Below are 47,038 nucleotides of genomic sequence, written 5' to 3'. Positions count from 1 at the left end.
ATGCTATACGAACTCATCCCCACCATGCCGGAGCCTCGCCTGCTGCCACTGGTCCAGAAATTCGCCGATATGCTCGCCGACCTGCCCGTCTTCGCCGAGACTTTCGGGGCAGTGTGAAAATGAGGGGAGTCTTGAGGAGCGGACGCCGACTTCCGTTACTCTTTGGAATCCAAACACGCAGCAAGGGCTGCGGACGATATTCGCCGTCGCGCAGCTCTTGACGCAACTTTTCCAGCCATTGTTTCGTTCCGTAGGAATCGATCTGGGCGAAACTCACCCCATCGACACCTGCCGAGCCGCCGTTACGACGACATGCCCGGTAGGCTTCTTCGATGACGTCATCCCGACAGACTTTGTCCCAAAGGGAATAGAAACGATACGCTGGTTCAGCCTTAGCTTTCGCCTGTAGTGAGGTCTGTAATTTCCGAACCCTTTCGAGCGAAGTTGTTAGGCTTTTGGCCAATCTCCGAGGTCTCATCACTTGATTCACCTTTCGCAGGTCAGGGCCCCTTTCCTCGACCGGCATTACCCGGCGTCATCGGTACTACGGGCCCATCCGCCATCTGCCCCGGCCGACGCTGACCCTCACGGGGTCGCCGTTGACCAGTCGGTTTGCCAACCGTGGTCACCAGGACAGACTTCCCTTGTTGCACACTGATGTTCTGCCATACGTGCTGCCATCTTTACCCCGGTGAGCCCATCAAGGGCGTATCTCGCTCGCTTGCCTGATGGCGGCGGCCTCCCCATTCCACTGGTGGGTCGGCGCTCACATTGATCATTTCGAGGCCTCAATAATGTTCGCTTTTGCTGCGGCCCGTATGGCCCGTTGATCCCCAAAAGGGACCTTTTCCCGAAGTGCTTCAGACCATTCGTCGCCTCCTGATCCGCTCCGGGGGCTTCCGGCTGGAGCGAGAGTTGCCGGGTGGGGTTTGCACCCACGACATCGATGCGCCTTGGCAAGGCACACAGTGGAACAAGATCGAGCATCGGCTATTTTCGTTCATCACCGGAAATTGGCGCGGCAAGCCGCTCGTCAGTCATCAGGTGATCGTCCAACTCATCGCCGCCACGACGACCAAAGCCGGCCTAACGGTCCGCTGCGAACTTGATCCCAACATCTATCCCGCAGGCGTGAAGGTGCCCGACGAAGAACTCAAAACCGTCAAAATCCTCCGCCACGAATTCCACGGAGAGTGGAATTACACAATCACGCCAAGCGGACCCGTTCTGGAGCGGTAATTGTCCAACAGCGCCTAAGCTCGCCCTCCAATCTGGTACGGACGCTGTACGATCTCAAAATACCTCTGCTTGCGATTAATCGGAGCGCATTATTCGCTTTTTGCACCGCAACGTGAAACACTGCGGGGGGATTCACTGCCGTACCTCAATCGGTAACCAGCGTGATCCGAGACAAGCAGATCAGCCAGATCGGCATCCAATGCCATTTTTTGACGCATTCGATAGATATGGTTCTCAACCGTATGCGTATGGCTTCCGGTGTGGGCTCTATAGCGTGAGCGGCTGAAGCGGGCGAAGTTGGACTTCTGGAGTGCCTCGGGCCAAATCGACGGCTACGCTCTACGTAACGGAGCATCTCATTCGGATGGGTTGGTATCCCGCCGCGATCATATAATGATCCGGCTGAATACTGACGATTCGAATCATCGAAGGCGAAGTGCCGATAGCCCCGAGGAAAGACGAACATGCCGGACGCGCGCCCAATCTTGATTGTAACTGCCGATAATGATTTGCGGATTGCTCTCACTGAGAAGTTGAGTGTGGAGAACAATTTTTCCCCACAGATAGTAAGCAACATTGCTGATGCTGAAGCGGCCCTGGCCGATAGAGATCGATGTCTCGACACCGTGATCCTCGATTTTGATAATCCAAAATTGAACGGCTTGACATTCTCGTCCGAGATCCGCCGACAAGGTAAGAAAATGCCTATGATCATCGTCTCTACCTCACCGGATGAGAAGGATGTGGTGCGTGGCCTGAAGTCAGGCGCGGATGACTATATCGTCAAGCCACTCAGAATGGATGAGCTATTAGCTCGGCTGCGGGCGCATTTGCGAAATTTCGAGAGGAGCGAAGCCGTGACGTTACGGATCGGCCCCTATACATTTCATCCAGCAAAGAAGAGTTTGATCAATCCCAGGCGGAACAAACGGATCCTCCTGACGGACAAGGAGACGGCGCTACTGAAATGTCTTTGCCGTGCAGGTGGTCAGCCAGTCAGCCGAGCAGCGCTCAAGAACGAAATCTGGGGTCTGACCGAGGGAGACACGCACTGCTTTGATCTTAGTCAATGATCTTACGTGCGGAATGCGGGTAACAGCGAAAATACAGGAGGTGCGCGATGAGTGTGAGGCTGTTCCCGGCCACGGCGATGCCCGATCCTGACTGGTGGCAGGCGCTTTGGCCGCGCCCTGGCGAGGTGATTGCCAAACTCGACGTCCAGCCTGGGACGGACGCCGTCGATCTCTGCTGCGGCAACGGGCTGTTCACCATTCCCCTGGCCGGCATGGTGCGCTGTGTCGTCGCCATAGACCTCGACCGGGAGATGGTGGATTTGGCACGGTCGAGGGCCGCTGCGGCGGGGGTGAAGAACTGCGTCTTCATCACAGGCGACGCTTGCGACCTGGCCCGGTTGGTTCCAGCACCTTTGGATCTCGTTATGATCGCCAATACCTTCCATGGCGTTCCCGACAAGGCGGAGCTTTCGTGCATCGTTGCCGCAGCGCTGCGACCGGGCGGTCGGTTCGTCGTGGTCAACTGGCACCGGCGCCCGCGCGAGGAAACTACGGTCCTCGGCCAACCGCGGGGACCGAAGACCGCAATGCGGATGACGCCGGAGGATGTCGCGGCGGCGGCCGAGCCTGCCGGGTTGCTACCAAAGCGGGTCGTGGAATTGCCACCCTACCACTACGCCTCGATCCTTGAGAAGCCTACCACGTAGCCCAACAACCGATGGAGAAAGCCTTGCGGCAAGCAGGATGAACAGCAGAAGTGGGCCATGATGGGCGCTTCCCAAGAAGGTGGCCCGATGATGATGGTTATGGGTACCGCATGGCATTGGCGAAAAAGATTATGGGCTATTCCGGGGTTTTGATCGTGAAAACTTCGGTTCAGAGGGGAAATCTCGGTGCGGCGAGGCCATCGGCGATCATCACACTGGCGTAGCCGCCGGTGCGCGCAGGGTCGGTGTGGTGGTGGCGGCGCTGTTCGAGCCGGGCGAGCTGGTCGCGATGCACTTCGTCCGGCCCGTCGGCGAGGCGCAGCGTGCGCTGATGGGCGTAGGAGGTGAACAGCCAGGTATCGGCCACGCCGCCACCGCCAAAGGCTTGAATCGTCCAATCGACGATCTTGCACGCGACGTTGGGGGCGACGACCTTGATCATGGCGATTTCGGCGCGGGCTTCCTTGTTGCCCACTGTATCCATCATGTGCGCGGCTTTGAGCGTTAGTAGCCGGGCTTGATCGATCATGATGCGCGATTCGGCGATTCGCTCGCGCCACACACTCTGTTCGGCGACGGACTTGCCGAAGGCGGTGCGCGATTCGAGGCGGTGGATCATACGTTCGAGAGCGCGCTCGGCGACGCCGATCGAGCGCATGCAGTGATGGATGCGTCCTGGTCCAAGGCGCCCTTGGGCGATCTCGAAGCCACGGCCTTCGCCGAGCAGGATATTAGCGGCGGGGACGCGAACGTTTTCAAAAATCATCTCGGCATGGCCGCGCGGCACGTCATCACTGCCGAACACCGGCAGCGCACACTTCAAGATGACACCCGGGTGCGGGAACAACACCAAGATCATGGATTGCTGCTTGTGTGGATTCGGGTTCCCGGGGTCAGACTTGCCCATCACGATCAGGATATGACAGCGCTGATCAGGCGCCCCGGAGGCCCACCATTTATGACCATTGACCACGTAATGATCGCCGTTGCGTTTGATCTCGGTTTCGATATTGGTCGCATCCGATGAGGCCACGCGTGGCTCGGTCATCGCGAAGGCAGAGCGGATTTCGCCGGCGAGCAACGGATTCAACCAACGCTCCTTGTGCTCGGCCGTACCGTAGCGGGTCAGCACCTCCATGTTACCGGTATCGGGTGCGGAACAGTTAAACGCTTCCGGCCCGAACGGGCTGCGCCCCATGATCTCGGCGAGCGGCGCGTATTCGACATTCGTCAGTCCGGCGCCGTGTTCGGATTCCGGGAGAAACAGGTTCCATAACTTAGCCACCTTGGCCTTCTGCTTGATCTCGCCGAGCAGTTCGAGTGGCGTCCAGCGCTCAGCCTGGGTGTGCGCTGTGTGGAACAGGGCCTGCTCGTTGGGATAGACGTACTCGGCCATGAAATCCGCGGCGCGTGCGCGCAGGGCCTCGGTTTTCGCGGAATATCGGAACTCCATTCTAAACTCCAGTTATCCAACCTCCATACAAGGCTCTTGATTCTCGTCCAGAAAACACCACTGCTTAGTAAATGTCATTGATCCAGATCACATGAAAACCATGAGATCAAGCCTCGTAAACCTCACGCAGATCAAGGCGGTGCTCGATACGCTCAACCCGCTCACTGAGTTGATCTACGATGATCTGCATTCGATGGACGATCTCGGCATCGTTGGCTTGATCGCGCCGAAGGCTCACCACAGCGGAATAGACCTCATTGAGCCGAGTCTTCATCTCCCGATTGTCCTCATGAAGTGCCAGAACGGACAAATGCAAGGCTCGGAGATGATCGAGAACAAGATTGATAGATTCATCACTCATGCTATGGTCCCCGAAAGAAGCTTTATGAATTCAAATTTGTAGCTATATTCTACCCAAGCGTTAATATTGATCTTGGGTCGGAATGCAGAGATCGGTAGCTTTCCCAGCGTCCGATACGGAGCGCCTGTCCGGCGCGGGGCATCTTGGGTTGTTTGAACGAGGTTGCTATCGTCCGCCGAATAACCTCGGCGGTATAGCTCAGCAGTCGAAACTGCCATGAACGCGGGTCCCGATAGTCAACTGGCGCTTGACCGTCTCGATTCGCATCTTGCCCATCCCCTCTCTTGTTGCCGCGACGCGCCGTAATTCCGCCTGCGTCGCCGCATTAAATTTCCGAAAATTCGAAAATTTCGCCATATTGACCTATTCAGACAGTAACAAGATGACCGTTATCGCTCGTGCGTCTCGTTATGCCTTCTGCCCAAGTTCCCCATTTGCACACCTGGACTTAGACAAGGCTGTCCACCGCGGATCATGGCGCAAAAAAAGCGGTGGATCCGGCGATCCGCGGATAATTCAGGGTGGAAGGTGGCTGCGAGTATGTTGCCCTGACGAACCAAGGTGGGGAAACCTCCATACCGTGCCAGAATTTCCACGCGGGAGCCTGCCCTCACGATACGCGGCGCGCGGATGAAGACCATTTCGAGCCCCCCACCGGAGAAAGCGCAATCTCCCATGGCAACACGGGATTCGATCTGTCGCCCGTAAGCGTTGCGCTGTATTATTATATCCAAAACTGCAAGGCTTTGCTGCGGCGGCGGCAGAACCTCTTTGGCGAGGATAATGCAGCCGGCACAGGTACCGAACACCGGTTTGGCCGCAGCAAACTCCCGCACGGCCTCAAACATATTTTCGCGCGTGAGCAGCTTGAGGAGCGCGGTCGATTCCCCACCCGGAATCACCAAGCCGTCCAGATCAACCAATTCTGCTGTCTCGCGGACCGACACGATCTCGGTGTCACTACTGCGCAAAGCCTCCGCATGTGCCGCGTAATCGCCCTGCAATGCCACAACGCCGATTTTCAGAGGTATTTCGGCCAATCCCGTTATCGGCATGATCTACCAGCCTCGTGTCTGGAGCAACGCTCCCTCTTCCAAAGTAGACGCAGCAAGGCCACGTATGGCTCCGAGGCAGGATTCGCTGATCTCGGCAAGAATCTGCGGGTTGTCATAATGCGTTGTTGCCTGGACGATTGCCTCTGCGCGTGACTGTGCCTCGCCAGGGTCAGCAAAATTCTGTGAGTCCATCATGAAGATGCCGGATCCCACAAATACCGCTTCTGCACCGAGATGGCGGACGAGCGCCGCGTCAGCAGGGGTCGCGATACCGCCGGCCGCGAAGTTTGGCACGGGCAGCCGTCCGGTATCGGCGACCAATCTTACCAACTCGTACGGCGCCCCCAATTCCTTTGCAGCGGTATACAGTTCATCCTCGTGCAGAACAGTCAAAGCGCGAATATCCTTGGCGATTTGCCGGACGTGCCGGACCGCATGCACCACGTCGCCGGTGCCGGCCTCGCCTTTCGTCCTTATCATTGCGGCTCCTTCGGCAATCCGCCGCAGAGCCTCGCCGAGGTTGCGTGCTCCACAGACGAAAGGAGACGCGAAGGCGTGCTTGTTGATATGATGCATTTCATCAGCCGGGGTCAAAACCTCCGACTCATCGATGAAATCTACGCCGAGAGCCTGAAGTACCTGCGCTTCGGCGAAATGGCCGATCCGGCATTTTGCCATCACCGGGATCGAAACGGCAACCATGATCTCCTTGATTTTTTTCGGAGACGCCATTCTTGCGACGCCGCCCTCGGCTCGTATCTGTGCGGGCACCCGCTCGAGTGCCATCACGGCCACTGCACCGGCCTTCTCTGCGATCTTGGCCTGCTCTGCAGTGGTGACATCCATGATGACGCCGCCCTTGAGCATTTCGGCCAGCCCCGTCTTGAGTCGCAACGGTGATGTCTCGGCAGGATTAGTCGGCATATCGCTCACGTATAGACCTCCTGGTAAGTGTCTGTTGGCAAACCGACACGTGCTTCGTGTCTGGTCGCATGTGACGACAATCCACCGGCCAAGCAATGCGAAGACTCGGAAGATCAAAAACCTGGAAGCGCCGGATCTTCGTTATCGGCGATGGCCATGCCCTCGACCTCTACCAACCATTCCGGCCGGCAAACCGAACCCTGTACAATGATCGTCGGGACGCCGGGCAAGCGCTCGGACAATGCCGCTTTGATCCGTGGATGGTCGGTTGGGTCACGCAGATAGACGATGAGGTGCATCAGCGTACTGAGCTCCGCCGAGCCGGCGCGCAAAAGTGCCTCCACATTATCGAGTGCGCGGTCGAACTGGCGCGACACATTTCCGGGATGAACAACCTGCCCGGCGCTATCAATGCTGGCAGTTCCCGAGATAAAGAGATGGGCGCGATCGGCATAAGCGATGCGGGTGCCACGCTCGAAGGTCACGTTGTAGTCCTTCGTCGGGCAAAGATGATCGAAATCATTGAGATAGGAGACCTGTTGTGGTGCGAGGCCAAGGATCGAGTAGGCGTCCATCGTTACTATATCGAAGCGGTGCGCGCAGGCACCCTCGATGCCGGTGCTGGCAATGAAATGCGTCTCTGCTGACAGGCCCTGTTCAAGGAACAGCTCACGCCTGCTCGTCACCATGTCGTTATAGAATACGTCGACGTCCTTGACGTAAATCCAGGTGCGGACGCAATTATTGCGTAGCGTGCCACCGAGGCCATCGAGCGTATTGATAAGAGTATCGAACATCTGTCGTGTCTGTTGTGTCGCAGGCACCAGCTTATCGTCCGATGCCGGGCAGAGACCTGTTGTCCAGAGATGAGCAAGGCCATTTTTCTCGACCACGACATGCCGAGACGTAAGCCGGCACTTGGAGAGATCAGGTGCCCCACTGACGTGATAGGCAAGAAGAGAAAGCTTGGTTCGTGAGAGGGGTGGCTGCTGGATGAGAGACAGCGCAACAGGAGAGCCATCTTCATCCGCTGTCAGGCTGCTGTGTCGCAGCAAGGGTATCTGGTTCATCGCATCGCTGACGAATAATCGCCGAAACACGGCGCTGCCGGCCGGCAGACCGAGTTCCTGCCGTGTCTCATCATAGCGTCGCTCAAGGCAGGCGACCTGCTCGGTGAGGCCGAGATCGGCAGGCGGTTCGACGATGATGTAATGCTCGCTTCCGCCGGTGCTCCGCTTGAAGCTTTTGGTGATGACTCTGCCGCTACAATCCATACTCAGGATGCTCCCGTGATTAATGGCCGCCAAGTGTGGTGCCCAGAACGTCGCTGCCATTCCGCTATCCAGCCCGGCCTGGCTGCCAGTCCACCCCGGCGCGCCCGTGCAGATAGCCATTGACAAACGGGACCGGCGCGGTGTGTTCACGCAGGCGCGTGAGGCCCTCCTCTGCATCGCAGGTGCCGTCGAGCACGGCGCGGTAGAGTGTGGCGATCTCGACCATGTCGAGTGCGTGAGGCGAAAGACGGAAATGGGTGACGCCTGCTGCCTGGAGATCGGCGAGTTCGTCGAGCAGAGCGACATGGCCGTGCGAGAGGGTCTGCGTGCCGTTGATCGCCAGCAGCGGACGCCCGTCAAGCTGTGCGATCGCCAGACCATCCGCATCCTGGCCACAGACGAACTGGCAGTTATCCTTGTGCAGATCATGTGCGCGCGCGTGATAGCAGCGCTGTGAGATGGCCAGCGGTTGGCGGCCGAACGCGAACACTTCAATCTCGCCCGCTTGGTTCTGTGCCGCCAACGTGGCGATCGCGTCGATGGATAGTTCCATTGGCGTGTTCACCCGTATGGCACCCAGACGGAGAAGGACATCGAGCGTACCTTCATTGAATACGTTTACCAGAGGGCCGGAGACAAATGCCTGCCCATTTAGCAGTTGCAGGCAGGCGAGATCGTTGATCTCGATCAGATCGCCTGTCTCGCAGAGCGCGCGGATCATCGCGACCTCACGATCGGTGATGATCAACGCCGGTGTCGAGAATACGACCTGCTTTCCTGCTCGGCGCAGACGCTCGGCGATCTTCGGCAGGTCTTTCTCGAACCAAGGGAGACGCTTGCTGCAAACCACCTCACCGAGATAGACGCACTCGACTGGCGCCTCGTCAGCGATACGAGCGTAGAAGTCTCGCCGCCGTGGTGCAGGCCAGTGGAACTGCAGCGGCCCCAAGGTTAAACAGCTCATCGCCACCCCTTCGCGTAGGCGCCGAATGTCTCGCGTCCCCCTTCGGCAACGGCGCGCAGCACGTCGGGCATCGGCGCCGGCGACGCGCCCTCAGCGAGCGCGTCGAGGACGCGGCGGAAAGCGGTGACGACGGTGGCCACATAGGTGCGGCTGCGCTGGCGGCCCTCGATCTTCAGGGCGGTTACCCCGGCCGCCTTGAGTTCCGCGAGGAGCGGAATAACGTTGAGGCCGGTCGGTTCCTCAAACAGATAACTCGGACGGCCATGTACCAGGAAGCGACCCTTGCAGGGGGTCGGGTAGGCCGCCGGCTCATCGCTCGCGAACCGGTTGATCATGACGTCGCCGAGACAGGAGACCAGGCGATCGCCGTCCTCACGGTAGGAGACACACTCAGCCGGAGCGCAGACACCGTCGCTGCTCGGTGAGCGGCCGGTCATGTACGAGGAGAGAAAGCAGCGCCCCTCCACCATCGTACCGAGGCTGCCAAAGGCGAACACCTCGGCCTCGACGCCTGTTTGTCCGATCAACGCCGCGACTTCTTCGACCGACAGCACGCGCGGTAGCACGACGCGGCTGATCCCAAAGGCGTCCCGGTAGAATCGGATCCCGAGCGGGCTGGCTGCGGCCGCCTGCACCGAGAGGTGCCGTCGCAAGTTCGGATGGCGGCACGTCGCATAATCGAGCACGCCAAGATCGGCAAGAATAACCGCATCTGCGCCGCAGGCAGCAGCGTCATCGATCGCGCGCTGCCATGGCCCGAAGTCGCCGGCACGGGGAAACGTGTTTACTGCGACGAAGACGCGGCAACTGCGGGCATGGGCGTAGGCGATACCGCCACGTAAATCTTCGCGGGTGAAATTCAGGCCAGGATAGTTGCGGGCGTTGGTGCAGTCCTGGAAGCCACAATAGACAGTGTCGGCTCCAGCGTCGACCGCAACGCGCAAGGCGGCAGGAGTGCCCGCCGGACAGACCAGTTCGAGATAGCGCGTCATGTCACCGCACCGATTGGATTCCGTCGCCTGGTTTGCGCTTCAATCTTGGCTATGCGCGTTCTCAATGCCTGCAACTCTGCTTCCTGCCGCGCGCAATACGTGGCGATGGAATGTTCTTCTCGTCGTGCCGCGTGCAGCGCCTCGTGCCTCATGGTCAGGCGCTGATGCGCTGCGGCGAGTCGCCGCTCCAGCATGAGCGCCACCCGCCTGACGGGATGCCCCACCGGTCCGAACAGTGCGGTTGCCGCTTGGAACACATTGACGGTTTCGCGATCGAGGGCATTACGCAGACTGACGATCGCTTCCATTTCCCCGGTTATGACGATCTCTCGGGAAAAAAAGAGCGCATCGCTATCGAGTCTGCCTTCGAGCAGCCCCACCAATGTTGCCAACCGGCCTCTTACGCAGGCATTCAAGGGCTGCTCCAAGGTCAATGTCGGCACCAGCGACACTGGCGTTCCCCCGAAGCGGAGCACGAAACGATGCGCCAGATCGGTCGGTTCGATACCGATCGTGCAGGGCTCGTGGCCCGCGAGGGCGCGGAACAGCCGAGGATACGTTCGGCCAAACCGACGCATCAGCAAAGCCGTGGCACGCGTCAGAGCCGGCGCGGGGAGCAGCCCCAGCACATTGGTCGCGAGCAGAACCGGGAATTCCGTCTCCGCCATGAGCCTGCTTCTCCTAGTATTTCCATGCCGTGCCGCAACGACAACCGCATCATGTGAACACGCGGAAGGCGGACGCGCCTTGATTTAGATCAAGGCGTGTCGACGCAATCACGCACATTCTTCCAAGGGCCGGAGGAAGCTGGAGTATGACGACTGATTACGAACTGCCGTTTCAGATGCTCGACGAGTCCGCGATCGTAACCGCAAAGCTGGAGCATGATCCTTATGACTATAGCTTTGTCGAGCACGCGCTGCCGGCCACGGTAAAGGAAGCGGTTCTGGCAGACGCGCCGCGCATTTCCGGCCGCGGCAGTTACGGACTTCCAAACCTACGATACGGACAGCTCTTTGGCACGGTCGTTCAGGATCTTTTGAGCCACCGCTTCCGTAGACTTGTCGAGCAGAAATTCAACATGGATCTCAGCCGTAGTCCGCCGGTCATTGTGATGATGGGCAACACGACCGGTCACTACAACGAAGGTCATGCACATCCCGACTCAAAACACAAAATTGTGACAGTGCTGCTCGGCTTCACCCGAACCTGGCCGTATGAGCGCGGTCGGCTCCGCGTGCTGCGCAGTTCAGACCGCGATGACTATACCTTCGAGTTTGCGCCGGAATTCGGGCGAATGTTGATGTTCCGTGTCTGTGACCATTCATGGCACGGCTTCCTCCCACAGAAAGGGCCGCGCATGAGTCTTCAGCTCTGCTTCGTTGATTCCGAATGGTATGTCCGACGCGAATATTGGCGTCATGGCATCAGCAGCATGGTCAAACCCATCCCGATACTCAACAAGATCATTGAATGGGCGCCGCGCTGAGAGGAGCAGAACGTGATTTATCCCCCGGCACCTGAAACCAGCGAGGTTGTTGACCATTTCTGCAAGTCAATCCGCCAGGCGCGACAGCAGGAGTGGCCGTATCGTCATTGGCTGTTTACCGATATTTTCCCTGAATCGCTTTGGGCTCGCCTCCTGGCGTTACCGATCGTACCGCCGATGCTTGGTCATACCGACGGCACCCGTAACAGCTACAATGATCGCCGCTGTTTCATTACAACGCTTCTACGCAGCAAATTTCCCAGTTGTGCCGTTCTCGCCGAGGCACTGCAGAAGCCGAACGTCGCAAAATTAATGGCTGAGACCTGCGGTATCGACGTCGCTGGAGCCTTCCTGCGTATTGAATATATCCAGGATACGGAGGGCACTTGGCTCGAACCTCACCGCGATATTCCAGAAAAATTATTTTCGATGGTCATTTATCTCTTTAGCGGGCCAGGGACAGAGGAATGGGGTACCGATATCTACGATTCCGAGAAGCGCTGGGTTGGCCAGTCCCCTGGTGACTTCAACTCGGGTGTGATCTTCGTTCCCGGCGAGAATACATGGCACGGCTTCGAGCCGCGTCCGATCCTCGGCATTCGCCGGCTCATGGAAGTCAACTATGTGGCGCCGAATTGGCGGGATCGCGAGCAACTCGCTTTTCCCGATCGGCCGATCCGCATCGCCTGAGTGGGCGGTGGTTTCTGGCAGAATTACTACATCTTGTGCAATATTCCGACTCGTGCTACTAAATGTTGACCGATTCGGAGGATTTGTGATGAATGCCACGGCGGTTGCAGGGCGCGGATTAGCCCAGCGGATAACAGAGGGTTTTGCCACCCGAAACCTCGTCGATCCCATTGCCACGCTTGAGGAGTACCTCGATCGTGAAGACTGGCGGGTTAAGGCCAATGCCAACCAGAGCTATTCGCTTGGCGGATTGATTCTTCACGGCGCGGCAAAGCTCGTTGCCAATTACTGGCTCGATCATATTTATCCGCCGGAGATCGGTCGCGCCCATCGCGAGGCTGACCTTCATCTCCACGATCTGGATATGCTTGCAGGCTATTGCGCTGGCTGGTCTTTACGCACGCTGCTCGTGGAAGGCTTCAACGGCGTCGCGGATCGTGTCGAGGCGTCGCCACCGCGACATCTTTCAAGCGCGGTCGGCCAAATGGTAAATTTCCTTGGCACAATGCAGAACGAATGGGCCGGAGCACAAGCATTCAGTTCTTTCGACACCTATCTCGCGCCGTTCGTGCGCAAGGATGGCCTTTCCTATGCCGAGGTTCGGCAGAATATCCAGGAATTCATATACAACCTCAACGTTCCGTCCCGCTGGGGAAGCCAGACACCCTTTACCAATATTACGTTTGACTGGGTATGTCCCGAGGATCTCCGTGAACAGATACCCCTGATCGGGGGCGATGAAATGCCATTCCGCTATGGCGATCTGCAGGTGGAAATGGATATGATAAACCGCGCCTATATCGAGGTGATGGGTGCCGGTGATGCCAACGGCCGCGTCTTCACCTTTCCGATCCCGACCTATAACATCACGGCCGATTTTGATTGGGACTCGGAGAACGCCGAACGGCTCTTCGCAATGACGGCGAAATATGGATTGCCCTATTTCCAGAATTTTCTGAATTCGGATCTCAAGCCCCATATGGTGCGCTCGATGTGCTGCCGACTGCAGCTCGACCTTCGTGAATTGCTCAAGCGTGGCAACGGTCTGTTCGGATCATCTGAACAGACCGGATCGATCGGGGTCGTGACGATCAATTGTGCACGGCTCGGCTTCCGACACAGGGGGGATTGCTCCGGTCTCTATCAAAGGCTCGACGAGTTGCTTGTGCTTGCATGCGACAGCCTGGAGATCAAGCGACAAGTGATCGGGCGGTATCTCGATGCCGGCCTATTTCCCTATTCAAAACGCTATCTCGGAAGCCTGCGCAATCATTTTTCAACGATCGGCGTAAATGGAATCAACGAGATGATCCGCAATTTCACGGTGGATACGGATGACATAACGACCCCCGCCGGGCATCGGATGGCCTGTGACCTGCTCGATCATATTCGGACCAGGATCATCGGCTTCCAGGAACAAACCGGCCATCTCTACAATCTTGAAGCCACGCCAGCTGAAGGAACCACCTATCGCTTTGCGAAAGAAGACCAGCGCCGACATCCGGGAATTCTTCAGGCTGGTACAGCGGACAAGCCCTATTACACAAATTCGTCACAGTTGCCCGTCGGGTTTACCGAAGATCCTTTCGAGGCGCTTACCCGTCAGGATGAACTGCAGGGTAAATATACCGGCGGCACAGTGTTGCATCTCTATCTCGTCGAACAGATCTCTTCCTCCGCGGCCTGCCGAGACCTGGTGCGGCGGGCACTGACGCGCTTCCAGCTACCCTACCTCACGGTAACCCCGACCTTTTCTGTTTGTCCGGTGCACGGCTATCTCCCAGGCGCGCATCAACACTGTCCGCGCTGCGCCGCGGAAGATCCGGCCGCATCGCCACCCACTTGTGAGGTCTGGACGCGTGTGATGGGTTATCATCGTCCGGTTTCCTCGTTTAATATTGGCAAACAGAGCGAATTCGCCGAACGGCGGTTTTTCGTCGAACCCAGAGCCATGTGCCATGCCACAGCCTGATGAACCTCTGGTCGGTGGCTGGGCGCCGTTCACCACCCTTGATTTTCCCGGACGCCTTGCCGCGACGTTCTTTCTCCGTGGCTGCCCGCTCCGCTGCCGCTATTGTCACAATGCGGATTTACAGACGCGCCAAGGGGCTTCTCCCCTGCGCTGGTCGGAAGCGCTGGCTTGGCTCGATCAGCGACGTGGTCTGCTTGATGGCGTTGTCTTGAGTGGTGGCGAGCCAACGATGGATCGGTGCCTGGAACAGGCGATACGTGACGTTCGCTCATTGGGGTTTGAGGTCGCTCTGCATACGGCCGGCGTCTCGCCGAAACGTCTTGGTCGGGTCTTGCCATTGCTCCAGTGGGTTGGGTTGGACATCAAGGCACCGTTTATCGACTATGCTCGGATCACTGGCTCCGAGGCGAGCGGTGCGCAAGCGCGAGTCGCCCTGGCGATGCTCCGCGAAAGTGGCGTGTCATACGAGGTGCGGACCACCGTGCATCCAGCGTTGCTGGATGCACAAGCGCTTCAGACGCTGGCGCACGATCTCCGGGCGAGTGGCGTCGGGCGGTGGGTCCTTCAGCCGTTTTGTGGCCGTGGCTGCGTGGACCCGGCGCTAAGCGCAGAAAACATCAGCATTGAGATGTCTCTTGTTACACACTTGCGACGGATTATTCCAGAAATCTCCGTTCATGCGAATGATTGTTGATCGAAGGGGGTTTTCGGGGTGGGGTAATCGCTCACAATTCCTGCTTTCGCTGGGCAAGAGGGGCACGAGCAATGGTCCTCATCTCACCTCACCCGCCCCGGCCGCCTCCTCGTGGCGTAACTTTCGCGGGCGAGAGTTTCGAACCGCTCGGATCTACCGTGCAATCGGCTGGCAATCGCATCGTTTGGAAGCCAAGCACATATTGCGCATCGATCGATCAAAAACTGTCGTGCCGGACTCGATCGCCGTGCTGACCATGCCGGACATCCGCACGGCGGCAAACGATACGCCGGGCAAAGCTCTGGCCGAGCGGATCAAGGCAGTCGGATATCGGATCGCGGCACGCGCGATCCTGCCGGACGACGCGGAAGCTTAACAGATGATGCTAAATCACCTACAATATCACCGACAATATGCTGGGGTTCCTTTCGAGGATCAAGCCATGACCCCTCAACCCGTACAGACATACGAATACGGCGTCGATGTCGTTGCGGACGACATCGACGAACTGGGCCACGTCAACAATGCGGTCTATCTGAAGTGGGTGCAGGCAGCAGTGCTTCGCCATTGGTATTGCGTTGCCCCGAAAGAGGTGATCGCGGCCCACCTCTGGGTCGCCGTGAAGCACGAGATCCGATATCGGCGCCCTGGATTTCTCAACGACCATGTCGTGATCAGGGTCGTATTAAAGAAGTTGCTGGGCGCTCGAGCCTTCTACAAGACGATGATCAATCGCGGCGATGAGGTTCTGGCCGAGGTTGAAAGCTGCTGGTGCTGCCTGGATTCTGTTACCAATAAGCCGGCTCGGCTGGCCCGTGATATCGTTGCACGTTTTCTGCCAGTAGAGGCCCCTCGACGCTGCTGACCAGCTACTCGGCCGGGGCACGAGGCCAACCCAGGCAGTAAAGTCACGTCCGCTCTTAAAACATCGAGGGATTGGTGAGCTTCGCGACGATTGCATTGGTGGAGATCAGTCAGACGCCGGGGAGCTTGGTCAGCCGTCGGCTCGCCTCACGTGCTTGGTGCCAGGTATTGGTTCTCCTGGTCGATATCGCCAAGGTGCCGCTGCAGGCCCGCGATCTGCGTGATGATCGTCTCCGCACACTGCGGACGAGGTCCGACAGACCTTATTGCTCTGATTCTGAGCCAGCGCAGCAACGCCGCTGGCCAGCCGCGACCAGCAGCCGGAGATGTAGCCGACGACGGCTGTGAGGACGTTGACGGCATCGCTGGCTCGGGTCCAAGAGTGCCGTCGCAGTTCACGTTGACCTGGCCGGTCACGCCCGCTTCTGCCATGAGGTGTAGAGGCTCGGGCCAGAACTGTGAAGCGCGTTGTGGCCGCCGTCTCCGGCATCGGCGATCCTCGCGGATCAGGCCGAGCCCGCCGAACGCATAAAAATAAAACGCCATCAGTCCCGGCAGCGCAAATCGCCGCTCGGCGGGGCGTAACTGAGCGAGGCCGACAGCCAGAACGTACCGAAATCGAAGATCGCGCAGCCCACCAGGAACTCGATCGTGTTCTCGGACACCTGGGCGCGCCGCGCGTCCAGAGCGAGCCCTGCCGTCCAGGCACGGCAGCAAGCCGCCGCGCAATATCAGCGTGTCGGCACGTCTCGGCTATCGGCGGACAACGGCGTGGCCATCCGCAGTGGCACCGCTGATCGATGCTGTGCAAATCGAAATTTCCACCGTCACCGCCTGATCAATGGCTTACTCAGCTACACTACAATTTCCATCATCTTGTCGGACGCTACGGCGAGACAACAACGTTTCAGTTCGAACACAACCAAGAGTCAAAAATTTGAACGATGGATGATAGTGCCTCCCCCAGCATGAACCCAGGGCCTATTCTCTGGGTGTTGAGGACACATCCCAGCGTTGACGTTTTTGCATGAATCATGGCTGCTGAATTATAGTTTATAATGTTCGGAATAGTAGCACTGATGTATAAAATATGATTTCCGCCGGACAGCTCAGGGCGGCCCGGGCCCTGCTCGGAATCGACCAGAAGGAACTTGCTGAACTTTCCGGCCTGTCGCTGCCGACGATCCAGCGCATGGAGGGGAGCGACGGGGTGATCCGCGGGAATGTCGATTCCCTGATGAAACTGCTCGATGCGCTGGACCGCGCGGGCATCATCGTGATCCGGCCGGGCGATGTCTCGGATGCGGCGGGCGGGCGCGGGGTTCGCCTCAAAAGCGACATGCCGTGACACCGATCATCCTGCTCTGCGCCCTGGCCTCATTCGCGCTCGGCGGATTCGGCGCAATTCTGGGACGCACGCCGGCCGGGCGGATCATCGTTTATGGCGGCTCGCTCGCGGTCGCCGGCGCCGCACTCCTGGCGGCACTGGTTCAGCTTGGCCTCGGCGTCGCGCCAGAGCCATCTGTCGCGCTGCCGCTCGGCCTGCCCCTGATCGGCATGAATTTCGGGATGAATGATCTATCGGCAGTGTTTCTGGTCATCACCAATCTCGGGGCTGCGGCGGCCAGCCTCTATGCCCTCGGCTATGGTCGGCACGAACCCGAACCCTGGCGGATCTTGCCGTTCTATCCGGTGTTTCTCGCCGCGATGAACCTCGTTCTGATTGCTGCCGACGCCTACGATTTTTTGATCTTCTGGGAGTTGATGTCGCTCGCTTCCTGGGCGCTGGTGATGGCGCATCATGAACAGGAGGAGACACGGCGCGCCGGCATCATTTACCTGCTGATGGCGAGTGCGGGCACGCTCGTCTTGCTGTTCGCCTTCGGCCTGCTGGCCGGCCCCCATGGTCATTACGCCTTCGCCGCCATGAGAGGGATGCAACGTGCCGGTTGGATCGGCGGGATCGTGATGCTGCTGGCGCTGGCTGGCGTCGGCTCGAAGGCCGGGCTTGTTCCGCTGCATGTCTGGCTGCCGCGCGCGCATCCCGCGGCACCCAGCCATATTTCGGCGCTGATGAGCGGCGTGATGACGAAAGTCGCGATCTACGCCTTCATCCGCATCGTGTTCGATCTGGCGGAGCCGGCCGCCTGGTGGTGGGGTCTGGCGGTGTTGACCGTGGGCGGCATCACCGCTGTGCTTGGCGTGCTCTATGCGCTGATGGAAGACGACCTCAAAACCATCCTCGCCTACAGCACGATCGAAAATGTCGGACTGATCTTCGTCGGGCTGGGTCTGGCGCTCGCGTTCAAGGCGGACGGGATGATGGTGGCGGCAGCCCTGGCCCTTACCGCCGCCCTGTTCCACGCATTCAACCACATGCTGTTCAAGAGCACGTTGTTCTTCGGAGCGGGTGCCGTTCAGCATGCGACGGGCGAGCGTGCCCTCACGAAACTTGGCGGTCTGATTCATCGGATGAAGATGAGCACAGTGCCGATGCTGATCGCCGCCATGGCGATCGCCGCGCTGCCGCCGCTCAATGGTTTCGCCTCCGAATGGCTGCTGTTGCAGGCGATCCTGCTCAGCCCTGCGCTGCCGCAATTTGGATTAAAGCTCGCCGTGCCCGCGGTCGGCGCGCTGGTGGCGCTCGCCGCCGCCTTCGCCGCCGCCTGTTTCGTCCGGCTCTTTGGTTTCGCCTATCTCGGCAAGCCACGCAGCGCCCAAGCCGCTGCCGCGCATGAGACCGATGCATTCTCCCGGGCGGCGATGATCGGGCTGGCTGCACTGTGCGTCGTGGCTGGCGTGCTGCCGGGCTTCGTTATTGATCTGCTGGCACCAGTGACGCAGGCGCTGCTCGGCGCGCATGTGCCCTCCCAGCGCGGACTGTCCTGGCTGACCGTCATTCCCGTCTCCGCCAGCCGAAGCTCTTATGATCCACTGCTGATCTTCATTTTCATCGCGGTGAGCGGTAGCCTCGCCGCGCTGGCACTGCACCGGTTCGGTTCGCGGGTGATCCGGCGCGCAGCGTTCTGGGGTTGCGGCTATCAGGGGCTGAGCGACGCTTCCGCGCGGGATGTGGCGAGCAGTACCCAATATTCGCCCTCCGGCTTCGCCCAGCCGATCCGACAGGTGTTTGCGAGTGTGGTATTCAGAGCGCGCGACGATGTCGTCATGCCCGCGCCGGGTCAGTTGGGGCCGGCCAGCCTCGCCTCAAGCTGGACCGATCCGGCGTGGTGGGCGATCTATACACCGCTGGTGACCACGGTCGGCCGCATTGCAGATCGGGTGAACCGGCTGCAATTCCTCACCATAAGGCGGTACCTGGCTTTCGTATTCCTGGCCCTCGTCATTCTGCTCGCCTGGACCGCGCTGTGGGGCTGATCGCGCCGCTGTTTCTGCAATTGGCCCAGATGGCGCTGGTGCTGGCAGCGGCACCGCTGCTGACCGGCTTCGTGCGCACATTGAAGGCGCGGCTGCAACGGCGCGCCGGTCCGCCGTTGCTACAGGTCTATCGCGATCTCGCCAAACTGACGGTCAAGGACGCGATCGTCGCGACCGATGCGTCCTGGCTGTTCCGCATCGCTCCCTATCTGATCTTCGCCACCACATGGGTTGCTGCCTCGCTGGTGCCGAGCTTCGGAACCAATCTGCTGTTCTCCTGGTCCGGCGATTTGATCGTGATCGTGGCTCTCCTGGGCAGCGCGCGGTTCTTTCAGATGCTCGCCGCGCTCGATATCGGTACCGCGTTCGGTGGGATCGGCGCGAGCCGCGAGGCGATGTTCGCCTCGCTCGCCGAACCGGCGATGCTGATGATCGTGTTCACGGTCGCACTGGTCGCGGGGTCGAGCCAGCTCTCCGACATCGCGACGTTCATGCATTCGGGTGCCGCCGGACTACGCCTGTCGCTGGCACTCGGCCTTGTCGCGCTGGTGATTGTCGCCCTCGCCGAGACCGGGCGCTTTCCGGTCGATAATCCGGCGACCCATCTCGAACTCACCATGGTCCATGAGGCAATGGTTCTGGAATATTCCGGCCGGCACCTCGCACTGATCGAACTCGCCAACGCGCTGAAGCTGCTGCTCTATATCTCGTTGATCGCCAGCATTTTTGCTCCGTTCGGGATTGCTGCCTTGGGGGCGGCACCTGAAGCCCTCGCGCTCGGCCTTGTGGCCTATGGCGTGAAGCTTGCTTTTGGCGCGATCATGCTGGCCGGCTTCGAGACGGCGATTGCCAAGATGCGGGTCTTTCGGGTGCCGAACTTCATCGGCGCCGCCCTGATGCTGGCCCTGCTCGGCACGCTGCTCCTGTTCGTGTCGGCGACACTATGACGAGCACCATCGCCGCCCTGATCTCGCCGGCAACCTCGCTCAGCGTCGCGCATGTGCTGGCGGGCAGTCTGATTCTGGTCAGCTTCATGATGCTGTATCAGGACCGGCTCTCCTCGGTCATCAATGTGCTCGCGCTGCACGCGGCGGTGCTTGGCCTTGCCGTCGGCTGGCAGGCTTATATCCAGGGTGCGCCGGAACTCTACATCACCGCAGCCCTTGCCCTGGGGTTCAAGGCGGTGGTCATCCCGCTCGCTCTGCATCGCATCGTGGAACGGCTCGGCATCCATCGTGAGGTCGAAGCGGTGGGCGGGATCAGCCTCACCATGCTGGCCGGGATCGGGCTCGTTGCACTCTCCATGATGGTGATGCTGCGCACCGCCGCACATGCCGATGCGCTGGCACGCGAGGATGTGGCGCTGGCGCTGTCGGTGATCCTGCTTGGCCTGTTGATGATGGTAACGCGGCGCAACGCGGTCAGCCAGATCGCCGGATTCATGTCGCTCGAAAACGGCCTCATCCTCGCGGCAGCCGGAGCGCAAGGGATGCCGCTGGTGGTGGAAATCAGCGTCGCCTTCTCGATCCTGATCGCCTTCATCGTGATCGGGGTGTTCCTGTTCCGGATCCGCGAGCGGTTCGACACGGTCGATAGCGCGGCCCTCGATGCCTTCCGCGGAGAACTGCAATGACCCGCCTCGCCATCGATGCCGTGGTGGCGACCATCGCCGTGCCGGCGGTCGCCGCCCTGATCCTCTCCCTCATGCCGTCCTGGCGGCTGGCGTCGCGGATCAACATCCTCGCAAGCCTGCTGACGGTGATCGCGTCCGCTTTTTTGCTCCTGCACCGGCCAGCGCCGACATCGCTGTTCCTGATCGACGATCTCAACATCGTCTTTCTGCTTCTGAACAGCTTTGTCGGATTCACTACCAGCGTGTTCAGCGCGAGCTATATCGCCCATGAGCTGGATACCGGCCATCTGACGCCACGTTACCTGCGATTCTATCACGCGATGTATCAGGTGATGATGGTGGGCATGAATCTTGCGCTTGTCACCAACAACCTTGGCCTGATGTGGTTTGGAGTGGAACTGGCGACGCTCTCGACGGTGATGATGGTCGGCATCTACCGCACCCCGGCCTCGATCGAGGCATCCTGGAAATACCTCATCCTCGGCAGCGTCGGCATTGCGCTCGCGCTGTTCGGTACCATCCTGATCTATCTCGCGGCGAAACCGGTGCTTGGCACCGGCATGGGCGCGATGCAATGGACCAACCTGCTGCGCCACGCGGCGGCGCTCGACCCGGCGATGCTGAATGTCGGCTTCGTCTTTCTGCTGATCGGCTATGGCACCAAGGCCGGGCTGGTGCCGATGCACGCCTGGCTGCCCGATGCCCATGCCGAAGGTCCGACGCCGATTTCCGCCGTGCTTTCGGGTCTTCTGCTGAACGTTGCGCTGTACACGATCCTGCGCTTCAAGGTGCTGCTTGCCGGCAGCGCGGCGACCATCGAGCCAGGCATCCTGATGGCCAGCGCCGGCCTCGTATCGCTGTTTTTTGCGGCGATCATGCTGTATCGGCGCCGCGATATCAAACGCATGTTCGCCTATTCCTCGATCGAGCATATGGGCATCATCGCCTTCGCTTTCGGCATCGGCGGACCGCTCGGTAACATCGCCGGGCTGTTGCAGATGATGATGCATAGCCTGACTAAATCGGCGATCTTTTTCTCGGTCGGCCACGTCGCGCAGGCCAAGGACACCCAGAAAATCACCGAAATCAGGGGACTGACCACCAGCCATCCGCTGCTCGGCTGGACCCTGGTCGCTGGTGTCGCGGCAATTGCCGGGTTGCCGCCCTTCGGCATCTTTACCTCGGAATTCCTGCTGATCACCTCGACCTTCGCGCGCGCGCCGATCCTCGCCGTATTGCTCGGGTTCGGCATCCTGCTCGCGTTCGGCGCCCTTTTGATCCGTATGACGGCGCTCTGCTTCGGTCAGCCAAGCTCTGGATCGAACGCGATTACCGCGTCGTCGGTGCCGATCTTTCTGCATCTCGGCATCGTGTTGCTGATCGGCCTCGCTTTGCCTGCCTTCCTGTATGACTGGTTCGCCCATGTCGCAACACTACTCGGTTAGTGACATGACGTTGGTCGATCCAGAAACATGGCAGGCAGCTGCAATGGAATTGGCCGCAGGAACATCCATGTTCGTCGCGATTTGGGCGGAACGCGACGGCGATGCCGGCGTCGTGCATCTCGCGGGACGGCGCGACGGCGGCGCGGCAGCCGAAGTGGTGAGCTTGGTTACATCAGGCCTGCATTTCCCCTCGATCGGGCGGCATCATCCATCGGCGATCCTGATGGAACGGGCAATCCAGGATCTGCACGGCCTGATCGCCGATGGCTTGCCCGACCCGCGCCCCTGGCTCGATCATCGCAGCACCTATGAATTCAAGCCGGTCATCGGTGCCGGCGTGCATCAGATTCCGGTGGGGCCGGTTCATGCCGGCACGATCGAACCGGGGCATTTCCGGTTTTCGGTCAATGGCGAGACCATCGTGCGGCTCGAAACGCGGCTCGGCTACACCCATAAGGGCACGCTCGGTCTGATGCGCGGCAAACCGATCAATCAGGCGGCCCAGCTTGCCGGCCGGGTCTCGGGCGATTCCACCGTGGCCTATGCCTTCGCCTTCGTCCGCGCGGTAGAGCAGGCGCTCGGCGTGGTCGTGCCGCCGCGCACGATCGTCCTGCGCGGCATCATGGCCGAGCTTGAACGGCTGGCCAATCATTTTGGCGATCTCGGCGCGATCTGCAACGATGCCGGGTTCCCCTTGATCAATGCGCATGGTGCCGTGCTGCGCGAGCGTGTGCTGCGTCTCTCGGCCGCCTGTTTCGGCCACCGGCTGATGATGGACCGCATCGTTCCCGGCGGCGTCGCCGTCGATCTCGCCGACGGCGATACGAAGGCGCTAACCACCGCACTCCCGGCACTGCTCGCGCAATTCGAGCGTCTCGTCGAACTCTATGACAAAACCGCCTCCTTGCAGGATCGCGTGGTCGGCACCGGCCGGCTCGATCCCGCGATCGCGCGCCGTCTCGGCTGCGGCGGCCCTGTCGGCCGCGCATCGGGGCAGGATTTCGATGCGCGGCGCGACATATCATACCTGCCCTATGATATTTTGCCGATCGTCGTGCCGTGCTTCACGTCCGGCGATGTCGATGCGCGCGTCCGGGTGCGGATGGTGGAAATCCGCCAGAGCGTTGCCCTGATCCTGGCCTTGCTGGACACGCTGCCGGATGGCCCGCTGCGCACCCCTTTGCCGGATGATGCCTCGCCGCGTGCCGGCAGCGCCACGGTCGAAGGGTTTCGCGGCGATATTTTCGCGCATGTTCGGGTCAGTGATGGCCATGTCGCCGGTAGTTTTCTCCGCGATCCGTCCTGGTTTCTCTGGCCGGCACTGGAGGTTGCGATCGAAGGCAACATCGTCGCGGATTTCCCGCTCTGCAACAAATCCTTCAACGCTGGCTATTCCGGCTGCGACCTGTAGGCCCCCATGCGCAGAATCCTGATCGAAAGCCTGTTTCGCTGCAAACTGACTGAACAGCCACCTCTCATCACCGACGCGGAAAAGGCCGCCCTGGTCGGCCACCTCGATCGCGCGGCCCAGCGCCGGCTTGGCCGCTCGCTCGCCATCCGCGAAGTCGATGCCGGGTCCTGCAACGGCTGCGAGCTAGAGATCATCGCGCTGAACAATGCACTCTACGATCTCGAACGCTTCGGCCTGAAAATCGTCGCATCACCGCGCCATGCCGACGTGCTGATGGTCACAGGTCCAGTCACCCTCAATATGCGGGATGCTCTGAGCCTGACCTATGAGGCAATGCCCGCACCCAAATTCGTCGTCGCGGTCGGCGATTGCGCCTGCACCGGCGGCATGTTTGCCCAAAGTCCGGCCTGCGTCGGTACAGTCGGACACGTGGTTCCCATCGACCTGCGCATTCCCGGCTGCCCGCCCGACCCCACAACCTTGCTCAGGGGGCTGATCAGCCTGATGACATAGCCGTATTTCCTTGGCACAACCTGGTCTATCCGCATATGCTGAGCCATTCTGGTCGATTTTCACTGACGAATAAAAGTTACATGTGCGTGATCCAAAAGTATCGCAGCCACCATGACCCAACGCACGCTGCTTGCTACAGCAGAATTGTCGGACGTCGCGTCCGATATGGAACGGAGAAGTCGTTTCACAAAATAGCCGCTCGTGTCTCCTTTACTGACAAACCGGCGACCGGCACGAGAAATAGGATTGCGACTCCCATCAGGATGAAAAGGCTATGGACGCCCGAAATAGACAAGAGGATGGGAACGCTTCCCGCCCAGACTACTCCTCCAAGGAAACGGGCAACGAATTCAGCCGCTGAAGCGCCAGTTCCCCTGGCTCCCGTCGGATAACTCTCGTTGATCAGCATTTTTTGAGCTGAAAACGTATCAAACCAAAAAATTCCGCTGCCAAGCAGGATCAATAACCACGGCGCCGCAGCGAAGCTGAATGCAAGGACGAATATGCCGGTGAAGATTCCATAAACCGCAACTGCCCATCGGCGGCCAATATAGTGCATCAATGCGCCCGCCAGCAAGTTTCCCGGGATGGCCGCTGCATTCATGATTGCCGCGTATAACAATGAATGCTTTAGATTAATCCTGTGCAAATTCAGTATCATTGGCATATATAGCAATCTCGTATAGAACATCATAAAAGTAACACTGAACATAATCCAGAGGGCGATTGTCGTTCGCAGATATTCCTTGGAAAATATGCGGCCCGGTTTGCCTATTTCATCAAATGCAATTCGTACCTCCCTCATTGCTGGCAGCGGCTTCTTGGTCCAACGTGCCACTTTTGCCTCAATGTTCGAAATTACCTTGTCGGCCTCGGCTGTGTGTCCGTGCGCAACCAGCCATCGGGGCGACTCCGGGGCGACGAGTATTAAATATGGAACAAACAGGAGGAGAATACCCGGTACCAAAAAGAGGGCATGATAACCGTAGAACGGCACAATGACGTAGCCGATGAGTAATGTCAAAAAATATCCAAGCCCGAGAATGCTATTGCAAATTCCAGTGTAATATGCCCGATTCTTACTCCCAACAAATTCGGCAAGATAGGTGAGTGTAATAGGAAAAATAAAGCCGAGACCGAGGCCAGTTAAAAGGCGAAACAAAACGAATGTTGTAAAACTGTTGGCGAAATATGTGAGTATTGTGCAAACTTCAGCAATCAAGACTCCGGCAATCAGCATTTTCTTTCTGCCGGTGAGATCGGCCAATGGCCCGACTATCAATGCGCCAAACACCGTTGTTAGTACAGCAGCCACACTTAATGTCCCAGTTTCGGTTGGTGTAAGCTTTAATGCCATCTTAAGTGGCCCTATTATCGCTGCAACAACCGAAGTGTCCATTCCCTCTACCAAAAAGGCGATCATACCCACTGCAAGTATCATAATATTGAAGCGGCTATTGGGTAACCGCTCCAGACGCGCAGAAAGTTCTGCGGATTTGCGAAGGAGGTCCAGGTCAGCCTGACTTTGTGGTACGACGATCCGAAACCGTTCAACTTTGTCAGCACTCTGCACCATTGTCGTTTCTCCCCTCCTTGGTTAGGACCGATATCCGATCCATTTGACTAAAATTGTTTAAAGAGCAAAGAGGGGAGCGATTCCGGTTGGGGTGAAACCGCTCCAAGAATCACGGAATTAAAATTCAGTCCTTTGGTCAGTCCGCCGCTGCAGATGCTCTTTGCCTCTCGCTCGTGCCAAAGCCAAGTATTCGCCGCGTCTCTGCCTGGGTAGCGACCGGTCGCCCAAGCTCGTTGCAGATTGCGATGATCTTCCGTACGGTTTCGGCATTGGAGGCGATAATGTCATCCTTGTGCGGATACATGTACAGGCTGTCCTCCATTCCGACCCGGATGACATCGGCGCCTATCATGATGGCAAGTACGGTGAGTGGTAGCCAATTTCTGCCGCCCACATAGATCCCAAGCGCCACATCTTCTCCGGAAAGCTCAGCTTTCACCTCATTGAACCAAGTAATCACCTGGATATGGGACCAGGGATCTTGCCTTACTGGGGGCGAATGATGCTTGCCCAAATGCATATTGATCCAAATCGGGCGTCTTATTTTGTTTGGTTTGGACAGAAGTGCATGTTTGATCCGATCTATGCTTCCAGGTGCATACATCTGCACTTCAGGTTTAACCCCTTTTGCTTCTAAATATTCGACAAGAATGGCCAGTTCAGTATCCGAGATGTTGTAGGCTAGGGGGCCGGTGGGCTCAGAAAAATCAGTGGTGACGGTAGCCGCGACTTGCAAATACTTCGGGTTCCATTCGACCAAGGGGTCGATATAGCCTTTGAACATGTCCAGACCGCGAGCCAGTCGATTCTCCATAATGTGGTTTGACGTGACGATCTCATCACCGACGGCATCAAAAACTCTATCCCATACCTCCTTATTGAGGGATGGGTCCTCAGTAGCAGCGCCGCTTTCATCTCGGACATGGATATGTGGGATCGTCGCGCCAGCCTTGACGGACTCAATTACTTCATCAGCAATTTCCTTGGGTGTCAGAGGGATATTCGGATTCTGAGATCGCAATATTCGGGCCCCTACGACGTCGACCCCGACGATCAGCGGCTTAGCCATCGTCATGATTTTCGGGTCTAAGTGAGCGAAATAGGTCGGCTCACTAAAGTGCTTCGAGACAATCGCCTTGACGTTTTCACTGGACATTTAGCTACCTTTCATCCTGGAGAATGTGGTTGTGGTTCATTCGACCAATGGCTCTGCCGATAGGCGCACGGACCTTCCGCGGGTCCGCCGGTGCCAGACACTCCAATAAGCTCTGGGAGTGTTCCATCTGCTTGGTCCGTTTGACGGTGACCCGCTCGACACGAGCCAAAATTGGCAACCTCGCCTTGCCGTCGGCCATGACGTTGGCTTGTCTAATTGCATTGAACGTTTCCTCAAGCGCGCATACGATATCGGCTTGCATTCCATAAAACAATTAGAATAATATGCGCTATTATTGAATGGAATAGTATAATGCTGAATGTCACCATCCGCCAACTTCGGGCTTTTATCCTGGTGTCTCGGGAGCGTAGCTTTACGCGTGCCGCCGCCAGACTGCATGTGTCCGCTTCTGCGCTGACGGTCTCCATACGGGATCTGGAAGCTGAGATTGGGTTGCGCCTATTCGATCGGTCCACCCGGTCGGTCGAAGCGACGCCGCAGGCCATTGCCTTTCTTCCAATTGCAGAGCGACTGCTCGACGAATTGGATCGAGCACTTGAGGATCTTCACAGCTTTGCCGAGCGGCAGAAGGGGTCCGTGACCGTGAGCGCAGCGGCGTCTTTTATTGTCTTCGTTCTTGCCCCGGCTATTGCGGAACTGGCACAAATCTATCCAAACATTACGGTGCGTGTCGTTGAGGACACGACCGAGGGCACGACCTCTCGAGTCCTCAGCGGCGAGGCGGATTTCGGCGTCACGACATTGTGGCGAACAGCAGACGACGCTTTCACCGCGATTCCACTGCTTCAAGACCGGTATGGGATACTGGCGCCGTTGGGGCATCCCCTCACCAGGGGGGATGGACCGCTCGACTGGTCAGCGTTGCTTCCTTATCCGATTGTGTCCCTCGGCCCGGAGGCAGGCATCAGGGCGCAACTGGACCATCATCCGAAACTCCGATCACTGCTGGCACGGCCGACCTACGAGGTGTCCAATGTCGCGGCGCTCCAGGCGCTAGTGTCACGAAGCGCCGGAATCTCGGTGGTGCCGGCATTAATGGCCCGGCAGGCCGGCGATCGTGCAATGGCGTTTCGGCCACTGATCAGACCGTCGTTGCAACGGGAAATCTTCCTGGTTCGCGCACGACGCCGCAACTTCGCCCCCGCCGCCCAGGCTTTGGTCTCCCTTATGTTGGAGACGCTGCGGATGTTCGCTTCGGATGAATACATTTCGCCAAATCTCGCAATTGATAGAAAGGGCCGGATCGCATAGGGCGTACCCATGCACGCACCCATGAATGCACCCAAGTAAAGGTAAGCGCCGTTTCTCCGACCTTGTTGAAAGGCGATGGTCGAATGGCTATGCGGCGGCTTGAATGATTTTCATGGCAGCGCGTTCGGCCTTCCAGTTCCAGGGCAACAGCCTGTCGATTTCGGTTGCTTTGGTCCGGCCGGAGACGATGCGCTCGAGGATGTCGGTGAGATAGGCGAGCGGTTCGACGTCGTTTAGTTTTGCGGATTATGCCGATTGTCGAACTATGCCGAATGGTTTTGTGAGCAGCCCGTCGTTTGCGCGCATTTGCACCCGTGCAGGACGGTGAGATAGACCGCGCGCTCGACATCAAAGCCGAAGTGCCGATCCGTGAGGTGCTGGCGTAGAACCTCGGCGCAACCCGTCTCCTGCCAAAGCCGGCCGAACACCAGGTCGGGGCCGATGCTGCGCCGGCGCAGTTCAGCCAATTCGCCCCTGTAAAACCGCGACAGCACGATCGACCGCCGCGAGTGTCGGGCCGCCGACGCGATCAGGCCGTCGAGCAGGTCGGAGTTTTCAACCTCGTCCCGGCGACCGAGCGCACGGATGACCCGTTGAACGTGACGACCACCTTCCCGGACGTTCTCGACAAGGTAAAGATACTCGTATTGACCGATCTTCTTGACACGGATGAACATGGCTGCTGACCTGCGAGATGGCAGAGCACCATGTCGAATCGGCAAGAGTCAAGAAAAACGCAGAAATCTAAATCCGACAACCCATTCGTTTTAGCACCACAATTCAGTCGACCGCCCAAAAATCCGCAGAGTTCTGCGACTTTTTCACGCGCGTGAAGGGCAAAGTGTCGAAGTTGGGCATGGCACATTCGTTGTCGGCGTCAGCCACCAAAAAGGCAAAAACCTGCTCCCAGACACCAGATTTTGCCCACCGGCTGAACCGCTTATGAATATTGATCGGGTCACCAAAGTGTTCCGGCAAATCCCGCCAGGGGATACCAGCCCGATACCGGTACAGAACCGCATCTACGAAGAGCTTGTTGTCCTTGGCAGTCACACCGACGTCGCCATCTTTGCCAGGCAAAAGATGTGCAATCCGCCCTCATTGGTCCGCCCGGAGCCCATAACGACCCATAAATCAGCCTTTCATATGCTGATCGACTATGAATCAGAGAAAACCCCGCGCCGGAATCTAAAGGTTTCTGTGAGGTCGCGCACCGTTGGCGCCGTGGCACGAGGTTGAGGGCGACCTCATTGAAACCGGATTGAACGAAACCGCGGGCCGTGAGGCAACTATGGGGAGAGTTGCCTTTGGCTGGGGGCTTGGCATCTGATTTTGGCCAACTGTGTGGCTGCTATTTCGACTTGGCTGATCTGTTTGAGGCCGGTGATGTCGTGCCGATCGTTGTAGGTTGGACCTTGAAGGGTTCGATTGCACTGGTTTCTTTGTGAGAACGGCCTGACACCGGCTTTGTCGAACAAGCGTTGCCTGCCGGCCCGCATGTCGCCGTGTTGCCAGATGGAATTTTTGTAGGTGGAGCGGTGGCTGTTCATGAGGTGTTGCTCCAGGTTGGACGCTGCAACGGGCGTGGTCCGTTGGTTACCGCAAGAGTGATCATCCTACCGCCGCAGCATGGGCAGATGTCTGACGGCGGCATGGCCGGCGAACACGCGGCCTCTGCGTCGGCTGTGGTTTTGGGTTCTGGTGAAGGTACTGCCAGCAGGTTCCGGCAGAGGTCGATTTTGGTTGCACGCTGCCCATTAGCGAGGAACCCGTAGTGGCGGATGCGATGGAAGCCATCGGGCAGGGTATGCTGGAGAAACCGGCGGATGAATTCATCGGCGTTGAGCGTCATGGGCTTGGTCTTGCCGTGATGGCGATAATCCTTCCAGCGGAAGGTAACCGATTGTTCGGTGATCTCGGCGATCCGGGAGTTTGCGATGGCGACGCGGTGGGTATAGCGGCTGAGATAGGCGAGGACCTGGGCTGGGCCGCCGAAGGGCGGTTTGGCATAAACCACCCACTCGATTTGGTGCAGCGCACGCAGTTTTGCGGCGAAGGCATCCGGTTCAGCGACGCCGGCCAGATCGCCGAAGAAGTTAAGCTGGCCAGCCTCGAATGCCCCGCGCAACGCATCGAGAAACAGCCGGCGGAACAACCGTGATAGAACGCGGATCGGCAGGAAGAAGCCCGGCCGGCAACCCACCCAGCGCGTACCGTCGAGCGATGGACCGCCGCCGGGCACAACGCAATGAACATGCGGATGGTGGTGCAGATTTTGGCCCCAGGTATGGAGCACGGCCAGTAGCCCGATCTCTGCGCCCAGGTGCTTGCGATCCGCTGCAATGGTGCGCAGCGTCTCGGCCGCGGTCTTGAACAGGATGGTGTAGATGACCTCCTTGTTCTGAAACGCCATCTCCGCCACCGGCGCCGGCAGCGTGAAGACGACATGGAAGTACGGCACTGGCAGCAGATCGGCCTGCCGTGCCGCCAGCCAGGCAGCGCGGGCATGCCCCTGGCACTTCGGGCAATGGCGGTTGCGACAACTATTGTAGGCGCAACGGATCAGCCCGCAATCGGAACAGACCTCGGTATGGCCCTACGGTATGCACACATCTCTTTGCGGCAAAGAATCAACCCGAAAAAATTTCGCCGAAGCCAGATTAAAGTACATGATCTGAAGTGCTCATAATAGAGAACACATAACGGGATCAAATCGGAATATCGGTTACAATCCGTTGATTTACATACATTTTATGAAATGTGTGAATCCCGTAGCGGTATGGCCACCAAGCGCCGCGGTGCGGCACAGTTCGATGGCACTCATAACCCGTCGCTCGATGCAGTTCAGGTGGCCGGCATGGGCGCGCCGATAGGCGTCGCCATGGCGGCGCAAGACGTCCGCAACCTCCAGATTCGCCGGCATGATCGCCGCCGGTCAAGGCGGCGGCACGATCTCAATCGTCAGCCGGTCAAGCGGGCTATCGGTCTGCCGGATCAGACCGCTCGAGACATGGGTATAGCGCGCCGTGCTGGATAAATTGCTGTGCCCCAGAAGAACCTGGATGATCCGGATATCGGTGCCGCTTTCCAGGAGGTGCGTGGCAAATGAATGACGCAGCGTGTGCACGGTGACGCGCTTGGTTAAGCCGGAGGCCGCGCATGCGGAACGACAGGCGGCATGCAAAACGTTCACTTCAATCGGGTTGTCCGGGTTGCGTCCGGGAAACAACCAATCCTTGGGACGCGCAAGCCGCCAGTAGGTGCGCAGAATGCCAAGCAGTTGCGCCGACAGCATGACATAGCGGTCCTTGCCGCCTTTGCCCTGCTGGACCCGGATCACCATCCGGCCACTGTCGATATTAGCGACCTTGAGAGACACCGCCTCGGACGCGCGCAGCCCAGCGGCATATGCAGTGGTCAGCGCAACGCGGGTTCGCAGGCTCGGCACCGCTTCCAAAAACCGCACCACCTCGTCGGCACTCAGGACCTCCGGTAACTTCCGGGGTTGCCGAGCATAGGCAATCCGCTCCGGTATCTCGTCACGCCGCAACGTGACGCCGTAGAAAAATCGCAGCGCGCAGACGTTCTGGTTCAATCCGGGCCATGAGATCCCTTTGGCAACCAGGTGCACCTGAAACGTCCGAACATCTTCCAAATCCAGCCGATCCGGTGAACGGCCAAAAAAGCGACTGAACTTGGAAACCGCGCTGATATAAGATCGTTGGGTCGCCGGTGATAAATTGCGGACCGTCATGTCCTCGGTCATACGACGGCGTAGAGGGCTGATATCAGTCATCTGAGGCTCCTGTCTGCTGAGGTTGGGATGGCAACCCAAACTTCTCAGACAGGAGACCGTCGCGTGAAGTGCGCCATCAACGGCGCCGCAAAATCAGCCGGAAATCACTACCGCAGAGCGGTTTTGTTCAATCCCCCCAGTCAAATGACCACAGGAGCTAATATCGTCATCGTGGCATTGCTCGCGGGGACATCACTGCCGGCGCATAATCTTCAGAATCTACGTCGACACCAATCGGTTCCCAACGTATAAGCAGGCATCCAAGTAAGCCCAATAAAGGAATCACCGCTATGATGAGCATAGCTGAGTTGATGCCGAAGGCTGCGAGTGCCAACGGGAATAGGAAAAACCCAAAGATGCTGCCAGCACGAGTGATAGCCTGAACGAACCCTACGCCAGCACCTCTGATAGACGTAGGATATGATAGAGCGGCCATTGTCTGACCCTGAGATCCCTGGCCAAATGAATGACCAAAGATAAAAACCGCCATGAGGATTGCCTCAAAATAAGCGGAGACATGACCGTTTGTTATACCCATGAGTATAAGACATGCCAACGTGATGCAATAACCGACAATAGATAGTCGCCTGGTTCCGACCCGTTGGGTAATTTTCGATTGGATACCGCCGCCTACTATTCCAGCCACGTTGAATAACGCCCCTCCCAGTATCGCATAAACAAATTTTTCTCCAAATAATAATAAAGATATTGTCGGCAAGTAGAAACCAACAGCAAAATATTCCATGCTCTGCGTAGCGCATATAATAGATGTAAGCAGGGTACGCATTTGATAAGGTGGCTTAATAATTTTCAGAAACACCTTAATTGAATGCTTTTGCAAATTTGCCGGCTCTTCTTCTAATTCCAATGCTACATTAACGTCTATTCCATACGTCTTTTTGAGCCCGCGGGCCGCCTCCTGGAGGTCGCCCTGCTGGGCGGCCCACATTGGACTTTCTTCCATGTAAATGAAGCGCAATATTAGAATAATGGCTGCCGGCAGCGCACCAAGACCAACGGCCCATCGCCAAAGATCATTACCTACACCAGCATAATAAAATGGCAAAATAACCACAAAACCTGCTGACGCCGCAACATACCAGGCAACTTGCCACAAATTCAGATAAGTTCCCTTGCTATCAGATGACGTGTATTCCGCGATGAAGCTCATTGCGACAGGAAAATCGAGACCAACGCCGAGTCCCATAAGTACTCTAAAGGCAATAAGGAGATCAAGATTGGTCGAAAAGGCCGCTCCAAGGGCAGCAATAACAAAAAAAATCAAATCGAGCATAAACATTTTTAGTCGACCGATCTTGTCACTATAATACCCACCCCATACTCCCCCTACCAACGCACCGCCAGCCATTGATGCTGTAAGTAGCCCGGTCTCAAAAGCGGTAAGACTCATTTGTTTTTTTAACTGAACAACACCTAGTCCAAGACTTGTAAAATCATAAGCATCGATAAATACGCCACCTAACGCAATTAGTACTATTATAAATGACGTATTTTTTATAAATTGATGGCTGTTTATTATGTCAATTATGTCCCTGGACGAGCGTATTGTGGTGACTTCATTACTCATAGGATTGCTCCTTTCGCAGTTATCGCAACCAATGGCTTTAAAATCGTTACGACATCAGAATCTGTAAATTTTGTTGGTAGAGCTATCCGCTCCCTGTCTTGATCTATCATCGCTCCCTCCTTGTATTATGCTACGATGGCTGACTGCTGCTGTACGACCCCTACTAATTCCTGGTTCGGTTCTGCCAGCGGCGCGCGCTAAGACAGCAACCGACAGTTCACGAAGAACTGGATTTGGCAACGCCTCAATACTTATGACCTCAGTTACACAGTTGCCTTTATATAGATCGAATGTTCGGTCGTGTAGAAGTTGGCAGCGGACGATCCCACGGAGTACGCGCCTACGCCCGACGCTTTTATTCCACCAAAGGGCATATGATTGTCCGGGATCGTGCCGTGGTTAATATGGATCATCCCGGTTTCGCTCTCATCGATAAAGCGCTGGATCACCGAGTTGGTATCCGAAAAAAGGCATGATGTTAGCCCGTACTTGACGTCATTGAGAATTACCATGGCTTCGTCGAGGGAGTCGTAGGAAAGGACCGATAGGACGGGCCCAAAAATTTCCTCGCGGGCGACACTCATTGTTGAGCCAACCCCGGTCAGTATTGTCGGCTCATAGAAGTAACCGCCTTCAGGATCGGCGTCGGTTGACGCCTTGCCGCCCGTCGCCACGTGCGCACCTTCCATCACGCCAGCGGCCACCATGGTTGTCACCCGGTCAAGTTGCCCTCGCGTCGTGAGCGGCCCCATGGTTACACCCTGCCGTAGCCCGTCTCCGAGCACCACCGCTTCGGCGCGCTCTACAAGGCCATCGATGACGTCGCGCACCACACGCGTCTGAGCCAGAACACGGCTGATCGCGGTGCAACGCTGACCCGCGCACATAAAGGCAGCACCAACAATCTGATCAAGGCAACTTGAGAGGTTAGCGGCATCATGTACAACAGCGGCATTCTTTCCTCCCAACTCCAGCGACACATCAGTCAAGTTCTCTGCAGCGGCGGTAAACACGCGTTTTCCCGTCGCGATCGATCCGGTGAACGTCACGCCGGCAACGCCCGGGTGTGAAATAAGAGCTGCGCCGACTGCGGCGCCTCCGTTCACAATCTGAAGGAGACCTGACGGCAAAGTCTTCCTAGCGATTTCGCCGATTAAGCAGCTCGTTGCGGGTGTGAACTCAGATGGTTTCAGGATGATGGAATTGCCAAAAACAAGTGCGGGCACGATCTTCCGCATTGGTGTCAAGATAGGAAAATTCCACGGTGTAATGGCAGCAATAATTCCTCGCGGACGGCGTGTGACCATGTTGTGAATGCCGGGACGTGCAGAGGGGAAGACCGCGCTGTGACTACGAGCAGCCTCCCCTACCATGAACCTGGCTTCAGCTATCGACTTGCCGACCTCCGCGCGCGCCTCAGTCAGCGGCTTTCCCTGCTCGAGGGTAATCGAGCGCGCCAGCTCATCCGCGTGGGTCGTGAGAGCGTCGAGGAATTGCGCTACGACCGCCCCGCGCTCGACCGACGGCACGCGGCGCCATCGAGTTTGTGCCGCGCCGGCAGCGATCATGGCTCTCTCAATATCTGCTTCGTTAGCACATGAGTAGTGTCCAATCACATCGTGCGGACGGGCAGGATTGAGGGTATCGAACACCTTTCCATCCCCGATCACCCAGCCTTCACCGATAAGGTTGCCGAAGTTGTAGTGAGTCATGACCGCAACTGCTCCCGTGCATGTGCATAAAGTGCCGTCCAATCATGTCTGCCGTGGCCCGCCTCGCTGGCCGAAACATAAGCCACTTCGGCAACCTTTCCGGTTTCTAGAGGAAGATTTAGCGATCGGCCCAGATCGAGCGCAAGGCGCAGATCCTTGATGGCGAGATCGATCATGAAGCCGGGACTGAGGTCGCCTTTTAGCACTTTCGCAGGGTAAGTGCTGCCCATGTGGCCGGTACCGGCAACTGTGCCAAGCATCACTGTGCGGGCAAGTTCGGCATCAAGGCCGCTAGCCTCAGCGAGCAGCAGCGCTTCAACAGTGGTGGCATTCAGTGTAATTGACATGAAATTGTTTACGATCTTCATTCGCGAACCCATCCCAACAGACCCACAATGGATGATCGTGTCCCCCATACGCTCGAAAACCGGCCGAGCCCGTTCGACCGCGGCGTCATTGCCCCCGACCATAATCAGAAGTTTTCCTTCGACAGCATGCTGCGTTTGACGTCCCACGGGAGCATCAATCATTGTGATCTTTGCGTCCGTCAGCCGCTTGGCAATCGCGTCAGTTGCTGCAGGTGAGATCGTGCTCATATCGATGTAAAGCGCATTGGGAGAGATTGTTTCTGCGACGCCGCTCTGGCCGAAAAGCACCTGCTCAACATGTGATCCGTTGGGCAGCATGGTGATAACGCAATCGGCACCCCGTGCCGCATCGGCGGCCGACGTTGTTCGTGTTCCCCCCACTGCGACGAGAGCGTCGACAGCCTCCGTTACGATATCAAAAACACGCAAGTCGAAGCCGCCGCTGCAAAGGCGCTGGGCCATTGGCCGCCCCATGGCGCCGAGGCCAACAAATGCGATAGTTTTTAACACAATAGAGGACTCCGCCTGCTAGATGTTCTTCAGAGATAAGAAAAATTATTTCGGGGATGGAGACATCCTTTCCCATGGTGACATCGGCCGGATCGCTCGCCTTGGCCGTGCGCTCCTCCTGCGCGAGCTGTGGGCGGATCTGAGCACCCTCCCGTCGTCCATGACAGTTGCACTTGGGGAAAGCCGGACACGAAGAAGATTACCACCTTGGCGTGCAATGGATGTCGAAATAGACGTCGATCGCGGGGATGTGCCCAGTCCGCTGCAATCCGACAGGGCAATGAGAGCGCCATGCGTCTGATGATGATATCGCACTGAGAGTGATCGGTTGCCATTTAAGTGCTATTATCATATGGTCAATAGGATGACAAGATGGGAAAAATGAGCAATTTGTTTTCCAGCAGTCCCGTGCCGCGCTATGCGCAACTGGCCGATCTATTCCGGCAGCGGATCGCCCGCGGTGTATGGCTTCCCGGCATGAAACTCCCTTCAAATGAAGAATTGGCCCGTGAACACAATGTCGCGCGAGTGACAATCCGCCAAGCGGTCGAGGTCCTCGCCCGCGACGGCCTCGTCGAGGCAAAGCAGGGACGCGGCACATTCGTTATCGGGCTGGTGACCAACGACCGCTGGCTCAAGGTGGAAACCACGCTTGCCAGTCTCGCCGAAGTCTATCGGGATACGGTTCCCGAGCTACTCAACCTCGTTGAAAGCACGAGGGATCCCCCACTTGAACTGTCAGACGGAGTTAAGGCGGCAAGCTATTTCTATATGCGCCGTGTTCATTCGCGCATGGGTCGCCCCTACTGCATCATTTCGATTTACCTCGACGAGCGGATCTTCAAGAAGGCTCCCGATGCGTTTCGGACACAGACGGTCATTCCCCTACTGACGGAAATGCGAAGTCCCAAGATTGCCACGGCCCGACAGACACTTACGATCGGCACAGCGGATATGGAAACGGCAAGGCATCTCGGTGTTCCAGTCAACGCTCCTGTCGCCGAGGTTCGGCGCGTGTTCAACGCTGCCGATGGCACCGTGATTTATCTCGGTGAGGTAACTTATCGGGGTGATTTTATTCACGTCGAAATGGATCTGAAGCCATGAGCGGAGCGGTGTTGCGCCGGCTTGAGGCATACGTTTTCCGTTATCCGGTTGCCACCCCGGTTCAAACTTCTTTCAGCGTTATGCACGACCGACCCGCCGTCTTTATCAGGCTCGAAGATGCTGACGGTTGTCAGGGATGGGGGGAGGCATGGTGTAATTTTCCATCAGTTGGCGCTGAGCATCGGGCCCGCCTGGTGACGAATGTTCTCGGCCCGATGGTGATTGGTCACATCCTCGACGACCCCACCGAATTGTTCAATTACCTCACACAGATGACAGCCGTCCTGGCGCTCCAGGCGGGCGAATACGGTCCCCTTGCGCAGGCTATCGCAGCTATCGATCTCGCCGCCTGGGATATCGCGGCTAAGCGCGCAGGCGAGCCCCTCTGGCGGCTACTCGGCGGTACTTCTCCTGAAATCGGCGTCTATGCGAGCGGCATCAATCCGACCCAGCCGGAACGGACTGCGAGCATCAAACTTGCCGAAGGACACCGCGCATTCAAACTCAAAATCGGCTTCGGTACTGAGCGCGACAAGCAAAATCTGGCGGCGGTCCGTGCCGTCGTGGGCGATGCGCACCTAGCCGCCGATGCGAACCAAGTATGGTCACTTCGTGACGCCAGAGCTATACTTGCGCAGATAGAGCCGTTTCACCTTGCTTGGCTCGAGGAGCCTCTACGCCGCGATCGGCCCTGGCATGAATGGTTGGAACTCGCCAATGCAGGCGCGCCACCGCTCGCAGCCGGCGAGAATCTGGCTGGCGAAGCGGAGTTTAGTGCCGCGCTTGCGGCAGGTGTCCTGGCAGTCGTTCAGCCCGATATCGCCAAGTGGGGGGGCTTCTCGGGATGCCTGCCGCTTGCCCGTTCCATCCAGAGGGCAGGAAAACGATTTTGTCCACATTTTCTGGGCGGAGGCATTGGTCTCGTGGCCTCTGCCCATTTGCTGGCTGCGGCTGGCGGTAATGGGTTGCTCGAGATCGATGCGAATGAAAATCCTCTCCGTGATCTCATCGCCGGATCTCAGATGATGGTTACGGAAGGCCGCGTCTCCCTGTCGGATTCACCCGGCCTTGGCATTGAGCCGGATTTTGCAAGGATCAAAGCCTATCGCGTCACAAATATCAATCTGTGACGGCGTTGGTGCAGAAATAGCGATGAGACGTTCGTTATGTCGTATGAGAGGGATGCGTACCTCAAGAGGCCTGTGTTCAGACTTTGCCCCCATCACGTTGTCGCGGTCGTAATAAAGTCTGAAAGTGGTGGTCTCGCCGGGATATACCCGAATGGGGTAACCCGCGAAGAAGCATAAGTTGTTCGAAAACCACTTTTTGTTCCGTAAATCGGGTTTGTCAGCAAAAAGTTCAGGTTGCGCGTGTGCTATATGCCGGTAGGATTGCGTCTCAATCATCGGCCTGGAACGCGGCCAACGGCGCGTTATGCCGCGCCGCGTGGCGGGCGAGATAGGCCATGACGCGATCGTAGCTCGCGCGCCCCTTCGCGGCGATCCATTCCTGGCGCATCTGCTCCGCACCTGGAACTTTCAGAAGCGAGGTCGGCGTATAGGCATTGGCCGGCGCGAGGCCGGCACCCTTGCCGTGCGCGGCGACGAAACCCGGCGTCAGCAGCTTGCCTTCGGCGCCGGCTTCCCGCCGCAGCTTGGTGTCCGGCTTGCACGCGCCCGGATTGACCGAACGCGCCACGCCGATCGGCCGTGCCGTGAAGCCTGCATCGTCGGGGCGGCGGCGCCAGATGCCGGCGATCACCCGCGCATTCTGGTCCCATTGCGACATCGGCGGCACGCCGAGCACCGCCTCGATCGTGCGCATCACGTCGACCTGGGAATAATGCCGCGCCTGTATCACGTTCGGCTTCACCCACGGCCCGTAGGCGACCAGGAAACTGCGATGCGCGTCGATGTGGTCGGCGCCGGATTGAGCATCGTCTTCGGTGACGAACACCGCCATATGCCGCCATGCCGTCGTGCGCGACAGCGCTTCGATCACCGCGCCGGTCGCGCGGTCGTTGTTCGCGACGTAATAATCCGGCGTGTAGTAGCACGGGTTGCGCCCCGCCGTGTGATCGTCCGGCAGCCAGATATAGACGAAATGCGGCATTTTGCTTCGATGCGCGGCGATCCAGCGCGTAATCACCCGAGCGCGTGCGGTGTCGAGCAGCATACGATCCCAGCCGGGATAACCGGCATCGGTCCGCGCGAGGATGTTAGGGCGAACCGCACCCGCACGATCGCGCGCGATGAATTCGCCGAAATTCTGGAAGGCGACGTGGTGCCGGGCGAGATCGTCGAACAGAAAGCGTCCGTTCGGATAGGATATCCAGGGATTGGTTGCGGGGCGCCTGAGCTTTGCGAGATCAATTGTATCGGCGAATGGGTCATCCGGGTCGGTATTTTTTGCCGGTTTCGCCAGCGGCTGGGTCCAGCCCGGATTCCCCTGCAAACCGCGACCGGAATAGTATTGCGCCCAACTGCGCTGGACGAAATCGGAATCGCTCGCCGCGGTGGTCCATTGATGACCCTGCGCGGTCACTTCGCCATCGGCGTCGAAATCGGCGAACAGCGCGCCGTGCCGGGCGAGATCGTAGAGATTGGGCAATTCCTTCGTGCCGTATAAAGCGAGATGCGGATCGGCCCATTTGCCGAGGCCCGGATAGGTACCGAAATCCTCGTCGAACGTCTTGTTCTCGCGAAGGATCAGAACGATGGTCTTGATTTTCCGTTGCAGCGACCGGGTCAGCGCCGCGTTGCGCTCGGCAAGTGCAGCGCGCTGCGCGGGAAGAAATTCGTTATTGCCGAGCGCTGCCGCGGTCCGGGCGGCTCTCGCGCCGGGGGATGGCTGGCGGGCGATCTTCTGCGCCAGCCCGTGCATCATGTCGCCGACCCATTGGTGTTCGAGATTCGGCCCGGAGCCGAGGCCTTTTGCCGACACCGCATAGATCGAATGCGCCGTGGCGGCGAGTGCCGACGGATACCAGCCGGTCGGGATCAGGCCGAGCAATGCGCCGGTCCGGGTGTCGTAGGCCGCGACATCGTCGTTGCCCGCATTGGCGACGAACAGCCGATCGCCCGCCAGCGCCAGCGCAGACGGATAGGAACCCGATGCGGCGCCCGCGTAGGGCAGCACCGAAATCCGCCGAATCACGCGCCTTGTCGCGGTGTCCACCTCGACCACCTGGTCGCCATTGGCCAGCGCGACGTAGAGACGCGGCGCGTCGCGCCGTCCGGCAAGGGCGATCGGATGCAGGCCGGCCTGGATCGAGTTTGGCGCGAGGCGCGGGCCGACGGCAATCCTGCCGATCGGCCGCATCGTTTTGGGATCGACCAGCGCCACGTCATTGTCGCCCCAGAGCGATACGGCGAGCACCTTGCCGTGATCGGCGAAGGCGAGCGCATTGGGATAGGCACCGACATTGAGATAGCGGACATGCCCGGTTCCGATGTCGATACGCGCGAGGCTGTTGGCGAGCAGACCGGCGGCGAAGACATGATGCGCCGAGACCGCGACGGCGGCGGGATAGAAATAGCGCGGATGGGCGGCCGCATCCGCTCTCAGTCCGGCCGGCTTGTGGATGCCTGGGTGATGCGCGCCCTGATACACGTAAGGGTATTGCGTGCGCGGAAACTTCTGCCAGGCGAGATGGTAGCGGCGGATCACGCGGGGCGTCGCATGGCCAGTATCGATCGCGAGAATATCGTTGGCAGCGCCGCCTGCCGCATAGAGCGTATCGCCCGACCCGGCTGCGAGTCCCTGGAAGAAATCCTGATGGCCGATCGTAATGGTGTTCGGTGCTGCGGCCGGCTTTGCGGAAGCCGGCACGGCGAGCACCTGGCCGCCGGATTCGAGCGTGACGCGGTCGTAGAAGGTGATCGACTGGGTGCGGGTGGCGCCGTTGGCGAGCACGGCGATGCGGTTGCCGATAATCGCGATTCCGGTCGGGAAATTCGGCGTCGCCACAATGGTGCCGATCGGCGAAACCAGCCGCCCGGTCGGCAGATTATGGGTATAGGCTGGTCGGTTGGTTCCGGTTATCGTGACCGGCGCCGGAGGCGGAGCGGTCCAGGCGCCGAAGCCGAGGCAACTCATGGCTGCAACACCCAACCGCAGCTTCGACATGACCGCTCCTTTCAACCCGCCCCGGACACATGCACCGGGATTTCGAAAATGATTGCGTGATGTGGCATTTTCGTGAGAAACGCAGGAAAATGCGAGTCGCGCACCGCTTCGCTCGCCGCACGGTTCGCCGCCTGATATCCGCTGCGTCTGATCACCCTGATCCAGAGAACCTGCCCCGTTGACGTGACCTTGAACGCAATCATCGCCACCCCGCTTACGCCGAGATTGCGTAGAGCCGAGGGCACGACGAGGTGCGAAAGAATGATACCGCGCATGATGCCGGCATAGCGCGCCTCGGCGGATTGTCTCTGCGCCGGGCTTGGCGGTGGCACCGTGGTTTGCGGTGCCGGCAGCACCGGTTGCCGTGAGGCGGCCGGTTGCGACGGGATCGGGTGCACGACCCTCCGAGGCACGATGTGATGGGCCGGCTTTGGGGGCGGCTTGCGCGGCACGTGGATATGCGGGTGGTTCGGCAGCGGTGGTGGCGGCTTCGGCAGAGCCGGAAGCGGCTTTGGTGGGTTCGGTTTGGGCGGATGCATTGGTTTCGGCGGCAGCGGGATCGCCTTGGGAGGCCCGACCGGCTTGACCAGATAGACTGCAATAGTGACCGGTTTGACCACAAGCGGCTTGGGCAGCGGCGGGGTGAACATCAGAGCCACGATCGCCACCACTTCGATGATCAGCGCCGCCAATAGCGCCCAGCCGAATCGGGATTCGCCCGGTCCGGCCATGGTATCGAACAAAAGTTCAGCCATTCATCAGAACAATGCGGTGACGCTGAGATAGAAGGCGCGCGGTGCGCCGAGCAGAACCGACTGGTAGTTGTTGCCATTGTAATCCTGATATACCTTGTCGGCCGTATAATAGCGCCGGTTCAGCAAATTATCGAGGTTGAAGGCGATGCGCAGTGCGTTTACCCGTCCGACATGCACCGGGATCGTTTTCTGGATGCCGAGATTGAGCAGGAAATAGGGCGGGCTTTTCAGGCTGGTCGGCGTGCCGGCAAGACCCTGCTGGAGATATTCGACGCCGACATATTGCGCGTTGCCATCGACCATCCAGCCATGCCAGTCCCAGGTTACTCCGCCGCTCAGGAGATTCTGCGGAACGTCGGCCAGCGGTTGGCCGGCTTGCACCGTGCCAGCATAAACCGACGAGAACGAGTTCAGAAACTTTGTATTGTTATGGGCGTAGTTGAAATAGGTGCTCCAGTCGCCGATCAGGCCACCGATCCGGCCGGCATGGTCGATCACCTGCAATTCCTCGCCGTCATAGCGTGAGTTTCCGCCGTTCGAGGTGGTGGTGGCACCGGTCACCAAGCTTGTCGAGTTGATGAAAGTATTGGTGAAATTCTCGCGATAATAATTGACCGCCGCGGTGAACCCGCCACGCGTGTAGCGGAGTCCCGCCTCGTAGTCCTTCACGTATTCCGGTTTGATCGAAAGCGGCTGGACGATCGGCTGGCCCGCCGAATTGGTCACGCCGATATTGCCATAATAGGCGCCGATGCTCGGGAATTTGATGTTCTCACCATAGGCCGCATAGGCGGTGATGTTATGGGTGAATGCATAACTTGCCCCGACCGTCGGCGAGGTAAAACTCTCGACATCGGAAACACTGCCGGGGATCGGGTAATAAAAACCCACTGCGTCGTGGGATTTGGTGATGGCATGGATGAACTTCACGCCGGGCGTGATGGTCAGCCGGTCATCGAACAGACTGATCTTGTCCTGGATATAGACCGAGGCCAGCGTGCGCAGATCATGCTCGTTCCAGGCATTATTGTAGCCGGGGATCTGCGGCACTGGCTGCGTGCCATACCAGTATTCGCGGGAATGCAGATGGCCCGAGGTCAGATTGCCGCCAATCACGATCGTATTGTATGGCAGATCGGCGGTGAATTGCGGTTGCACCCCGATCTGGGTGCTGTATGATCCGTAGAAATGGTATTGAGCACCGGTTGCATAGGAGCCGAACAGTGCAAGCGGATCATAGGTCGTGATGCCCGGAGTCGGCGAGAACGGATAGGTTGCCGGCGAGTTCGGCAACCCGTAGGGCATGTTCGGACCCTGCAGGAAGGCCGGATTGGTATACGACGTCCGCATGTAGTTATCAGCACCGAAGAAAAATTTGATGTCCCCGCTCAGAACCGGTGTGAAGTTCTGCGAAGCGCCGAGGATTGCCATATATTGCGTGTCGATATTGTGCGAGTAGGTCTCGTTGAGCGGCCAGTTGAACTTCCGCCCATACTGCTCGACCAACGCGATCGGCACGGTATGTGGTGTCTCGCCGAGATTATGGTCGTAGATGAAATAGCCATAGACCTTGCCGGTGCCGCCGAAAGTAGGTGCGTTGAATGTGTAGTAGAAATTATTGTTCTGATCCTTGCCATTTTGCAACCAGGAATCGCTGATCGAGCGATGGAAGGAGAGGAGCTGGCGCACGCCATCGACCGAGCCGGTGTTCAGCCGCACATGAAAACCGAGCGAGTTGAAGCTACCATAGGAGATGCCGGCCTGACCGTTCGCGATCGAGGTCGCTTCGCGCGGCACGTAATTGATGGTGCCACCCAGCGAATTATAGGAATTGACCGACGGGTTGTTCACGCCGCGATAGATCTGCACCTGCTGGAAATCATCCAGAGTGACCGGCGTATTGTTGCGTTGCGAGGCGGCATTGACCACGCCCGCGTTGAACAGGTCGTTCAATGCCACGCCGCCGAAGGTTTCGGAAAACTGCCCGTCGTTAAAGGCGCGGAACTGGATATTGGTGCGCATTCCGTTCGGGCCGGAACTGGTCGCGACCACCGAGGGTAACTGGTTGAGCAGCGTCTGCGCGTTGGTACCGGGCGAGGCATTGTCGATCCGGCGCTTGCTGATCGTGCTTTCGCTGTAGGTCGCCTTCTGCGGGATCGTCGAGTTCTCGATTTTTGACGCAGATTTCGAGACGCCTTCGATCTTCACCGGTGTGGTGTTGCCCGGAATCTGCACCACCTGGGCGGACGCCGCCGTTATTGAGCCAAAACTGAGGATGCCGCTCAGCACGGTGCCGGCCAGAAACCGCAATCTCGTCATGTCGCGCCCCTCGATACCGTATGTTGGGGTGCTTTCTAGGCACGGGCGATGACACGGTAATGACGATTCACTTTCAGATCGATGACATCGACATAGAATGTCCCGGTCTCACGGCATAGTGACTTTATGGTCACGTCAGGCTCATACTGCAGCAGCCCATGGCTATCCAAAGTGAACTTGTATCGCACAGCGTACCGGGAACCGCGGTGCTCTTGGCGCATTACACCACTCTCACGCATCCCTCCGTGACGCAGGTAAACAGGTTGGCCAAGGTGCAGGTCACGAACAGACGGTGCGCGTTCTTGTCCAACCCGTGATAGCGCAGCTTCAGGAAGCCGAACCTCCGCTTAATCACCTGCCGTCGTTCTGACTGTCTTGGCAAGACGTAACCAGTTCATACCTGTCAGGGGTCGAAACAGAAATCGGGTCGGCCAAACTGGCGCGGTCGTAAATGGGCCGACCAACTACAGGTAGAGCCGGCCCGAAAGCGGTCAGAGTGCTTCGTGCGCCGCCGTGTGGTGCTTCGCGGCCTCACCGGCATGGTGCTGCGCCTGGACGTGATGGCCATAGGCCATATGAGCGTGATGGCTGGCTTCGTGATGAACGCCGGCCTCAGCGTGTTGAGCAGCCTGAAGGTGGTGTTCTGCCGCTTTCTCGTAATGATGCGCCGCCAGGTTATGATGTTCGCTATGGGTGTGATCGCTCATGGCATGACCTCTTACATGATTTCGGTGGATGATTGGTGTTGTCTCGAGTCCGCCGGGGTTGATGGACCTCGGTAGTCCCATATAGCGCCTTGGCAGATCGCGTGGTGGTGACCGTTTCATTGCACATACGATGGTTGATCTCCCCATGCGAACCATATCAACCTTTGTGATCTGATAATCACGATGCGGAGAGAACGCGCAACAAAACAGTCATTGTCATCGATTTGAAAACGTTCTGTCATCGCCGTGTCATCGTTCGCGCCTAAAAGGCATCCCAACTACGGTATTTAAGGGGCACGATATGACGAGTTTGCGGTGTCTGACTGGCATAGCGCTGAACGGCGCGATGTTCTTTGACGTGATGGATACGGCGTCCGCGCAGGTGGTGCAGATTCCGGGCAACACCACACCGGTGAAAATCGACGGCGTCTCGAAATCTGCGGCGAGCACTCGACGATCCCGCAGAAGGCGACCTACAGCGAAAGCACGATCAGCAAGCGCCGGATCGACAATGCCTCGCCCGGTACCAACGCGCAGACGCTGCTCAACCAGTTACCCTCGGTGGTCGCGACCAGTTCCGGCCCGAACGGAATGCGCACCAATATCCAGTTCCGCGCCTTTAACGACGGGCAGTTTTCCGAAACCTTCGACGGCGTGGCGCTGAACGACCTCTTCAACGCAGGCGTGATCAATGCCGCCTCGCAACGCAACAATACACCAGTCAATAATTCTCGTTTAACCGTCATTGATCGCTAGGAGCATCGGTTTCGGTCCCATGCAATTCAACAATCGGTTGCTCAGAGCATCACAATCGCTGCAGGCCGAACCGGTGTCACCATCAGCGTCTTCGTCTTTCCTCTCCTGTTCAGACGGATCGGTGAAGGCGGTGCGGTTCTGGTGCTGGTTACTCTCGCGATATTGGGTGCAGTTTTGACAGCTGTTCTGGCTCCTGAAACGCGGGGCAGAGAGCCCGGAGCAATCCACCTTGAGCATCCAATCCGGGCTGAGGTTGGAACCGCAGGCGAGACCACCGAATGAGTTACGTCAAGAGCACCACGGTCCCTCATGCGAGGGTAAAAAAATATCGTTATACCGAACTCGTCGTCGCATTGGGTGGTCTGCCGGGGGCAGGGAAGAGCGTACTCGCGAACCGACTGTTACGCCCACTCACGATCAAACATCGGCGCCCAATGATCATCAGCAGCGATCAGATTCGCAAGCACATTTTCGGCGTGGCCCCAACGGTCCGTCTTCCACCTGAGGCATCTAGTGATCATGCGACCGATTTGGTCCACGAGGCTATTGTCGCGCACGTTGCAGCTCGGATCGGGGTCGGACCAACGATCGTCGTTGCCACTTTCCGGGATCCCGGCTTCAGCGATGTTCTACAGGCGGCCACGGACCGGCAACAGGGACAGTTCGTGGGGTTTTGGATCGACACTCCGATTGAAGTTCTTGAGGCGCGGTTTCTCGATCGTGAGGACGATGTGCCGTATGCCATGGGCACCTTACATGAAATCCTTCAAGAAGGTATCGCCCGTCCATCCGAATGGATAGTGATCGAAGGGGGCGATTTGGAGAAAGGCAGACAAAGAATTCTCACGACAATAAAAAATGGGTGGGTCGAGTTCGATTTACCGTCTTCGGGGTGAACCAGTGCCGTATAATGCGACCCATGGCCGCGAACCCAGGCTGAGCCAACGATCAAAATCAACCCGCAACTCGCCCTCCATCAACCCACTCTTCGCGGATACCGTCGTCACCCCACCGAAACCACGCCATCCACTTGATTCGGACAGGATATTTTACTAGAAAATATACCTGAACTCATCGTGCTCAAGACTCCCCTCATTTTCACACTGCCCCGAAAGTCTCGGCGAAGACGGGCAGGTCGGCGAGCATATCGGCGAATTTCTGGACCAGTGGCAGCAGGCGAGGCTCCGGCATGGTGGGGATGAGTTCGTATAGCATGC

The 47,038-nt window shown here is 58.3% G+C and carries 39 protein-coding genes and 4 pseudogenes; 22 read left to right on the top strand and 21 right to left on the bottom strand.

Features of this window, described 5'->3' with window-relative positions; all coding sequences use genetic code 11:
- Positions 1-963: 963 nt before the first annotated feature.
- The 3 genes and pseudogenes from AiwAL_RS13955 to AiwAL_RS13945 all read left to right on the top strand — a co-directional run.
- Positions 964-1,239: pseudogene (locus AiwAL_RS13955) on the top strand (ISAzo13-like element transposase-related protein); the annotation flags it as partial.
- Positions 1,240-1,703: 464 nt separating this feature from the next.
- Positions 1,704-2,312 carry a response regulator transcription factor gene (locus AiwAL_RS13950; protein WP_262312879.1) on the top strand — a complete coding sequence of 203 codons (609 nt, stop codon included), beginning with the start codon at positions 1,704-1,706 and terminating at the stop codon, positions 2,310-2,312.
- 47 nt (positions 2,313-2,359) lie between these two features.
- Entirely contained in the window at positions 2,360-2,959 is a 600-nt protein-coding gene (locus tag AiwAL_RS13945; RefSeq protein WP_235704804.1) for a class I SAM-dependent methyltransferase, read from the top strand.
- A gap of 169 nt (positions 2,960-3,128) precedes the next feature.
- On the opposite strand, the gene AiwAL_RS13940 is transcribed toward AiwAL_RS13945, so the two are convergent.
- The 8 genes from AiwAL_RS13940 to AiwAL_RS13905 form a co-directional block, all read right to left on the bottom strand.
- On the bottom strand, positions 3,129-4,412 hold the full coding sequence (locus tag AiwAL_RS13940; protein ID WP_262312878.1) for an acyl-CoA dehydrogenase family protein: 1,284 nt from the start codon (positions 4,410-4,412) through the stop codon (positions 3,129-3,131).
- Between the two features lie 106 nt (positions 4,413-4,518).
- Positions 4,519-4,773, bottom strand: a complete 255-nt coding sequence (locus AiwAL_RS13935) for a hypothetical protein (protein WP_235704802.1) — start codon at positions 4,771-4,773, stop codon at positions 4,519-4,521.
- Positions 4,774-5,162: 389 nt separating this feature from the next.
- On the bottom strand, positions 5,163-5,828 hold the full coding sequence (gene pdxT / locus AiwAL_RS13930; RefSeq protein ID WP_235704801.1) for a pyridoxal 5'-phosphate synthase glutaminase subunit PdxT: 666 nt from the start codon (positions 5,826-5,828) through the stop codon (positions 5,163-5,165).
- Between the two features lie 3 nt (positions 5,829-5,831).
- On the bottom strand, positions 5,832-6,752 hold the full coding sequence (gene pdxS, locus AiwAL_RS13925) for a pyridoxal 5'-phosphate synthase lyase subunit PdxS (protein ID WP_262312880.1): 921 nt from the start codon (positions 6,750-6,752) through the stop codon (positions 5,832-5,834).
- A 113-nt stretch (positions 6,753-6,865) separates the two neighbouring features.
- Entirely contained in the window at positions 6,866-8,086 is a 1,221-nt protein-coding gene (locus tag AiwAL_RS13920; protein WP_262312877.1) for a Rid family hydrolase, read from the bottom strand.
- A gap of 4 nt (positions 8,087-8,090) precedes the next feature.
- Complete coding sequence (locus tag AiwAL_RS13915) at positions 8,091-8,990, bottom strand: U32 family peptidase (protein ID WP_235704799.1); 900 nt, start codon at positions 8,988-8,990, stop codon at positions 8,091-8,093.
- Positions 8,987-9,982, bottom strand: a complete 996-nt coding sequence (locus tag AiwAL_RS13910) for a peptidase U32 family protein (RefSeq protein WP_262312876.1) — start codon at positions 9,980-9,982, stop codon at positions 8,987-8,989. The genes AiwAL_RS13915 and AiwAL_RS13910 overlap by 4 nt, the downstream gene beginning before the upstream one ends.
- Positions 9,979-10,650: an SCP2 domain-containing protein gene (locus AiwAL_RS13905; protein ID WP_235704797.1), complete on the bottom strand. Its 672-nt coding sequence runs from the start codon at positions 10,648-10,650 to the stop codon at positions 9,979-9,981. Before AiwAL_RS13905 ends, AiwAL_RS13910 begins: the two co-directional genes overlap by 4 nt.
- A 146-nt stretch (positions 10,651-10,796) precedes the next feature.
- Between AiwAL_RS13905 and AiwAL_RS13900 the strand changes: the two genes are divergently transcribed.
- The 13 genes from AiwAL_RS13900 to AiwAL_RS13840 all read left to right on the top strand — a co-directional run bounded on the left by AiwAL_RS13900 (position 10,797) and on the right by AiwAL_RS13840 (position 24,071).
- Positions 10,797-11,471 (top strand): 2OG-Fe(II) oxygenase, encoded by a 675-nt coding sequence (locus AiwAL_RS13900; RefSeq protein WP_235704796.1) that lies wholly within the window; start codon positions 10,797-10,799, stop codon positions 11,469-11,471.
- Between the two features lie 12 nt (positions 11,472-11,483).
- Complete coding sequence (locus AiwAL_RS13895) at positions 11,484-12,161, top strand: 2OG-Fe(II) oxygenase (RefSeq protein WP_235704795.1); 678 nt, start codon at positions 11,484-11,486, stop codon at positions 12,159-12,161.
- 88 nt (positions 12,162-12,249) lie between these two features.
- Positions 12,250-14,133: a ribonucleoside triphosphate reductase gene (locus AiwAL_RS13890; RefSeq protein ID WP_262312875.1), complete on the top strand. Its 1,884-nt coding sequence runs from the start codon at positions 12,250-12,252 to the stop codon at positions 14,131-14,133.
- Positions 14,120-14,827, top strand: a complete 708-nt coding sequence (locus AiwAL_RS13885) for an anaerobic ribonucleoside-triphosphate reductase activating protein (protein WP_235704793.1) — start codon at positions 14,120-14,122, stop codon at positions 14,825-14,827. The genes AiwAL_RS13890 and AiwAL_RS13885 overlap by 14 nt, the downstream gene beginning before the upstream one ends.
- 229 nt (positions 14,828-15,056) lie before the next feature.
- The gene (locus tag AiwAL_RS13880) at positions 15,057-15,203 is read left to right on the top strand and encodes a hypothetical protein (protein WP_235704792.1); all 147 of its coding nucleotides are present in this window, start codon (positions 15,057-15,059) and stop codon (positions 15,201-15,203) included.
- Positions 15,204-15,269: 66 nt separating this feature from the next.
- Positions 15,270-15,692, top strand: a complete 423-nt coding sequence (locus AiwAL_RS13875; RefSeq protein WP_235704791.1) for a thioesterase family protein — start codon at positions 15,270-15,272, stop codon at positions 15,690-15,692.
- A gap of 1,089 nt (positions 15,693-16,781) precedes the next feature.
- The gene (locus AiwAL_RS13870; protein WP_235704790.1) at positions 16,782-17,039 is read left to right on the top strand and encodes a helix-turn-helix domain-containing protein; all 258 of its coding nucleotides are present in this window, start codon (positions 16,782-16,784) and stop codon (positions 17,037-17,039) included.
- Complete coding sequence (gene hyfB / locus AiwAL_RS13865) at positions 17,036-19,069, top strand: hydrogenase 4 subunit B (protein ID WP_262312874.1); 2,034 nt, start codon at positions 17,036-17,038, stop codon at positions 19,067-19,069. The genes AiwAL_RS13870 and hyfB overlap by 4 nt, the downstream gene beginning before the upstream one ends.
- A complete protein-coding gene (locus AiwAL_RS13860) occupies positions 19,060-20,016 on the top strand; it encodes a respiratory chain complex I subunit 1 family protein (protein ID WP_235704788.1) in 957 nt (318 codons plus the stop codon). The genes hyfB and AiwAL_RS13860 overlap by 10 nt, the downstream gene beginning before the upstream one ends.
- On the top strand, positions 20,013-20,702 hold the full coding sequence (locus AiwAL_RS13855) for a hydrogenase-4 component E (protein WP_235704786.1): 690 nt from the start codon (positions 20,013-20,015) through the stop codon (positions 20,700-20,702). The genes AiwAL_RS13860 and AiwAL_RS13855 overlap by 4 nt, the downstream gene beginning before the upstream one ends.
- Positions 20,699-22,147 carry a hydrogenase 4 subunit F gene (locus AiwAL_RS13850; RefSeq protein ID WP_235704785.1) on the top strand — a complete coding sequence of 483 codons (1,449 nt, stop codon included), beginning with the start codon at positions 20,699-20,701 and terminating at the stop codon, positions 22,145-22,147. The genes AiwAL_RS13855 and AiwAL_RS13850 overlap by 4 nt, the downstream gene beginning before the upstream one ends.
- The gene (locus AiwAL_RS13845; RefSeq protein WP_316044782.1) at positions 22,110-23,558 is read left to right on the top strand and encodes an NADH-quinone oxidoreductase subunit C; all 1,449 of its coding nucleotides are present in this window, start codon (positions 22,110-22,112) and stop codon (positions 23,556-23,558) included. Before AiwAL_RS13850 ends, AiwAL_RS13845 begins: the two co-directional genes overlap by 38 nt.
- A gap of 6 nt (positions 23,559-23,564) precedes the next feature.
- Entirely contained in the window at positions 23,565-24,071 is a 507-nt protein-coding gene (locus AiwAL_RS13840; RefSeq protein ID WP_262312872.1) for an NADH-quinone oxidoreductase subunit B family protein, read from the top strand.
- Between the two features lie 184 nt (positions 24,072-24,255).
- Here AiwAL_RS13840 and AiwAL_RS13835 read toward each other — a convergent pair whose 3' ends face one another.
- Positions 24,256-25,647, bottom strand: coding sequence for an MFS transporter (locus AiwAL_RS13835; protein ID WP_262312871.1), 1,392 nt, complete (start codon positions 25,645-25,647; stop codon positions 24,256-24,258).
- A 136-nt stretch (positions 25,648-25,783) separates the two neighbouring features.
- Entirely contained in the window at positions 25,784-26,803 is a 1,020-nt protein-coding gene (locus tag AiwAL_RS13830) for a 3-keto-5-aminohexanoate cleavage protein (protein ID WP_262312870.1), read from the bottom strand.
- A gap of 312 nt (positions 26,804-27,115) precedes the next feature.
- On the opposite strand from AiwAL_RS13830, the gene AiwAL_RS13825 reads away from it, so the two are divergent.
- Positions 27,116-28,075, top strand: a complete 960-nt coding sequence (locus AiwAL_RS13825; protein WP_235704780.1) for a LysR family transcriptional regulator — start codon at positions 27,116-27,118, stop codon at positions 28,073-28,075.
- Between the two features lie 87 nt (positions 28,076-28,162).
- Here AiwAL_RS13825 and AiwAL_RS13820 read toward each other — a convergent pair.
- The 8 genes and pseudogenes from AiwAL_RS13820 to yihU form a co-directional block, all read right to left on the bottom strand.
- Positions 28,163-28,309 (bottom strand): annotated as a pseudogene (locus tag AiwAL_RS13820) (transposase domain-containing protein); the annotation flags it as partial.
- A 29-nt stretch (positions 28,310-28,338) separates the two neighbouring features.
- Positions 28,339-28,752 carry a hypothetical protein gene (locus AiwAL_RS13815; RefSeq protein ID WP_235704779.1) on the bottom strand — a complete coding sequence of 138 codons (414 nt, stop codon included), beginning with the start codon at positions 28,750-28,752 and terminating at the stop codon, positions 28,339-28,341.
- A gap of 124 nt (positions 28,753-28,876) precedes the next feature.
- Positions 28,877-29,167: pseudogene (locus AiwAL_RS13810) on the bottom strand (transposase); the annotation flags it as partial.
- A gap of 454 nt (positions 29,168-29,621) precedes the next feature.
- Positions 29,622-30,671, bottom strand: a pseudogene (locus AiwAL_RS13805) (IS91 family transposase); the annotation flags it as partial.
- A 339-nt stretch (positions 30,672-31,010) separates the two neighbouring features.
- Positions 31,011-31,871, bottom strand: a complete 861-nt coding sequence (locus AiwAL_RS13795) for a site-specific integrase (RefSeq protein ID WP_235706308.1) — start codon at positions 31,869-31,871, stop codon at positions 31,011-31,013.
- Positions 31,872-32,037: 166 nt separating this feature from the next.
- Positions 32,038-33,459 (bottom strand): MFS transporter, encoded by a 1,422-nt coding sequence (locus AiwAL_RS13790; RefSeq protein WP_235705690.1) that lies wholly within the window; start codon positions 33,457-33,459, stop codon positions 32,038-32,040.
- Between the two features lie 263 nt (positions 33,460-33,722).
- A complete protein-coding gene (locus AiwAL_RS13785; RefSeq protein ID WP_235705689.1) occupies positions 33,723-35,171 on the bottom strand; it encodes an aldehyde dehydrogenase in 1,449 nt (482 codons plus the stop codon).
- Complete coding sequence (gene yihU / locus AiwAL_RS13780) at positions 35,168-36,049, bottom strand: sulfolactaldehyde 3-reductase (RefSeq protein ID WP_262312869.1); 882 nt, start codon at positions 36,047-36,049, stop codon at positions 35,168-35,170. The genes AiwAL_RS13785 and yihU overlap by 4 nt, the downstream gene beginning before the upstream one ends.
- Before the next feature lie 381 nt (positions 36,050-36,430).
- On the opposite strand from yihU, the gene AiwAL_RS13775 reads away from it, so the two are divergent.
- Positions 36,431-37,156 (top strand): GntR family transcriptional regulator, encoded by a 726-nt coding sequence (locus AiwAL_RS13775; protein ID WP_235705687.1) that lies wholly within the window; start codon positions 36,431-36,433, stop codon positions 37,154-37,156.
- Positions 37,153-38,286 (top strand): mandelate racemase/muconate lactonizing enzyme family protein, encoded by a 1,134-nt coding sequence (locus AiwAL_RS13770; protein ID WP_235705686.1) that lies wholly within the window; start codon positions 37,153-37,155, stop codon positions 38,284-38,286. Before AiwAL_RS13775 ends, AiwAL_RS13770 begins: the two co-directional genes overlap by 4 nt.
- A gap of 268 nt (positions 38,287-38,554) precedes the next feature.
- Here AiwAL_RS13770 and AiwAL_RS13765 read toward each other — a convergent pair whose 3' ends face one another.
- The 3 genes from AiwAL_RS13765 to AiwAL_RS13755 are packed head-to-tail and all read right to left on the bottom strand — an operon-like array spanning position 38,555 to position 44,358.
- Positions 38,555-41,284 (bottom strand): alkaline phosphatase family protein, encoded by a 2,730-nt coding sequence (locus tag AiwAL_RS13765; RefSeq protein WP_262312868.1) that lies wholly within the window; start codon positions 41,282-41,284, stop codon positions 38,555-38,557.
- Between the two features lie 11 nt (positions 41,285-41,295).
- Positions 41,296-42,039 (bottom strand): energy transducer TonB, encoded by a 744-nt coding sequence (locus AiwAL_RS13760; protein ID WP_235705684.1) that lies wholly within the window; start codon positions 42,037-42,039, stop codon positions 41,296-41,298.
- A 3-nt stretch (positions 42,040-42,042) separates the two neighbouring features.
- Complete coding sequence (locus tag AiwAL_RS13755) at positions 42,043-44,358, bottom strand: TonB-dependent receptor (RefSeq protein WP_235705683.1); 2,316 nt, start codon at positions 44,356-44,358, stop codon at positions 42,043-42,045.
- A 503-nt stretch (positions 44,359-44,861) separates the two neighbouring features.
- Between AiwAL_RS13755 and AiwAL_RS13750 the strand changes: the two genes are divergently transcribed.
- The 3 genes from AiwAL_RS13750 to AiwAL_RS13740 all read left to right on the top strand — a co-directional run bounded on the left by AiwAL_RS13750 (position 44,862) and on the right by AiwAL_RS13740 (position 46,717).
- Positions 44,862-45,140: a hypothetical protein gene (locus AiwAL_RS13750; protein ID WP_262312867.1), complete on the top strand. Its 279-nt coding sequence runs from the start codon at positions 44,862-44,864 to the stop codon at positions 45,138-45,140.
- Positions 45,141-45,500: 360 nt separating this feature from the next.
- Positions 45,501-45,821 carry a TonB-dependent receptor plug domain-containing protein gene (locus tag AiwAL_RS13745; RefSeq protein WP_316044783.1) on the top strand — a complete coding sequence of 107 codons (321 nt, stop codon included), beginning with the start codon at positions 45,501-45,503 and terminating at the stop codon, positions 45,819-45,821.
- Positions 45,822-46,099: 278 nt separating this feature from the next.
- Complete coding sequence (locus AiwAL_RS13740; protein ID WP_235705681.1) at positions 46,100-46,717, top strand: AAA family ATPase; 618 nt, start codon at positions 46,100-46,102, stop codon at positions 46,715-46,717.
- The last annotated feature ends 321 nt before the right edge of the window (positions 46,718-47,038 follow it).

This window comes from Acidiphilium sp. AL (genome assembly GCF_025499445.1).
GTDB classification, from domain to species: domain Bacteria; phylum Pseudomonadota; class Alphaproteobacteria; order Acetobacterales; family Acetobacteraceae; genus Acidiphilium; species Acidiphilium iwatense.
The sequence above is the reverse complement of the archived record's forward strand: the minus strand, read 5'-3'. Positions and strand labels throughout refer to the sequence as shown.

Bases quoted from the DNA above. Each gene is read 5' to 3' on its own strand.
- AiwAL_RS13950 (WP_262312879.1), top strand. From the start codon at position 1,704: ATGCCGGACGCGCGCCCAATCTTGATTGTAACTGCCGATAATGATTTG.
- AiwAL_RS13945 (WP_235704804.1), top strand. From the start codon at position 2,360: ATGAGTGTGAGGCTGTTCCCGGCCACGGCGATGCCCGATCCTGACTGG.
- AiwAL_RS13940 (WP_262312878.1), bottom strand. From the start codon at position 4,412: ATGGAGTTCCGATATTCCGCGAAAACCGAGGCCCTGCGCGCACGCGCC.
- AiwAL_RS13935 (WP_235704802.1), bottom strand. From the start codon at position 4,773: ATGAGTGATGAATCTATCAATCTTGTTCTCGATCATCTCCGAGCCTTG.
- pdxT (WP_235704801.1), bottom strand. From the start codon at position 5,828: ATGCCGATAACGGGATTGGCCGAAATACCTCTGAAAATCGGCGTTGTG.
- pdxS (WP_262312880.1), bottom strand. From the start codon at position 6,752: ATGCCGACTAATCCTGCCGAGACATCACCGTTGCGACTCAAGACGGGG.
- AiwAL_RS13920 (WP_262312877.1), bottom strand. From the start codon at position 8,086: ATGGCAGCGACGTTCTGGGCACCACACTTGGCGGCCATTAATCACGGG.
- AiwAL_RS13915 (WP_235704799.1), bottom strand. From the start codon at position 8,990: ATGAGCTGTTTAACCTTGGGGCCGCTGCAGTTCCACTGGCCTGCACCA.
- AiwAL_RS13910 (WP_262312876.1), bottom strand. From the start codon at position 9,982: ATGACGCGCTATCTCGAACTGGTCTGTCCGGCGGGCACTCCTGCCGCC.
- AiwAL_RS13905 (WP_235704797.1), bottom strand. From the start codon at position 10,650: ATGGCGGAGACGGAATTCCCGGTTCTGCTCGCGACCAATGTGCTGGGG.
- AiwAL_RS13900 (WP_235704796.1), top strand. From the start codon at position 10,797: ATGACGACTGATTACGAACTGCCGTTTCAGATGCTCGACGAGTCCGCG.
- AiwAL_RS13890 (WP_262312875.1), top strand. From the start codon at position 12,250: ATGAATGCCACGGCGGTTGCAGGGCGCGGATTAGCCCAGCGGATAACA.
- AiwAL_RS13885 (WP_235704793.1), top strand. From the start codon at position 14,120: ATGCCACAGCCTGATGAACCTCTGGTCGGTGGCTGGGCGCCGTTCACC.
- AiwAL_RS13875 (WP_235704791.1), top strand. From the start codon at position 15,270: ATGACCCCTCAACCCGTACAGACATACGAATACGGCGTCGATGTCGTT.
- AiwAL_RS13870 (WP_235704790.1), top strand. From the start codon at position 16,782: ATGATTTCCGCCGGACAGCTCAGGGCGGCCCGGGCCCTGCTCGGAATC.
- AiwAL_RS13855 (WP_235704786.1), top strand. From the start codon at position 20,013: ATGACGAGCACCATCGCCGCCCTGATCTCGCCGGCAACCTCGCTCAGC.
- AiwAL_RS13850 (WP_235704785.1), top strand. From the start codon at position 20,699: ATGACCCGCCTCGCCATCGATGCCGTGGTGGCGACCATCGCCGTGCCG.
- AiwAL_RS13845 (WP_316044782.1), top strand. From the start codon at position 22,110: ATGACTGGTTCGCCCATGTCGCAACACTACTCGGTTAGTGACATGACG.
- AiwAL_RS13840 (WP_262312872.1), top strand. From the start codon at position 23,565: ATGCGCAGAATCCTGATCGAAAGCCTGTTTCGCTGCAAACTGACTGAA.
- AiwAL_RS13835 (WP_262312871.1), bottom strand. From the start codon at position 25,647: ATGGTGCAGAGTGCTGACAAAGTTGAACGGTTTCGGATCGTCGTACCA.
- AiwAL_RS13830 (WP_262312870.1), bottom strand. From the start codon at position 26,803: ATGTCCAGTGAAAACGTCAAGGCGATTGTCTCGAAGCACTTTAGTGAG.
- AiwAL_RS13825 (WP_235704780.1), top strand. From the start codon at position 27,116: ATGCTGAATGTCACCATCCGCCAACTTCGGGCTTTTATCCTGGTGTCT.
- AiwAL_RS13815 (WP_235704779.1), bottom strand. From the start codon at position 28,752: ATGTTCATCCGTGTCAAGAAGATCGGTCAATACGAGTATCTTTACCTT.
- AiwAL_RS13795 (WP_235706308.1), bottom strand. From the start codon at position 31,871: ATGACTGATATCAGCCCTCTACGCCGTCGTATGACCGAGGACATGACG.
- AiwAL_RS13790 (WP_235705690.1), bottom strand. From the start codon at position 33,459: ATGAGTAATGAAGTCACCACAATACGCTCGTCCAGGGACATAATTGAC.
- AiwAL_RS13785 (WP_235705689.1), bottom strand. From the start codon at position 35,171: ATGACTCACTACAACTTCGGCAACCTTATCGGTGAAGGCTGGGTGATC.
- AiwAL_RS13775 (WP_235705687.1), top strand. From the start codon at position 36,431: ATGAGCAATTTGTTTTCCAGCAGTCCCGTGCCGCGCTATGCGCAACTG.
- AiwAL_RS13770 (WP_235705686.1), top strand. From the start codon at position 37,153: ATGAGCGGAGCGGTGTTGCGCCGGCTTGAGGCATACGTTTTCCGTTAT.
- AiwAL_RS13765 (WP_262312868.1), bottom strand. From the start codon at position 41,284: ATGTCGAAGCTGCGGTTGGGTGTTGCAGCCATGAGTTGCCTCGGCTTC.
- AiwAL_RS13760 (WP_235705684.1), bottom strand. From the start codon at position 42,039: ATGGCTGAACTTTTGTTCGATACCATGGCCGGACCGGGCGAATCCCGA.
- AiwAL_RS13755 (WP_235705683.1), bottom strand. From the start codon at position 44,358: ATGACGAGATTGCGGTTTCTGGCCGGCACCGTGCTGAGCGGCATCCTC.
- AiwAL_RS13740 (WP_235705681.1), top strand. From the start codon at position 46,100: ATGAGTTACGTCAAGAGCACCACGGTCCCTCATGCGAGGGTAAAAAAA.